The organism is Martelella sp. FLE1502 (assembly GCF_053484255.1).
Window position 1 is genome coordinate 1 of record NZ_JBAKFQ010000034.1, and the last position, 46,878, is coordinate 46,878.

General features: G+C 62.3%; 43 protein-coding genes. 26 read left to right on the forward strand and 17 right to left on the reverse strand.

The features are described 5' to 3' along the window. Positions 1–96: 96 nt before the first annotated feature. On the reverse strand, positions 97–897 hold the full coding sequence (locus tag V6767_RS20660) for an ion transporter (protein WP_448475186.1): 801 nt from the start codon (positions 895–897) through the stop codon (positions 97–99). A 204-nt stretch (positions 898–1,101) separates the two neighbouring features. On the opposite strand from V6767_RS20660, the gene V6767_RS20665 reads away from it, so the two are divergent. The 3 genes from V6767_RS20665 to V6767_RS20675 all read left to right on the forward strand — a co-directional run bounded on the left by V6767_RS20665 (position 1,102) and on the right by V6767_RS20675 (position 4,081). After that, complete coding sequence (locus V6767_RS20665; RefSeq protein WP_448475223.1) at positions 1,102–1,911, forward strand: MBL fold metallo-hydrolase; 810 nt, start codon at positions 1,102–1,104, stop codon at positions 1,909–1,911. 179 nt (positions 1,912–2,090) lie between these two features. Beyond that, the gene (locus V6767_RS20670; protein ID WP_448475187.1) at positions 2,091–2,837 is read left to right on the forward strand and encodes a YebC/PmpR family DNA-binding transcriptional regulator; all 747 of its coding nucleotides are present in this window, start codon (positions 2,091–2,093) and stop codon (positions 2,835–2,837) included. 446 nt (positions 2,838–3,283) lie between these two features. Beyond that, a complete protein-coding gene (locus V6767_RS20675; protein WP_448475188.1) occupies positions 3,284–4,081 on the forward strand; it encodes a transporter in 798 nt (265 codons plus the stop codon). A gap of 6 nt (positions 4,082–4,087) precedes the next feature. On the opposite strand, the gene V6767_RS20680 is transcribed toward V6767_RS20675, so the two are convergent. Together V6767_RS20680 and V6767_RS20685 are read right to left on the reverse strand one after the other, a co-directional pair. Further along, positions 4,088–5,089, reverse strand: a complete 1,002-nt coding sequence (locus V6767_RS20680) for an LLM class flavin-dependent oxidoreductase (RefSeq protein ID WP_448475189.1) — start codon at positions 5,087–5,089, stop codon at positions 4,088–4,090. A 100-nt stretch (positions 5,090–5,189) separates the two neighbouring features. Then, the gene (locus V6767_RS20685) at positions 5,190–6,119 is read right to left on the reverse strand and encodes a LysR substrate-binding domain-containing protein (protein WP_448475190.1); all 930 of its coding nucleotides are present in this window, start codon (positions 6,117–6,119) and stop codon (positions 5,190–5,192) included. A 91-nt stretch (positions 6,120–6,210) separates the two neighbouring features. On the opposite strand from V6767_RS20685, the gene V6767_RS20690 reads away from it, so the two are divergent. From V6767_RS20690 to ruvB, 6 genes are all read left to right on the forward strand, one after another. After that, positions 6,211–7,098 carry an oxidoreductase gene (locus V6767_RS20690; RefSeq protein WP_448475191.1) on the forward strand — a complete coding sequence of 296 codons (888 nt, stop codon included), beginning with the start codon at positions 6,211–6,213 and terminating at the stop codon, positions 7,096–7,098. A 115-nt stretch (positions 7,099–7,213) separates the two neighbouring features. Then, complete coding sequence (gene ruvC, locus V6767_RS20695) at positions 7,214–7,729, forward strand: crossover junction endodeoxyribonuclease RuvC (protein ID WP_230719241.1); 516 nt, start codon at positions 7,214–7,216, stop codon at positions 7,727–7,729. 311 nt (positions 7,730–8,040) lie between these two features. Beyond that, positions 8,041–8,661, forward strand: a complete 621-nt coding sequence (gene ruvA, locus V6767_RS20700) for a Holliday junction branch migration protein RuvA (RefSeq protein WP_448475192.1) — start codon at positions 8,041–8,043, stop codon at positions 8,659–8,661. 53 nt (positions 8,662–8,714) lie between these two features. Further along, positions 8,715–8,975 carry an AbrB/MazE/SpoVT family DNA-binding domain-containing protein gene (locus V6767_RS20705; RefSeq protein ID WP_448475193.1) on the forward strand — a complete coding sequence of 87 codons (261 nt, stop codon included), beginning with the start codon at positions 8,715–8,717 and terminating at the stop codon, positions 8,973–8,975. Beyond that, positions 8,972–9,370, forward strand: coding sequence for a PIN domain-containing protein (locus V6767_RS20710; RefSeq protein WP_448475194.1), 399 nt, complete (start codon positions 8,972–8,974; stop codon positions 9,368–9,370). Before V6767_RS20705 ends, V6767_RS20710 begins: the two co-directional genes overlap by 4 nt. Next, positions 9,367–10,407, forward strand: a complete 1,041-nt coding sequence (ruvB, locus tag V6767_RS20715; RefSeq protein ID WP_448475195.1) for a Holliday junction branch migration DNA helicase RuvB — start codon at positions 9,367–9,369, stop codon at positions 10,405–10,407. The genes V6767_RS20710 and ruvB overlap by 4 nt, the downstream gene beginning before the upstream one ends. Before the next feature lie 6 nt (positions 10,408–10,413). Here ruvB and hdaA read toward each other — a convergent pair whose 3' ends face one another. Both hdaA and V6767_RS20725 read right to left on the reverse strand, forming a co-directional pair. Further along, on the reverse strand, positions 10,414–11,073 hold the full coding sequence (gene hdaA / locus V6767_RS20720) for a DnaA regulatory inactivator HdaA (protein ID WP_448475224.1): 660 nt from the start codon (positions 11,071–11,073) through the stop codon (positions 10,414–10,416). 26 nt (positions 11,074–11,099) lie between these two features. Further along, positions 11,100–12,227 (reverse strand): AI-2E family transporter, encoded by a 1,128-nt coding sequence (locus tag V6767_RS20725; protein WP_448431046.1) that lies wholly within the window; start codon positions 12,225–12,227, stop codon positions 11,100–11,102. 252 nt (positions 12,228–12,479) lie between these two features. Here V6767_RS20725 and purM point away from each other — a divergent pair, with 252 nt between their 5' ends. The 3 genes from purM to V6767_RS20740 all read left to right on the forward strand — a co-directional run bounded on the left by purM (position 12,480) and on the right by V6767_RS20740 (position 15,103). Continuing rightward, positions 12,480–13,553, forward strand: coding sequence for a phosphoribosylformylglycinamidine cyclo-ligase (purM, locus tag V6767_RS20730; RefSeq protein WP_448475196.1), 1,074 nt, complete (start codon positions 12,480–12,482; stop codon positions 13,551–13,553). Further along, entirely contained in the window at positions 13,550–14,203 is a 654-nt protein-coding gene (gene purN / locus V6767_RS20735; protein ID WP_448475197.1) for a phosphoribosylglycinamide formyltransferase, read from the forward strand. Before purM ends, purN begins: the two co-directional genes overlap by 4 nt. 66 nt (positions 14,204–14,269) lie before the next feature. Next, positions 14,270–15,103 (forward strand): glycosyltransferase family 25 protein, encoded by an 834-nt coding sequence (locus V6767_RS20740; RefSeq protein WP_448475198.1) that lies wholly within the window; start codon positions 14,270–14,272, stop codon positions 15,101–15,103. 6 nt (positions 15,104–15,109) lie between these two features. Here V6767_RS20740 and V6767_RS20745 read toward each other — a convergent pair whose 3' ends face one another. Beyond that, a complete protein-coding gene (locus V6767_RS20745) occupies positions 15,110–15,757 on the reverse strand; it encodes an MBL fold metallo-hydrolase (protein ID WP_448475199.1) in 648 nt (215 codons plus the stop codon). Between the two features lie 158 nt (positions 15,758–15,915). Here V6767_RS20745 and V6767_RS20750 point away from each other — a divergent pair, with 158 nt between their 5' ends. The 4 genes from V6767_RS20750 (at position 15,916) to V6767_RS20765 (ending at position 20,299) form a co-directional block, all read left to right on the forward strand. After that, positions 15,916–16,401, forward strand: a complete 486-nt coding sequence (locus V6767_RS20750; protein ID WP_448475225.1) for a MarR family winged helix-turn-helix transcriptional regulator — start codon at positions 15,916–15,918, stop codon at positions 16,399–16,401. Next, positions 16,398–17,099 (forward strand): response regulator, encoded by a 702-nt coding sequence (locus V6767_RS20755; protein ID WP_448475200.1) that lies wholly within the window; start codon positions 16,398–16,400, stop codon positions 17,097–17,099. The genes V6767_RS20750 and V6767_RS20755 overlap by 4 nt, the downstream gene beginning before the upstream one ends. Positions 17,100–17,201: 102 nt before the next feature. Further along, positions 17,202–18,548, forward strand: coding sequence for an ATP-binding protein (locus tag V6767_RS20760; RefSeq protein WP_448475226.1), 1,347 nt, complete (start codon positions 17,202–17,204; stop codon positions 18,546–18,548). Between the two features lie 173 nt (positions 18,549–18,721). After that, positions 18,722–20,299 carry an alpha/beta fold hydrolase gene (locus V6767_RS20765; RefSeq protein WP_448475201.1) on the forward strand — a complete coding sequence of 526 codons (1,578 nt, stop codon included), beginning with the start codon at positions 18,722–18,724 and terminating at the stop codon, positions 20,297–20,299. Between the two features lie 11 nt (positions 20,300–20,310). Here V6767_RS20765 and V6767_RS20770 read toward each other — a convergent pair whose 3' ends face one another. The 5 genes from V6767_RS20770 to V6767_RS20790 all read right to left on the reverse strand — a co-directional run bounded on the left by V6767_RS20770 (position 20,311) and on the right by V6767_RS20790 (position 25,156). After that, positions 20,311–21,603 carry a hypothetical protein gene (locus V6767_RS20770; protein WP_448475202.1) on the reverse strand — a complete coding sequence of 431 codons (1,293 nt, stop codon included), beginning with the start codon at positions 21,601–21,603 and terminating at the stop codon, positions 20,311–20,313. 34 nt (positions 21,604–21,637) lie between these two features. Beyond that, entirely contained in the window at positions 21,638–22,858 is a 1,221-nt protein-coding gene (locus tag V6767_RS20775) for an efflux RND transporter periplasmic adaptor subunit (RefSeq protein ID WP_448475203.1), read from the reverse strand. A 27-nt stretch (positions 22,859–22,885) separates the two neighbouring features. Beyond that, positions 22,886–24,073 (reverse strand): ABC transporter permease, encoded by a 1,188-nt coding sequence (locus V6767_RS20780; protein ID WP_448475204.1) that lies wholly within the window; start codon positions 24,071–24,073, stop codon positions 22,886–22,888. After that, positions 24,057–24,740, reverse strand: coding sequence for an ABC transporter ATP-binding protein (locus V6767_RS20785; RefSeq protein WP_448475205.1), 684 nt, complete (start codon positions 24,738–24,740; stop codon positions 24,057–24,059). The genes V6767_RS20780 and V6767_RS20785 overlap by 17 nt, the downstream gene beginning before the upstream one ends. Before the next feature lie 62 nt (positions 24,741–24,802). Continuing rightward, positions 24,803–25,156 (reverse strand): hypothetical protein, encoded by a 354-nt coding sequence (locus V6767_RS20790; RefSeq protein ID WP_448475206.1) that lies wholly within the window; start codon positions 25,154–25,156, stop codon positions 24,803–24,805. A 310-nt stretch (positions 25,157–25,466) separates the two neighbouring features. Between V6767_RS20790 and V6767_RS20795 the strand changes: the two genes are divergently transcribed. The 9 genes from V6767_RS20795 to V6767_RS20835 all read left to right on the forward strand — a co-directional run bounded on the left by V6767_RS20795 (position 25,467) and on the right by V6767_RS20835 (position 36,065). Next, on the forward strand, positions 25,467–26,408 hold the full coding sequence (locus V6767_RS20795) for a 2-dehydro-3-deoxygalactonokinase (protein ID WP_448475207.1): 942 nt from the start codon (positions 25,467–25,469) through the stop codon (positions 26,406–26,408). Next, positions 26,405–27,034, forward strand: coding sequence for a 2-dehydro-3-deoxy-6-phosphogalactonate aldolase (locus V6767_RS20800; protein ID WP_448475208.1), 630 nt, complete (start codon positions 26,405–26,407; stop codon positions 27,032–27,034). The genes V6767_RS20795 and V6767_RS20800 overlap by 4 nt, the downstream gene beginning before the upstream one ends. A 42-nt stretch (positions 27,035–27,076) precedes the next feature. Continuing rightward, positions 27,077–28,090, forward strand: coding sequence for an asparaginase (locus tag V6767_RS20805; protein ID WP_448475209.1), 1,014 nt, complete (start codon positions 27,077–27,079; stop codon positions 28,088–28,090). Between the two features lie 97 nt (positions 28,091–28,187). Beyond that, on the forward strand, positions 28,188–28,541 hold the full coding sequence (locus V6767_RS20810; protein WP_448475210.1) for a hypothetical protein: 354 nt from the start codon (positions 28,188–28,190) through the stop codon (positions 28,539–28,541). Positions 28,542–29,138: 597 nt separating this feature from the next. Beyond that, entirely contained in the window at positions 29,139–31,115 is a 1,977-nt protein-coding gene (locus tag V6767_RS20815; RefSeq protein ID WP_448475211.1) for a polysaccharide biosynthesis protein, read from the forward strand. Beyond that, the gene (locus V6767_RS20820; RefSeq protein WP_448475212.1) at positions 31,099–31,587 is read left to right on the forward strand and encodes an NUDIX domain-containing protein; all 489 of its coding nucleotides are present in this window, start codon (positions 31,099–31,101) and stop codon (positions 31,585–31,587) included. Before V6767_RS20815 ends, V6767_RS20820 begins: the two co-directional genes overlap by 17 nt. A gap of 93 nt (positions 31,588–31,680) precedes the next feature. Beyond that, on the forward strand, positions 31,681–32,472 hold the full coding sequence (locus tag V6767_RS20825) for a response regulator transcription factor (RefSeq protein ID WP_448475213.1): 792 nt from the start codon (positions 31,681–31,683) through the stop codon (positions 32,470–32,472). Positions 32,473–32,610: 138 nt separating this feature from the next. Then, a complete protein-coding gene (locus V6767_RS20830; RefSeq protein ID WP_448475214.1) occupies positions 32,611–34,413 on the forward strand; it encodes a ShlB/FhaC/HecB family hemolysin secretion/activation protein in 1,803 nt (600 codons plus the stop codon). Between the two features lie 77 nt (positions 34,414–34,490). After that, the gene (locus tag V6767_RS20835) at positions 34,491–36,065 is read left to right on the forward strand and encodes a serine hydrolase domain-containing protein (protein WP_448475215.1); all 1,575 of its coding nucleotides are present in this window, start codon (positions 34,491–34,493) and stop codon (positions 36,063–36,065) included. 428 nt (positions 36,066–36,493) lie between these two features. Here V6767_RS20835 and melA (V6767_RS20840) read toward each other — a convergent pair whose 3' ends face one another. From melA (V6767_RS20840) to melA (V6767_RS20865), 6 genes are all read right to left on the reverse strand, one after another. After that, complete coding sequence (melA, locus tag V6767_RS20840) at positions 36,494–37,867, reverse strand: alpha-galactosidase (protein ID WP_448475216.1); 1,374 nt, start codon at positions 37,865–37,867, stop codon at positions 36,494–36,496. A 17-nt stretch (positions 37,868–37,884) separates the two neighbouring features. Next, positions 37,885–39,555 carry an ABC transporter ATP-binding protein gene (locus tag V6767_RS20845; protein ID WP_448475217.1) on the reverse strand — a complete coding sequence of 557 codons (1,671 nt, stop codon included), beginning with the start codon at positions 39,553–39,555 and terminating at the stop codon, positions 37,885–37,887. Between the two features lie 16 nt (positions 39,556–39,571). Continuing rightward, the gene (locus V6767_RS20850; RefSeq protein WP_448475218.1) at positions 39,572–40,696 is read right to left on the reverse strand and encodes an ABC transporter permease; all 1,125 of its coding nucleotides are present in this window, start codon (positions 40,694–40,696) and stop codon (positions 39,572–39,574) included. After that, a complete protein-coding gene (locus V6767_RS20855) occupies positions 40,693–41,706 on the reverse strand; it encodes an ABC transporter permease (protein ID WP_448475219.1) in 1,014 nt (337 codons plus the stop codon). The genes V6767_RS20850 and V6767_RS20855 overlap by 4 nt, the downstream gene beginning before the upstream one ends. Before the next feature lie 112 nt (positions 41,707–41,818). Then, positions 41,819–43,915: an ABC transporter substrate-binding protein gene (locus V6767_RS20860; RefSeq protein WP_448475220.1), complete on the reverse strand. Its 2,097-nt coding sequence runs from the start codon at positions 43,913–43,915 to the stop codon at positions 41,819–41,821. Positions 43,916–44,058: 143 nt separating this feature from the next. Next, a complete protein-coding gene (gene melA / locus V6767_RS20865; protein WP_448475221.1) occupies positions 44,059–45,531 on the reverse strand; it encodes an alpha-galactosidase in 1,473 nt (490 codons plus the stop codon). A gap of 185 nt (positions 45,532–45,716) precedes the next feature. On the opposite strand from melA (V6767_RS20865), the gene V6767_RS20870 reads away from it, so the two are divergent. Further along, positions 45,717–46,676, forward strand: a complete 960-nt coding sequence (locus tag V6767_RS20870) for an AraC family ligand binding domain-containing protein (RefSeq protein ID WP_448475222.1) — start codon at positions 45,717–45,719, stop codon at positions 46,674–46,676. Positions 46,677–46,878: the final 202 nt, after the last annotated feature.

Here is a 46,878-nt window from a genome sequence, read left to right on the forward strand (position 1 = left end):
GCGCCTTGTCTACAAATTTAAACCGGACAGCAGTGGGTCAAGCCCGAGGATGACGGTGGAGAGTGGAGCAAGCACGGCGTCCCTCCAGGCCCGCGCTTACGGCGCGGACCGCTCGTTCCGCAGCGCCGCCACCTCCTGCCTCAGCGCCTTCAGCTCGGACAGTATCTGCAGCATTTCCGGCTCGCGCGCCTGCCGGCTTTCCTCAAGCAGCTCCTGCTCGTGCTCCTTCTGCATGGCCGAGACGATGATACCGATGAAGAGGTTCAGCACGGTAAACGCGGTCGACAGGATGAAGGGCACGAAGAACAGCCAGGCGTTCGGATAGACATCCATGACCGGACGGACGATGCCCATCGACCAGCTTTCCAGCGTCATGATCTGGAACAGCGAATAGATCGACGCGCCGAGCGAGCCGAACCATTCGGGAAAGGCCTCGCCGTAGAGCTTGGTCGCGATCACGGCAAAGATGTAGAAGACCAGCGCCATCAGCACGATGATAGACCCCATGCCGGGAAGGGCCGCCACCAGCCCGCCGATGACGCGCCGGAGCGACGGGATCATCGACAAGAGACGCAGCGCACGCAGAATACGCAGGGCGCGCAGCACCTGAAGCGGGCCGCTGGCCGGCACGAGGCTGATCGCGACGATCGTGAAATCGAACAGACTCCACGGATCGCGAAAGAAGCGCAGCCTGTGGGCATAAAGCCGCAACGTGATCTCGATCACGAAAATGGTCAGCACCAGAGCATCGAAGAAGCGCAGCAGCGGGCCGGCAAAGCTCTGCATCACGGTATTGGAGGTCTCGAAACCCAGAGTAATGGCGTTGATGACGATGACCGTGAGGATGAAAGACTCCCAGGAACGGGAACTCATCCAAGCCTTTACCTTTTCACGCATTGTCCGCATGCTCTCCGCAGTAACCCAGATCGGCCATCGAGATGGTGAAATTTCGCGCTGAAAGCAAGTGAGCGGCGGAGACATTTTCAGGCGCCGACAATGCCGGCAATCACGAATGTGTGATGAGCCGGAACGCCGCCTCACATGGACCTTTCAGCGGTTCTCCCCCACACTGGTCAGATCAGGATAATCGGGGGAATGGCAATGCTTCGCTCATGCGCGATGCTTATCCCGGCGTTTATGGCGCTTGCCGCTTCGGGCGTCGCCCAGGAGGCGCGCCCGCCCGTCAGCCAGTGCCAGGCGATCGCCGAACGCCTGCCCCATGTGACATTCGCAAGCTTCGCGCCAGTCGCCTACGAGGCGCCGGAAGTCTCGATAAGCTTCATCGGCCATTCGACCTTTCTCATTGAAAGCCCCGGCGGGGTGCGGATCGCCACGGACTATGCCGGTTTTCTGCTGCCCGGCGGCCCGCCGGATGTCGCGACCATGAACAAGGCGCATGAAAGCCATTTCACGCTGACGCCCGATCCCGGCATCGGCATGGTGCTGCATGGCTGGGGCGACAATCCCGGCCAGCCGATCGACCATGATCTGGTGGTGGGCGACGTCTATATCCGCAACGTTACCACCGATATCCGCGCCTGGGGCGCATTCGAAGAGGACGGCAATTCGATCTTCATCTTCGAGGTGGCGGACCTCTGCATCGGGCACCTTGGCCACCTCCACCACGAACTTGCCGACAGCCATATTGCCGAGATCGGCCGGCTGGACGTGGTCATGGTGCCCGTTGATGGCGGGCTGACGCTCGGCGCGGAAAGCATGCGGAACGTGATTGAACGCCTGCACTCCTCACTGGTGCTGCCGATGCACCGCACCGGGCCGCGGGTGCGCGATTTCGCCGCCATGTTCGCCGATGACTACGACGTGGTCTATTCGGACAGCCGCACCATCACCGTGTCGCTATCTTCGCTGCCGCGCCCGCCGCAGATCATGCTGCTGCAGGGCGTTTGGTAGCGCGCCTACAGCATCGGCCCGAAAATCGGGATCGATTTTCGGAAAGCACGATGCGTAGATTCAATAGGTTAGAGCGTCCTTAGTGCATCCGAATGGATGCACGGCGCTCTAGGCTTGAATGCGCGGCCCGCCGCCCGTATAAGGGCGCGCATTCAGACAAACAAAGACAGGGCGGAGCCATGGCTGGCCATTCACAGTTTAAAAACATCATGCACCGCAAGGGCCGGCAGGATGCGGTCCGTTCGAAAATGTTCTCCAAGCTCGCGCGCGAAATCACCGTCGCCGCCAAGATGGGCACGCCGGACCCGGACATGAACCCGCGCCTGCGCCTTGCGATCCAGAACGCCAAGGCGCAGTCGATGCCGAAGGACAATATCGAGCGCGCCGTCAAGAAGGCCTCCGGCGGCGATGCCGAGAACTACGATGAAGTGCGCTACGAAGGTTACGGCCCGGGCGGCGTCGCGGTGATTGTCGAGGCGCTTTCCGACAACCGCAACCGCACCGCCTCCAACGTCCGCTCGATCTTCACCAAGGCCGGCGGCGCGCTCGGCGAAACCGGCTCGGTCGCCTTCTCCTTCGACCATGTCGGCGAGATCGTCTACAAGCCCGAAGCCGGCGATGCCGATGCGATCATGGAAGCCGCGATCGAGGCCGGCGCGGAAGACGTCGTTTCCGACGAGGACGGCCACACCATCTACTGCGCCTTCGAGGACATCAACGAAGTCTCCTCAGCCCTTGAAAAGGCGCTCGGCGAGGCCGAAAGCGTCAAGGCGATCTGGAAGCCGCAGAACACCATCCCCGTCGACGAGGAACGCGCCACCTCGCTGATGAAGCTCATCGATAATCTTGAAGACGATGACGATGTCCAGAACGTCTACTCGAACTTCGAGGTCGACGACGAGGTGATGGCCAAGCTTTCGGCTTGAACATCTGCTTCCGTTGAATTCGAAGCCGCGGTCACCTCGATCGGCGGTTTCAGACTTCTGGCAATGCCTACCCCCAAGCTCCGCCGTCATGCTCGGGCCTGTCCCGAGCATCTAAGCACGTGTCTACTCGACAGGCGTCTCGGATAGAATGCCGGTTCTCCCCCTATGAAACGCCGACGCCGCTCGAATGGGACCGTGCTTAGATCCTCGGCACAAGGCCGAGGATGACGTCCGTAAAAAGGATAGCTCGCCAGAGCCTGCGCCGCCGATCGAGGTGATCGGCGGCTTTTTTGTTGCCGGTGGCATAGGCTGCGGGAATCGTTGCAAATTTGCACTCATACGCGGAAAACGTGCAAAGTCGATAGCTCCATGGGTTGGCGACGCTTGCAACCTTGAGAGAATAGGATTGAACTGACTTTTACGTTGAGGTTGTGGTGGAGGGGAAGATGCGTTTCATCGCGGCAATATGCGCAATGGCCTTTGCGTTGATGGCTGGCCGTGCGCTGGCGGACGATTCCCAGGCCGATCTGGCCAAGCAGCTTTCCAATCCGGTCGCGCCGCTGACGGTGTTGCCGTTTCAGTTCAATTATGACCGCGGCTATGGCCCCGACAAGGGCGACCAGTTGCAGCTCAATGTTCAGCCGATCATCCCCTTCAGTCTGAACGCGGACTGGAACCTGATCACCCGCACCATCGTCCCGATCGAGCAGCAGAGCGATATCGCCGGCCCCTCCGGCGATCAGTTCGGGCTTGGCGATACGTTGCTGTCGCTGTTCGTCTCGCCGGTCGACAGCGGCGTCGATGGGCTGATCTGGGGCGCGGGGCCGGTTTTCCTGCTGCCAACGGCGACTGATGATCTGCTCGGGACCGAGAAATGGGGCGCGGGGCCGACCGGCGTCTTTGCGCTTGAGCACGGACCGTGGACGACCGGCCTCCTCGCCAACCACGTCTGGTCCTATGCCGGCGCGGACGACAGGAGCCGCATCTCGACCACGATGACCCAGCCCTTTATCTCCTACAACACCAGATCGGCATGGACCTTCTCGCTCACCAGCGAGGCTCAGTATGACTGGGTGGGCGAGGACTGGACAGTGCCGATCGACTTCACGGTCGGCAAGCTGGTGATGGCCGGCAAACAGCCGATCAGCCTGACGCTTGGCGCCCGCTACTGGGCGACCGCGCCGGACAACGGCCCGGAAGGCTGGGGGCTCCGGGCCGTGGTCAGTTTCGTGTTCCCGAAATAGGCGGGATTACGCCGCCTCTTTAAGCTCATCGCGCAGCGCGCCGAACATGCCGACGGCCTTCAGCCGCGCTTCCACCGAATGCACGGGCACGGAGATGATCACCTCGTCGGCCTTGGTGTCGGCGACGAAGCCCTCCATCTTGGCTCTCGCCTTTTCCGGACCGCCGACGACGGCGAACTGGAAGGTGTGTTCGATCGACATCTTCTCCATCTCGGTCCAGAGCCCGTCCATGCTGTCGACCGGGCGGGGCGTCTTGCCGCGCGCATTGCGGCGCAGCGCCACGAAGCTCTGCAGGGCGGAGGTGAACAGATAATCTGCCTCTTGATCGGTATCCGCCATCGCGCCCATGACGCCGACGATCACATAGGGCTTGTCCAGCTGGGCCGAGGGCTTGAAATTGGTGCGGTAGATGTGAAGCGCCTCGAACAGCATGTCGGGCGCGAAATGCGAAGCGAAGGCATAAGGCAGCCCCAGCATGGCAGCCAGATGCGCGCTGTAGGTGGAGGAGCCGAGAATATAGAGCGGCACTTTGGCCCCTGCGCCGGGATTGGCAAGCAGCCGCTGGCCCTCGACCGGATCATCCATCAGCTGCTGCAATTCCACGATATCGTTCGGGAAGGTCTGGGCCCCGGCATCGATATTGCGGCGCAGCGCCCGCGCCGTGTTCATGTCCGTACCCGGCGCCCGGCCGAGGCCGAGATCGATGCGGCCCGGATAGAGCGCCTCCAGCGTGCCGAATTGCTCGGCGATCACCAAAGGCGAATGATTGGGCAGCATGATGCCGCCGGAGCCGACGCGGATGGTGCTGGTCGCCCGCGCGGCCTCCGAGATCACCAGCGAGGTCGCGGCGCTGGCGATGCCCGTCATGCCGTGATGCTCGGCGAGCCAGAAGCGGGTATAGCCCGCCTCTTCGGCCTTCTTCGCCATCTGCCGCGTGGCATCCAACGCCTCGGAAATGGTGCCGCCTTCGACAACCGGACAAAGGTCGAGAATGGAGAAATTGGTCATGTAAAATCCTGTCCCGGAATGTGTGTCTTTGACACATAATTAGGAACTGGCCGGCCGATTTGCAAAGTCTGGCGGTCGCGATGGCCGAAGAAAGAGCCCGCTACCATATCTCCCTGGCCATTCGCCTATGCGCCGCCGCGAAATCAATGAAGGCGCGCAGCGGGCGCGGGGTCAGGCGGCTGGAATAATAGAGGAAAGGTCCTTCGAAATCAGGGCACCAATCCTCCAGGACGGGCACCAGTTCGCCGGTTGTAAAATGCGGCTCCAGCCAGTTGCGAAAGCTGCCGATAAGCCCGTGGCCTGCAATCGCCAGCTTGACGGCGGCGCGCCAACCGGCGGTGGCGATGATCAGCCGGGCCGACGGGTCGAGCCGCAGGATTTCGCCCTCCTTCTCGAACTCCCACTCCGTCAGTGCGCCTGACGCAAACCGCAACCGGATGCAGTCATGATCCAGCACGTCACGCGGATGGATGGGAGTGCCGCGACGCGCGAGGTACTCCGGTGCAGCCGCGATTGCGAAGCGCTGTCGCGCCGGACCGATCGGCGTCGCGATCATATCCTGCGCCAGGTGTTCGCCATAGCGGATGCCGGCGTCACAGCCGGTGGCGATCATGTCGGTGAAACGGTCATCGACGAGGATTTCCACCCGCACCTCCGGATGGGCCCTCGCGAAACCGTCGAGGATCGGCGGAAGGATATCCTCCATCACGGCGCCCGGCACCTGGATCTTGAGCCGCCCGCGCACCGCGCCCTCGCTGCTGGTCGCATCGGCGATTGCCGAGCGGGCCTCCGCGAGCACCGGTTCCAGACGATCAGCCAGTTCGCGGCCCGCCTCGGTCAGGTGGACGCTGCGCGTGGTGCGGATGAGAAGCGGGACGCCGAGCTCCGCTTCGAGCCGCGACATGGTTTCGCTCACGGTAGAGGGTGAAACCCCGAGCTTTCTGGCGGCCGCCCGAAAACCGCCCGCTCTCGTGATCACGAGGAAGGTCATCAGGTCATCGAAGGGCGGCAGCAAAGCATTGTTCGGCATAACGATCACGGTATTCGAAATTGTCCGGATTATCAACCGAGCCCTTTCCTCCTATATCCTCGCCATCGCTCCCAAAAGAAGGATCAATCTCATGACGAACATGGATATCAGCCCCGCCTCGGCCGCCGGCCGCTTCACTTTTCCCGGAACCGATATTTCTGTCAACCGCATGGGCTTCGGCGCCATGCAGCTTGCCGGCCCCCATGTCTTCGGCGAGCCGAAGGACCCGGACGAATGCCGCGCGGTGCTGCGCGAGGCGCTCGCGCTCGGCATCGACCACATCGACACATCCGACTTCTACGGTCCCTACGTGACCAACCGGCTGATCGCCGAAACGCTTCATCCCTACCCCGACAACCTCACGCTCGTCACCAAGATCGGCGGCTGGCGCGACGATGAGGGCGGCTGGAACATGAACCACGAGCCGGATTTCCTGCGCAAATCGGTCGAGGACAATCTCGAGCGGCTGAAGCTCGACAGGATCGCGATCGTCAACCTGCGCATGGGCAGCGCCACCGGTTTCAGCGAGGATAGCGAGATCGCCGCGCCGATGGAGGCGATGCGAAAGATGCAGGAGGAAGGCCTTATAGAGCATATCGGCATATCGACCGTGACCGCGCCTCAGGTGAAGATTGCCCAGGACATCGCCCCGATCGTCTGCGTGCAGAACCATTACAATCTGATCCACCGCGACGACGATGCGCTGATCGACAGCCTAGCCGAACAGGGCATCGCCTATGTGCCGTACTTCCCGCTTGGCGGCTTCCTGCCCTATCAGGCCGATATTCTGGATCAGGTCGCAAGCGAACTTGATGCCTCAATCCAGAAGGTCTCGCTTGCCTGGCTGCTGCAACGCAGCCCGAATATCCTCGTCATTCCCGGCACATCGTCGCGCGCGCATCTGCGCGATAATATCGCCGCCGCCGAACTGACGCTCGGCGAGGAACATCTGAAACGGCTCGACGCCATCGCTGCCTGACCACATACCAACGCCCTGACACGATACATGTGGAACGCCCGGCCGGCGCTCCGCATGTTTTTGTTTTGTTCACTTTTATCTGGAAGCCTTGGGGCAAGAACGATAGGGTGAATTCATGGAAAAGACGATTCGCATCATAGGCATCGATCCGGGGCTGAGGCGCACCGGCTGGGGCGTTATCGAGACGTTGGGGAATTCGCTCAAATTCATCGATTCCGGCACGGTCACCTCCGACGGTGATCTCGATCTACCCTCGCGCCTGCGCCAGCTTCATGACGGGCTTTCGGAGGTGGTGCACGGCTTTCGCCCGGACGAGGCGGCGGTGGAGCAGACCTTCGTCAACAAGGATGCGGTGGCGACGCTGAAGCTCGGCCAGGCGCGCGGCATCGCCCTGCTGGTGCCCTCGCTCGCAGGCCTTCCGGTCGCCGAATACGCGCCCAACGCGGTGAAGAAGGCGGTGATCGGCGTCGGCCATGGCGACAAGCAGCAGATCCACATGATGCTGAAAGTCCTGATGCCGCGCGTGCAGTTCAAGGGCAGCGACGCGGCGGACGCGCTCGCGATCGCCATCTGCCACAGCCACAATCGCGGCGGCAACAAGATGATGAAGGCGGCGATGGCGGCGGGGTAATGCCTGCCGGTCTGTCGATAGGTTCGGCAGGCACGGAATGAATGATTGGTTATGAAAAGTGACGCTTGCTCCCAATACTCTCTCCCGCTGGCGGGAGAGATGCCCCGACAGGGGCAGTGAGGGTGGCGCGGCATCTCGTCTCGTGAGGGCGCGCGTGAGGATAGACTCCCCCCTCACTGTCGCTTTCGCGACATCTCTCCCCTCCGGGGCGAGAAGGTTTGGGGCTATGCGGCAGGTGAACGGCAAGCAGCACACGCTGCGAGAACAAGAGGCATACGCGTGAAGGCGGCACGTCAAAAGGAAAGAACTGCATGATCGGCAAGCTCAAGGGCGTGATTGACGAGATCGGCGACGATCATGTCGTGGTTGACGTTCATGGCGTCTGCTACGTCGCCTACTGCTCGGCGCGCACGCTGTCGCGCATCGGGTCGCCTGGTGAGGCGGTGGTGCTGTTTATCGAGACCTTCGTTCGCGAGGATCAACTGCGCCTCTACGGCTTCATGAGCGCGGAAGAGCGCGGCTGGTTCAACCTGCTGCAGAGCGTCCAGGGCGTCGGCGCGCGGGTGGCGCTGGCGATCCTCTCGACGCTGTCGGCGGGCGAGATCGCCAATGCGATCGCGCTCGGCGACAAGACCGCGGTATCGCGCGCGCCGGGCGTCGGGCCGAAGGTCGCCACCCGCATTGTCACCGAACTCAAGAACAAGGTGCCCGCCGGGCTTTCGCTCGGCGACAGCGAGGCCATCTCCTTCCGCAAGGAAGTCGGCGAAGGCGCCGCGCCCGCCGCCGTGTCCGATGCGATTTCCGCGCTCACCAATCTCGGCTATTCCCGAGACCAGGCCGCAGGCGCGATCTCCGCCGCGTTGAAACAGGCTGGAGAGGATGCAGCCAGCGCGACCCTGATCCGGCTCGGCCTGAAGGAATTGTCGCAGTGATCCTTTCCTGATAGGATACTCCTTACAATTTTCGCAGGGTAAGGAAACCAAAAATGAGCGTGTATTACGGCACATTGACTTCGAAGGGTCAGACGACGATTCCGGCTGAAGTGCGCCAGATGCTGAATCTGAAACCGGGCGACCGTATCCGCTACATTATCCGTGACGGCGAAATCATCGTGCGGGCAAAGAACAGGAAGGCGAGCGACCTCAAGGGCCGCTTTCACGATGCCGACAGGGACCCGATGTCGCTCGAGGACATGAAAGATGCCGTCGGCGAGGCGGTTGCCGAACATGTCGCCGAGCGGTCATGATCGGTCTCGATACCAATATTCTGCTTCGGCTGGTGCTGCAGGACGACGCCGAGCAATGCCGGCGAGTGGACCGGCTGATGGAAAGCTTGCCGGAGCGCGGGCCGGGCTATATCAACGCCATCACGCTGATGGAGTTTTCCTGGTTCCTGAGGAAGCGGTTAAGAGTAGGACGCGCCGAACTTGCAGCGGCAATCGCAGATCTTCTGGAGGCGCGCGAAATCGAGGTCGAGGATGAATGGCAGGTTGAAGAGGCGCTGGATCTGATGAACCGCACGTCTGCCGAGTTTCCCGATATCCTGATCGCGCTTCGAAACGCAAAATCCGGCTGCCATGCCACGCTGACGCTCGACCGCGCCGCAGCCGCCGCCATACCGGGAATGGAATTGTTGACATGAGTGAAGCCGACCGCCTGATATCGCCGGACAAGCGCGGGGAAGACCTCGACGCGGCGCTGAGGCCGCAGACGCTGGACGATTTCACCGGCCAGGCGGAAGCGCGCGCCAATCTGAAGGTGTTCATCGAGGCCGCCAAGCGGCGCAGCGAAGCGCTCGACCATGTGCTGTTCGTCGGCCCGCCCGGGCTCGGCAAGACCACGCTTGCGCAGATCATGGCCAAGGAACTCGGCGTCAATTTCCGCTCCACCTCCGGGCCGGTGATCGCCAAGGCCGGCGATCTGGCCGCCCTTCTGACCAATCTCGAAGAGCGCGACGTGCTGTTCATCGACGAGATCCACCGGTTGAACCCGGCGGTCGAGGAAATCCTCTATCCGGCGATGGAAGACTTCCAGCTCGACCTGATCATCGGCGAGGGCCCGGCGGCGCGCTCGGTGAAGATCGACCTGTCGAAATTCACGCTCGTTGCCGCCACCACCCGTCTCGGTCTGCTGACGACGCCGCTGCGCGACCGTTTCGGCATCCCCGTCCGGCTCAATTTCTACACCGTCGAGGAGCTGGAACTGATCATCCGCCGCGGGGCGCGGCTGATGGGGCTTGGCATGAGCGATGACGGCGCGCGCGAGATCGCGCGTCGCGCCCGGGGCACGCCGCGCATCGCCGGCCGGCTGCTGCGCCGGGTGCGCGATTTCGCCGAAGTGGCGGATGCGACCGAGGTGAGCCGGGCGATCGCCGACGAGGCGCTGACGCGGCTCGAGGTCGACCATATGGGGCTCGACCAGCTAGACCGGCGTTATCTCAACATGATCTGCCAGCATTTCGGCGGCGGTCCGGTGGGGATCGAGACGATCGCGGCAGGGCTTTCCGAGCCGCGCGACGCGATCGAGGATATCATCGAGCCCTACATGATCCAGCAGGGCTTCATCCAGCGCACCCCGCGCGGGCGGGTGATGACGGCAACGGCCTGGAAGCATCTCGGCCTCACGCCGCCAAAGGATGCCGATCTCACCCAGTTCCGGCTCTTTGATCAGGGCGAATAAACGAAATCAAAACGCTTCACGCGCGGCCAGCACCTCGGCGGCCAGCGCCCGGGTTATGCGGCGATTGCGCGACAGTGCCAGCTTGTCGATGGCGTCCACAATCTGGCTCGCGGCATCGAGCGAGCGCTCCATGCGCGTGACGATATAGGCGACGAGACGGTCGTCGACCTCGAGCTGGCGGTCGGCGAACAGCTTGAAGATGACCTGCTGCAAAAGCACATCGTCCGGCGCGCCAATTTCCACCGTGGTGGCGGCGGCAAGCCGGGATTTCAGATCGGGCAGCGAGATCGACCAGAGCTGCGGCAGCGAGCGAGCGGTGATCAGCAGACTGCCGCCATGCTGGCGCACGGTGTTGATCAGGTGAAACAGGCCGGTCTCGTCGAAGGCCTGACGGTCCGCATCCTCGAACAGGAACGCGCCGTGGCGGGCGGCAACCGGACGCCCTTCCCTCAATTCCACCGTCACCGGGCGGGCCTGGCTCAGCCCCTTCCAGATGGTCGACAGATGGGTCTTGCCCGAGCCCGGCGGGCCGACGAGCACGGTGACCGGCGTGTGCCAGTGCGGCCAACGGTCGATCAGGTCGATCGCTGGCATGATCGACGGCGAGATCAACAGGTGATCGCGGTCGGCCGCCGGGTCGTGGCCGAGTTCCAGCGGCAACTGCATCGCTTTTTCACGCAACACGGTCAGGCTCACTTCCCTTCTTCGACAACCGGCGAAGGCTCTTCGGCATGGTGCTCGATACCGTCCCAGTAAAGATCGCTGGTGAGATAGCGGTCGATCGCGAAGCGCACCAGTACGCCGACGGCCGCCGACACCGGCACCGCGACCAGCAGGCCGACGAAGCCGAACAGCACGCCGAAGGCGAACAGGGCAAACATCAGCCAGACCGGATGCAGCCGGACGCTGGAGCCGACCAGCTTGGGCTGCAGCACATTGCCTTCCAGAAACTGGCCGAACAGATAGATCCCGAAGATCAGCGCGATCATCCAGAAATCCGGCCAGAACTGGAACAGCGCCACGCCCATGGACAGGATCAGGCCGGAGGTCGAGCCGAGATAGGGAATGAAGCTGACAAGACCGGCGAAAATCCCGATCAGAGCCCCGAAATTGAGCCCCGCGAGGCTGAGCGTGATGGCATAGTAGACCGCGAGGATGATGCAGAGCGACCCCTGCCCGCGCACGAAACCGGAAATCACCGCGTTAATCTCATGAGCGAGGTAACGGACATCGTCCACCTGCCCGCGCGGCACCCACTGGTCGATCTTCTGCACCATCCGGTCCCAGTCGAGCAGGAGATAGAAGGCGATGACCGGGGCCAGCACGAAGAAGGAGACGAGGTTGACCACCGCCATCGACGAGTTCCAGATGCTGCCGAACACCTGACCCGCGATCGAGGCGCCGCCCGACAGCATCTTGCCGATATTCTCGCTGAGCGAGGCAAGCTGGTCGTTGCCCCATTCGATCAAGCGAGAAAACTCGGTCGTCTCCAGATACTGCTCGAGCTGGTGCATGTATTTCGGCACCTGCTGGGCGACATCATAGGCCTGCGACACCAGAAGCGGAATGAACAGCAACAGCACGGCGATGACGATCACCAGGAAGGACAGCATGATCGTGGTCGTCGCCCACAGCCTGTTGAAGCCAAGCTTCTCCAGCCGATCGGCAATCGGGTCAAGGAAATAGGCCAGCGCCATGCCGGCGACGAAAGGCAGCAATATGCTGCGGAAAACATAGAGAAAAAGCGCGACAAAGGCGGCAAACAGCAGCCAGAAATAGACCTGCCTGCGCAATCCCGCGGCACTGATCCGACCCGCCATGAAAAACTCCCGCTCCGGTTCGCGCTCAAACGATTTGGCATCAGGGCCCGCAAAAGCGATAAAGGCCCATAGCGTTTGTTCAGCAAACCGCCGCCAGCGTCAAGCGACAAGGCGCTCGCCCTGCGCCCCTCCCCGATATCCACCGCGACCTGCCTTAGTTGTCGATATCGGCGCGGCGGCCCCGCTACAGACTTGCATCGCGCAAGACTCCATGCAATGCCCGGCTTTGACTATTGCATGAGGGACCGCCCCATGAGCGAGACGCGTAAAAACGGCCTGACCTATTCCGACGCGGGCGTCGATATCGATGCCGGCAATCTTCTGGTCCAGAAAATCAAGCCCGCAGTGAAATCGACCCGGCGTCCCGGCGCGGACGGCGAGATCGGCGGCTTCGGCGGTCTCTTTGACCTGAAAGCGGCGGGCTTTACCGATCCGGTTCTGGTCGCCGCCAATGACGGCGTCGGCACCAAGCTGAAGATCGCGATCGAGGCCGGCAAGCATGACACGGTCGGCATCGATCTGGTCGCCATGTGCGTCAACGATCTCGTGGTGCAGGGCGCGGAGCCGCTGTTCTTCCTCGATTATTTCGCCACCGGCGCGCTCGACCCCGATGAGGGCGCGGTGATCGTCGAAGGCATTGCCGAGGGCTGCCGGCAGGCCGGTTGCGCGCTGATCGGCGGCGAGACCGCGGAAATGCCGGGCATGTATGCCAAGGGCGACTACGACCTCGCAGGCTTTGCCGTGGGCGCTGCCGAGCGCGGCGCGCTGCTGCCGTCCGAAAGCCTCGCGGAAGGCGACGTGATCTTCGGCCTCGCCTCCTCCGGCGTCCACTCCAACGGGTTCTCGCTGGTGCGCCGGGTGGCGGAAATGAACGGCCTCGGCTGGCAGGCCCCTGCCCCCTTCGCGCCGGGCAAGAGCCTCGGCGAAGCGCTGCTGGAGCCGACCCGCATCTATGTCAAGCCGCTACTTGCAGCGATCCGCGAAACCGGCGCGATCAAGGCGCTCGCCCACATCACCGGCGGCGGTTTTCCGGAAAATATACCGCGCGTCCTGCGGGAAACGCTTTCCGCCGAGATCGATCTGGAAGCCATCACGGTGCCCGCCGTGTTCTCGTGGATTGCGCGCGCGGGCGGTGTGGCACCCGCTGAAATGATGCGCACCTTCAATTGCGGCGTCGGCATGATCGGCGTCTGCCGCGAAGATGAGCTCGACGCCGTGCTCGCCGCGCTTGCGGAACAGGGCGAAAACGCCTTCCGGATCGGGCGCATCATCGCCCGCAAGGACGGCATGGACGGCACGGTCTATAAGGGCATGATCGCGCTATGAGCGGACGCAAGCGGGTCGTCGTGTTCATCTCCGGCAGCGGCTCGAATATGGAAAAGCTGGCTGAGGCCTGCGCGGCTCCGGATTTTCCGGCCGAAATCGTGGCCGTCATTTCCGACAAGCCGGATGCCGGCGGGCTTCAAAAGGCAAAGGCACGGGGCATCGAGACCCACGCCCTGCCGCGCAAGGACTACGACAGCAAACAGGCCCACGAGGCCGCGATGCTCGACCTGCTTGCCGGCCTCGCGCCCGATTTCATCTGCCTGGCCGGTTTCATGCGGCTGCTCTCGGGCGATTTCATCCGCGCCTATGAGGGCCGGATCATCAACATCCACCCCTCGCTGCTGCCGCTGTTTCCGGGTCTCGATACCCACCAGCGCGCGCTCGACGCCGGCATGCGCGTCGCCGGCTGCTCCGTGCATTTCGTGACGGAGAGCATGGACGAGGGCCCGATCATCGGCCAGGCGGCGGTTCCGGTGATGCCGGGCGATAAAGCCGATGCGCTGGCAAAGCGGATACTGACCGTCGAGCACAGGCTCTATCCCGCTGCACTCAAGCGGCTGGCCGCCGGCGAGGTGCGCATGGAAAACGGCCGCGCCGTCTTCGCAGACAGCGCGATTGACGGAGCCGAGCAAACCCTGATCGCGGGATAGCCCCGCGTCCAACGGCAGAAGACTGCCACCGGAGAGAACGCCGCCCGAAAAGAGGCTCGAACCGTCTTGGACATCTTCCTCATCAACCTCGCCAGAAGCCATGACCGCCTGTCGCACATGCGCGCGGTTTTCGACGCCCAGGGCCTTGCCTTCGAGCGGATCGATGCGGTCGACGCCGCCACGCTCTCCGAGGATTTCGTCAGAAACATCGTCGTGCCGCCGGTCAGCAAATATGCCCGCAACCTGACCCCAAGCGAAGTCGCCTGCTATCTGAGCCACAAGAAGGTCTGGGAACTGGCGCTTTCGCGCGGTCTCGAATACGCGGCGATCTTCGAGGACGACATCCACCTCGCCCCGGATGCGGGCAAGCTCCTTGCAGCGGCGGCCGAATGGCTGCCGGACGGCGCCGACCTGATCAAGCTCGAAACGCTTGCCATGCCCACGCACGTTTCTCGCAGCGGCGACGCGCTGATGGAGACACCACACCGGCTGAAGAGGCTGTTGAGCAGCCACTACGGCGCGGCGGGCTATATTGTCAGCCGGCGGGCGATGGAGCGCCTGTGCGCGGCGAGCGATCCGCTGCCGCTACCGGTGGACGATGTCATCTTCGGCGCGCATTACAGGGTCTTCGGCGGGCTCAGCGCCTATCAGATCGACCCGGCCATCTGCGTACAGGACCAGTATCTGGAAGGGCCCGGAACCGAACAGCTCGGCATCGCCTCGGTGATCTACGATCGCCATGCCAGCCCTCCCCTGACGCATGAAGGCAAGGGCCCGGTCAGGCGCGCGCTGGCCGGCCTTGCAAACAAGATGGACCGGCGGCGACGCAAGACGAGGATCGCCCTGCTGAAGGCGCTTGGCCGCGCGGAGCAAAAGACCATCCCGTTCGCGCGGGATTGAGGCCGCTCAGAGCCCCTTGAGGAATGGGTTGTTGCGGCGCTCTTCGCCGATGCGGCCGCCCGGGCCGTGGCCGCAAATGAAACCGACATCGTCGCCCAGCGGAAACAGCTTGTCGCGGATCGAGGCCAGCAACGTGTCGTGGTCACCGCCCGGCAGATCGCTGCGCCCGACCGAGCCATGAAACAGCACATCGCCGACATGGGCGAAATTCTGGGCGCGGTTGAAGAAGATCACATGGCCGGGCGCGTGGCCGGGCGTGTGATAGACCTCGAACACATGCGCGCCGAAACCCACCGTTTCGCCCTCGGTCAGAAACCGGTCGGGAAAGCAATTGCGCACCATGCCCGCCATGCCGAAGCGCTCGGCGCTTGCCTCGATGTTTTCCAGAATGAAACGGTCGTCCTCATGCGGACCGATGATTTCCAGCCCCAGGCGCTCCTTCAGCTCCATCGCGCCGCCGGCATGGTCGAGATGACCATGGGTCAGCCAGATCGCCTTCAGCGCAATGCCGTTTTCCTCCACGGTCTGGATGATGACATCGGCATCCCCGCCGGGATCGACCACGACGCCCTCGCGCAAGTCGGGATCGAACAGCACGGTGCAGTTCTGCTGAAGTGGGGTGACGGGTATGATCCCGGCCTGGAGCTGCGCCATGAAACTGATATCTCCCTTGCGGACGGTCGCCGCCAACGGCTTCCATTTCGCCCGCGTCCGTTTTAAACCTGATACGATATCTATGTCAGACTGGATTTGATTACAAAAGCCCGGCGGGCGAAAGGAAGCAGGCTTTGGGAGTGAAACATCAGGCGATCATGCCCGAACAGGCGCCCGAGAGCGGGGTTTCGGACCTGGCGGTGGTCGAACTTCTGTTTTTCGCCTATCGCGACTTCACCGCCGATCCGGATGCGATCCTCGGCGAGATCGGCTTCGGCCGCGCCCATCACCGGGTCATCCATTTCGTCGGCAGCCGGCCGGGGATGAGCGTTGCCGACCTTCTCGATATCCTGCGCATCACCAAGCAGAGCCTCGCGCGCGTCCTGAAACAGCTGATCGACAGCGGCTATATCCGCCAGACGGCGGGACCGGAGGACCGTCGCCAGCGCCGGCTGTTTCTGACCGGCGAAGGCGAGCGGCTGCGCGCGGAGCTGCTTTCGCCGCAATTGCGGCGCATCGACAGGGCCTTCGCGGCAATGGGCGAGAACGAGCGCCGCGCGGTCGGCGAATTTCTGACACGCATGTGCGATCACGATCCCCATGCCGGCGTCGAGGCCTTGCCGCAGAAAGGGGAGGAAGCATGAGCGAAGCCAGAGCGGTCGATGATGACGCGGCCCACCTTCTGATTGTCGACGACGACACCCGCATCCGTACGCTGCTCAAGCGCTATCTGGGCGAGAACGGCTATCGGGTTTCCACGGCCGCCGATGCCGCCGAGGCGCGGCGCAAGCTGGAAGGGCTCGACTTCGATCTTCTCGTGCTCGACGTGATGATGCCGGGCGAGGATGGCGTGTCGCTGACCCGGCACCTCAGGGAAATTCGCCCGGTTCCGGTGCTACTTCTGACGGCGAAGGCGGAGGCGGATGCCCGCATCGCCGGTCTGGAGGCCGGCGCCGACGACTACCTGGTCAAGCCGTTCGAGCCGCGCGAGCTTCTGCTTCGCATCAGCAATATCCTGCGCCGCGCCGACACGCCGAAGACGCCGGTGATCGAACAGGTGGTGTTCGGCCCCTACTCCTTCTCGCTCGCGCGGCGCGAACTGAAGAAAGGCGCGACGCCGATCCGGCTGACCGAACGCGAACAGGACATTCTGGCCATGCTTGCCGAAAAGGCAGGCGAAACGGTTGCGCGCTACGATCTCGTCAGCAGCGCCAGCGAGATCAACGAGCGCACGATCGACGTGCAGATCAACCGGCTGCGCCGCAAGATCGAAAACGATCCGGCGAACCCGGTTTATCTTCAGACCGTACGCGGAATCGGCTACCGCCTGAGCCGGGATTAGGACCCGACATTGAAACTCTGGCCCGCAAGCGTTCAAACGGCCTGTGAAAGAGCGGCGCACGCCCTCAGACGACGCACGCGCGAACTTGAGCGGCTGCCCGGGCTGCGCCATGTCGCCGGCGCCTACAAGGTTATCGCCCGCTGGACCCATCACCGGCTTCCGCGCGGCCTGTTCGCCCGCTCGCTGCTGATCATCATCATCCCCATGCTGCTGCTGCAGGCGGTGGTCGCCACCGTGTTCATGGAGCGCCACTGGCAGATGGTGACCCGCCGGCTTGCCGATGCCGTCACCGGCGATATCGCGGCGATCATCGACCTGATCGACGCAACCGGCGACGAATATGAAAGCGAGATCATCTCGATTGCCGCGCGCGACATGGGTCTGAGGGTTGCCTTCGAGCCGGGCGCGAAGCTCCCGCCGCCGCTGCCAAAGCCGTTTTTCGGCCTGCTCGACCAAGTGCTGGCGGAGTTGATCTCGGCCAAGATCGGCCGGCCGTTCTGGATCGATACGCTCGGCGATTCCCGCTTCGTCGAAATCCGCATCAAGCTCGATGACGGCATATTGCGCATCTTCGCGCGCCGTTCGATGACCTATGCCTCGAACACCCATATCTTCATTCTGTGGATGGTCGGCACCTCGCTGGTGCTGATCGGGATCGCGACATTGTTCCTGCGCGGCCAGATCCGGCCGATCCTGAAGCTGACCCAGGCCGCGGAGGATTTCGGCAAGGGTCACCGCTCCGAGGTGCCCTACACACCGCGCGGGGCGATCGAAATCCGGCGCGCGGGCCTCGCCTTCATCCTGATGCGCGAGCGCATCGAGCGCCAGATCGAACAGCGCACCACCATGCTGAACGGCGTCAGCCACGATCTGCGCACCATCCTCACCCGCTTCAAGCTGCAGCTCGCTCTGATCGGTGACAGTCCGGAGGTAGAGGCCCTCAACGAGGATATCGAGGAAATGCAGAAGATGCTGCAGGGCTATATCGACTTCGCCCGCGGCGACGCGGAGGAAACCACCGGCACGGCCAGCCTCTCGGCGCTGTTCCGCCGCCAGCAGGAGGATTTCGAGCTCTCCGGCAAATCGCTGCATTATGTGGTGATCGGGCCGGACGAGGTGACGGTCAGGCCCAACGCCTTCGCCCGCCTGATCGCCAACCTCGCCTCCAATGCCAAACGCCATGCCGACAGTCTGGAAATCACCGCCGAGCACGGCGAGAAATGGCTGACCGTCACCTTCGACGATGACGGGCCGGGTATTTCCCCGGAGATGCGCGAGGAAGTGTTCAAGCCGTTCCTCAGGCTCGACAACGCCCGCAACCTCGATTCATCCGGCACCGGCCTCGGTCTCGCCATCGCGCGCGACATCGCCCGCTCCCACGGCGGCAACGTCACCCTCGGTGACAGCCCGCTCGGCGGCCTGCGGGCCGTGATCAGCATCCCCTGCTGAAACAAAGAGCATCTCTTCTGAGCCCAAGCCGGTTTGCGGCGGATGCCGCAAAAAAACCACAATTGTTAAGCCGCGCTATTGACCTGACGGTGCTGTTTTTCAAAAGTCTGTTTATGAAAAACTCACGCACGGCACTCCGGCGGCATATTGCCAGTCTGGCCGAAATACCCCGAATGCTGAATCCCTCCGCGCTTCCGACACGGTGGGATGGCGACGCTCCGGAAATTCGCGATGCCCGGCGGCAGATCGCGATCCAGGATTTCTTCTACAAATCCCTGCCCCCTTTCGGCCTCCCCTCCTGCCTTCTCGACGGCGAGGGCAGCGTGCTTCTGGCGGACGGGCAGACCGGTCCGCTACCAGAGCGCTTCGACCTGTCGGAAAGTGACCAAGAGGGCTTTGCATTCAAGGAGCATGCCGGCCGGCTGGTCGTTCTGCTCGCGGTCAGGCATTACTGGCCGGAAGCGCCGGAGGGCGCCGACTGGCTGGCTCTGGAGATCGACCGCCCGTTCTTCGAGACAAATACGCCACTCCACAGCGCGGGACTGACGGCAAGCGAGTATCAGTTGATCGCGCAATTGCTTGGCGGCTACGACCTCAGGGAAGCCGCCGACCGCCTTGGCGCTTCCTATGATACCAAGCGCAAGCAGTTGCAGGTCGTTTTCCAGAAATTCGGCGTCACCACCCAGGCTGCGCTGACGCGGGCGATCTCGTCCCGGCTGATGAGCTATTTCATCGCGACCTTTTCCGGCGGCAGCAATCCCGCTCCCGAGCGCAAATTGCTCGCCCGCCACTTTGGCGGCAAGGTCAGGGTACATTCGGTGGCGCTCGAAAGCGGCGCCGAACTGCCGATATGGGAATTCGGCGATCGGCGCGGCAAGCCGTGCCTGTTCTTCCATGGCCTGATTTCACCCACCCTGTTCTGCAAGGACAAGATCGAGATCCTGCGCAGAAACGGGCTGCGCTGGCTGGTCACGCCCCGCTTCTTCACGGAGGGACTCGATCCGTCGGATCCGGTCGGTTTTCTTGAGAACCACACGCAGGCGGTCGCCGAAACCGTCCGCCATCTGGTCGACGAGCCGGTGACCTGCGTCGCCGTCAATTCCGGCGCGTCATGGGCGACCCATTTTGCCGCGCGCCATCCCGACCTTGTCGAGAAGCTGGTGATCGCGGGCGCGCCGTTTCCGCCATCCAGCGCCGCCCCGGCATCGGAGCGCAGCATGCAGGCCGCCCTTTCCAGCGCGATAAGACAGAGGCCGATCGTGCTCGGGGCGATCGTCAAGGCCTACGCAGCGCTTGCCCGTTCACCCGCCCTTGCCGCAAGGGCTTATCGCCATGCCTATCGCGACGCCCCCGCCGACCTTGCCGCGATCGACTATGCCATTGAAGCCGGCTGGGCGCTTTCCTGGCTGCGCCTGATCGGCGAGCGCTCGACAGCGAGTGTCGTCGCCGATCTTGCGGTCAACCAGCGCGGTTGGGACAGCGAGATCGCCGAACTGCCGATGCCGATCCGGCTGATCCAGGGCAGCGATGATCGGATGTCGCCGCCGGCAGCGATTGAAGCGCTGGCCGAAACAAATCCGAACGCCAGTCTGGAGGTCATAGCTGGCGCGGGCCACCATGTCGCGGCAAGCTGTTTCGAGCACCTTGCCGACACACTCGCCGCCGACGAGTTCGCGTCGGAACGGACCACCGTTGCCGCAACCATGGACGGAACTGTCCCGAGCCTAACCGGCGCACCCGTCATACGCTGAACGCCCGACTGTCACGACGGCTCGCTAGGCGCCGCCGCCGGCAAGGGTGCACACATCAGTTTCTGCCGGGCCCTGGCCATCTGAATCTTGAACATCGCCTCCTCGCGCTTCAGCCGCGCCTCCGCCAGCGCCGCCTCGCCGGCGCAACGGCTGGCCTTCGGCGCGGACGAAAGCGACGCGCGGGCCGTCGCAATCGCCCCATCGGCGGAGGCGAGCGCGCGGCGCGCACCGGCGGTGTTCAGAAGGGTCTCACTGTAGCGGTTCAGAAACGCGCGGTGATTTTCCCGGGCGGCGAGAATCGTCTGCAGCAGGTTGAGCCGCGCGCGATCGGTGATGCGCAGGCTGTCGCCCTGGTCGATCAGCGGTAGCACATAGCCCACCAGAAACTGGAGGCTCAGGCCGCCATCCTGACTCATGAAGGTCGGCAGGGCTGCGGTGAGCTTGGTGAACCGCGATTTACGCGCGAGCTCCAGTTGCGCGCCGGCGGCCTCGACCAGCAGGTTCTCGAGGTCCTGGCTACCCGATTGCGCGAAGCAGGCCTCGCCATCATCTGCGGAAACCTCCGGCAGTTTCGAAAGCGCGGGCAACACCGGACGGGACGCCCTCACCTCCGCTCCGCCGATCGCAAGCCCGGCAAGCGCCAGCACCTTGCTCTCCTCGGTCACCATCGCCATGGCGATGGCATCGGCCTCACTGCGGACGGCGGAAATCTTTGCCGTCATGGCATCAAGCTCGGCCTCGGAGATCGTACCGAGCTTCTGTTCGACGCGCATGGTCCTGGCCTGACAGGAAAGCGCATCCGCCTCCAGCAGCGCGTGCCGGCGCTTGAAGTCCATCTCGCTCAGCGCGCCATAGGCCGAAAGCAGCGAGGCGAGCGCGTTGCGATAGGCGAGCTGATATTGCACCGGGATGAGCTTTTCCGCGATTTCGATGTTGTCGCTGTCGAGCCCGAGCAGCGCATAGGCGATATCCCAATTGACGCCGAGCACGACATTGGCGTTGTCGGTGATGCCGTTCCTGCGGTCATAGGTAACGAAGTCCCGGGCTTCAACCGAAATACGCGGAAACCGCCGGGATTTCGTTTCATCCAGCGTCAGTTCCGCCTCCGCCCGTTTGAGCCGGGCCTTCAGCACATCATGGCCGCGCTCATCCGCAAAGGCGACAAGCTCGACCGGTCCGAGCGAGGCGTCTGTCGCGGGCGTCGGCGGGGGACTGTCGATCTGCTGTTGCAGGACGTCGATATCCGCGCTCGTCTGCTTCAGCCCCGGAGAGGCGCAGGCGGCAAGCGCCAACGGCAAGGCCAAAGCAGCCCACCGCACAGATCCGGAAAGGCGGCGTCTATTCGGCAACGACATCACCACTCTTCAGGCCAGACAGAACACGCACATAGCCGTCGGAAACCTCGCCGAGCTGAAGTTCGACGAGCTCGGTTTCGCCACCCTCAACCCGCAGCGCATAGCTGCGGCCGTTCTGGAATTGAACGGCGCTTGCCGGTATCGCCGGCGACGGCGCGCCGACCGGCTTCGTGAATGTGCAAATGGCCTGCCCGTAAAGGACATCCTCATGCCCATCGGCCAAAAACGCGATAGCGACCTCATACTCGTAGCGGCCGCGCTTCTGTTCAATGGGATCGTCCACGAGGCGTTTCGAGACGATCTCGGCTGCAACCGGTTGACGCTCATCGCCAAAGCGCACGGTCACCGCCGCGCCGTCAACGACATTCATGTCGCTGTCGCCGATGCGGAACACCGCGCCGTAGAGATCGGACTTGACCAGCGAGGCGATCGGCGCACCCCGGCGCACCGCGCCGGCGCCGCTTTCGACAAGCTGCGGGTCGGCCCATATGATCCTGCCGCTTTCTGGAGCCAGCAGGGCGCCGCTTTCCTTTTCCCGCGCAATATCGGCAAGCCTTGCCTCGGCGAGCGCAAGATCGTGCTTCATCTGATCGATATCGAGTTCGGCTTGCGCCTGATCCAGTACTCTCTGGTGTTCAAGCCGGGCGCGCTCCGCTTCGGCTTCGTCAAGTCTCAGGCGCGTTTCCTCGAGCCGCTGCGGGGCGATTTGGCCGTCCGCCTCCAGCGCCTGCATTTCAGTGAGCTTCTGTTCCAGCCGCGACTGTCGGCGGCCCTGTTCGTCCCTCTCGATTTGCCACATCGCATCGGTCTGTTCGCGGTACGGGCCGGATTTGAAGGCGAGCCGGGCATTGAGGCTGTCGATATCGGCGGCAAGCCGGCGCTGCTCGCTTTCGAGTTCCTCGGTTTCGTATCGAGCAATCACCTGCCCCTTTTCAACCTCCGCACCGTCGTCGACGAGGAGTTCCAGCAGTCCGTCGGCCGGCGCGGAAAGCGCTTTCGGCGCGCCATATTCTATATGGCACTGACGTACCACGCGTTGGACGAAGGCGCGCTCGGTTATCGCCACGGTCGTCTGCCCGAACCCGTTCCCGGTTTCGCGGCCCTCCCCGCCCGGCCAGCCACCGCCCTGAACGGCCCACGCGGCAGCGCCCGCGAATGCAATGCCGACAATGGCGACCCCTATGGCCTTACCCGGCAGCGACATTTGCGGTGCTCCTCTCTGTTTCAGCCATCAGCTTTCCCTCAGAACGGTGGCCGGATCGGTTCGCGCCGCATTGAGCGCCGGCACGATGCCTGCGATCAGGGTAACGACAAAGAAGCCGGTCACCGCGCGCGCGATCGGCCCGAGCGCGATGCCCGAGCCGGTGATGCTGCCCGCGACGAAATAGCGGCTGAGCGGTTGCTGCAGGACATCGGCCAGAATCATGCCGCCGACGATACCGACAACGAGCGCGAGCACCGCAATCAGGACCGTCTCCTGAACGATTTCAACAACAATTCGGGCGCGCGTGGCTCCCAGCGTGCGCCTGATGGCAATCTCGCGCCGTCGTTCGGTGACCGAAAACGACATCAGCGCGGCGATCGACACGCCGCCGATCATGAGAATGATGGCGCTGAGGCCAACCGATATCGCCATGGCGATGAATTTCAGCTCGCGGGCCTGCTCGATGATCGGCGCGCTCGACCAGAAGGTCAGCCGCGACACGTCGAAGACCAGCGAAAGCAGGCCCTTGAGGCGCGGCTCCGGCAGGCTTTCCGCCGGTCCGGTGACCAGGAAGTTGAAATTGCCGGAATCGACCTGTTCGAAGGAATCCTCCCTGTCGGCAATCAGCAGGGAGCGCGAAAGCTCGGCAAAGGGCGGTCGGACCGGGGCATGGAAATGCCCGGCAACCCGGCAGGCCTTTCCCTCCACCCAGACCGTGGACCCGCCGCCAAGGCTTTCGGCGAGCCCGCTGCCCACAAGACAGCTATCCTGCATCAGGCCGTCCGTCTCGAACCCGGCCGGCATATCGGTCGTCAGACCGGTCTGGCGCGCAAAGCCGTCACCGACGGCATAGGCCTTGGCAAGCTGCACGGACCCGCCGCCTTCGACTGTGACGGGAAATATCCGGAATGCGGTGACGGTGAAGCCCGGCGGCAGCAGGCCGGCAATCAGTTCCGGCCCGATGCGGGCAAGCCCTTCCGGATCGAACGCGCCATCGGTCATCGCGTCGACCTCGTAATTGGCGCCGCTGACGACGAAGGTTTCGGAATTGTCGAGTTCCAGCAGCGTGTCGAAATGCCGGAGCGCATTGCTGGACAGGGCATAATTGGCAATGGTTCCGCTCAGCGTCATCGCCAGGGTCACCACGGCGAAGGCAAGGCGCGCCAGCCCGAAGGACCTGAGTCGGGCGATGATCGGCTCAAACGGCAACAGCATGACACCGTCCGCCGGAGAGCTTCAGCACCCTTTCGAAACGGCGCGCGTGATCGAGGTTGTGGGTAACCATCACCAGGCCGCAGCCCGCATCGCAGTTCTCTATGAGCAGGTTCAGGATGCCCTTGCCGGTTTCCTCGTCGAGATTGCCGGTCGGCTCATCGGAAAGAATGAGCTCGGGCCTTGTCACCAAGGCGCGGGCCAGCGCCACGCGCTGCTTCTCGCCACCCGAAAGGCGACTTGCGCGCATGCGGGCGCGCGCGGAAAGCCCGACCCTTTCGAGCTCCTCTCCGGCGCGCCGCAACGCCGTCTGCCGCCCGTAGCCATTGTAGCGCAGCGGCAGGGCTACGTTCTCGAGCGCGCTGACGTGTTCGATAAGGTTGAAGCCCTGAAACACGAAGCCGATGCGCTTGCGCCTGAACCTGGTCTTGCGGCTGTCGGAAATGGCGGTCACGTCGATGCCCGATATCGCCACGCTGCCCCGATCCGGCGTGGACAGCGTCCCCAAAATCTCGAGCAGCGAGGACTTGCCCGAGCCCGACGCGCCGATAACGCACAGCCGCTCGCCGGCATCGAGCGTGAGGTCGATGCCTTTCAGGATTTCGATTGTTTCGCCCGCGGAAACAACGGTCTTGCTGACCCCACAGACGTCCAGCAGACGCTCAGCCATTGACCACCAGTCCCGAGAGCGGCCGAACCGCGCTCAAACGGTCCGACCCCGATGACGGACTATTATTGGCAGCCGAACTGCGCGTACATTTCGTTCGCCAGTTCCGCCGTCTGCTCATAGGCGTTCCAATACTCCTCCGCGCCGGCCGTACCGTATTTCTGAACCGCCAGCTTGTATTCATTGTAATAGGAGCGGGCGGCATCGCAGTGGGAGGCCACCTGGATTTCCACCGGTGCGCCGCTCGTGGTCGTGCAGGAGCTCGGGCACTTCAGGATCGATGATTTGGGCGTGCCGCCGCCAGAGGAGGAGTAACCGTCGTCGGAATCCGAATCCGCCAGGTCATCAAAGGTGGAGCCGGTACATGCCGCCAGAAAAACGATCGGAATCAGGCAAAGTGCTGTCTTGAGTTTCGGCATTGAAAAGTCTTCCCTCGTAGATGCGAGGCCGGACACCCCGCGCTATTGCAGAACGCATCGCCTCTCCGCGACACAGGGGGAAAGAACTAACGGCTGCGCCGACGCCAAGCGCCCCCCATTTGGGGGGATTGGCCGAATTTGGTGGAGAATTTGACGCTTCCGGCGGCTATTTTCAGAAGGTGACCGTAGCTGCCGGCTTTCGGATAGAGCGCGGCAGGATCAGTTCTTTTTGGCTATCGACGCAAGCTTGCGCGCCGTTGTAGAACCCCGCTGCGCCGGCTAAAACCGGCATTCAGATGAGGCCCAGCACATGACCCAAACCGTCTCCGCCATTGTCGACTGGGGCACCAGCTCGCTTCGCGCCACCCTTGTTGCGGACGATGGCCGCGTGCTGGACAGACGCGAAAGCCGGAATGGCGGCATCCAGTTCGTGGAAGGCGGCGCGTTCGAGGCGGCGCTGATGGCGGCGATCGGCGCGTGGTTTGAGGAGCACGGTCCCTTCCCGGTCACCGCCTGCGGCATGATCACCAGCCGCAGCGGCTGGATCGAGGTGCCGTATGTCGATGCGCCGGCGGGCCTTGCGGAACTCGCCGCGGGCGCGAAACGCATCACGCTCCAAAACGGCGCGACCATGACCTTTCTGCCGGGCCTGCGCGATCCGGCGGCAAAGCCGTTTCCTGACGTCATGCGCGGCGAGGAAACGCAGATCGTCGGCTATGGCCTGGCGGAAGACCGCACGCTGGTGCTCCCCGGCACCCACAGCAAGTGGGCGCGCATCGAAAACGGCCGCATCGCCGCCTTCCAGACCTATGCCACCGGCGAAATCTATGCCCTTCTCACCCGGCATTCGTTCATTGCCCGCGCCACTGAACCCGCAGCGGGCAGCGAACCGGCCTGGTCGGCCTTCGATCGCGCGACGGAATTCGCCGCAAGCAATGAGCCCGCCGCCGACGCCCTGCTTTCGGCCGTCTTCAGCGCCCGCAGCGGCATTCTGGCCGGCGCGCTGCAGCCCGAAGAGGTCGGGGATTATGTCTCGGGCCTGCTGATCGCCTCGGAATTCCGGCAGGCGCGCGCCGCCGGCTGGCTGCGTCCCGGCGAAGCGATCGGCATCATCGGCAATTCGGCGCTGGGCGAGCGTTACGGGCGCGTCGCGCCGCTTTTCGGCCTTGCGATCAAACCCGGCCCGGAGGATGCCGCCACACTGGGCGTCCAGCGCATTACCGGCAAACAGCCCTCCACGGAACAGGAATGAACGACATGAATTTCACCGAAGCGCTTGAAGCCTGCAATCTGATCGCGATCCTGCGCGGTATCCGGCCGGAGGAAGCGGAGCCGATCGGCGAGGCGCTGATCGAAGCCGGCTGGCGCATCATCGAGGTGCCGCTTAACTCGCCCGAACCGCTGAAGAGCATCGAGAAACTGCAAGCCCGTTTCGGCGACCGCGCGCTGATCGGCGCCGGCACCGTGCTGACGCCTGCCGAGGTTGCTGATGTGGCCGCCACCGGCGCGCGCGTCGTCATCTCGCCCAACGCCAACCCGGCCGTGATCGAAGCGACCGCCGCGCGGGGCATGATCAGCCTGCCAGGCGTCGCCACGCCGACGGAAGCCTTCGCCGCCATCGCGGCCGGCGCCACCGGCATCAAGGCCTTCCCCGCCGAGGCCATACCGCCTTTCGTCATCAAGGCCTGGAAAGCCGTCCTGCCGAAGGACATCCCGGTCTTCGCCGTCGGCGGCGTGACTCCGGACAATATGAAGCCCTATGTCGAGGCCGGCGCATCCGGCTTCGGCATCGGCGGCGCGCTCTACAAGCCCGGCGCGGATGTCGCGGCGATTGCGCAAAAGGCGAAGCAGTTCATCGAGGCCATGCACCGGATCTGATGCAGCCGGGACGCGGCGACGACACAAAAGAAAGGTACACCGATGGTCGAAACGGCTCAAAACACCAAGGCGAAGATCACGCTGATCGTCCTCGGCGGCACGATCACCATGACAGCCGACGCCGGCGGCGGCATCACGCCGAAACTGAGTGCGCAGGCGCTGGTCGACGCCGTGCCCGGTCTGGCCGAGATCGCAAAAGTGGAGCCGCTCTCGCCGTTCAAGTTACCGAGCGCATCGCTCACGCTCGAGCAACTCGGCGAGGTGGCGCGGACTGCCAGGCGTGCGGTGGAAGACGGCGCTTCCGGCGTGGTGGTCGTGCAGGGAACGGATACGATCGAAGAAACCGCTTTCGCGCTCGACTGCATGTGGGGAGAGGCCGCCCCGATCATCGTCACCGGCGCGATGCGCGGGCCGGAAGCGGCCGGCGCCGATGGTCCTGCCAATATCCTGGCCTCGGTCATCGCCGCGTCTTCCGACGAAGCCCGTTCGCGCGGCGCGCTGGTTGTGATGAATGACTGCATTCACACCGCCCGCGCCGTGACCAAGGCCCATACCGGTCTTTGCTCGGCCTTCACATCAGGCGCGATCGGCCCCGCCGGGGAAATCATGGAGGGGCGGACCTTCTTCTTCGCGCCGCCCTCGCCGCGCCGGCTTCCGGCCATCGCGCCTCCCTCGGCGCCCGTGCCGCCGATCGCGCTATTGAAGCTCGGGCTGGGCGAAAATGCGAGGCTCGTCGAGGCCCTGGCCGGCCTTGGCTACAAGGGCGCTGTCATCGAGGCGATGGGCGCGGGCCATGTGGCGGAACGATTGTCGGAGCCGCTCGGCGCGCTGGCCGCGACCATGCCCGTGGTGCTTGCCAGCCGCACCGGAAACGGTCCGGTGTTCAGCAACACATACGGCTACAAGGGCGGCGAGATCGACCTGCTTTCGAAAGGCCTCATCAGTGCCGGCAGGCTCAGCGGTCTGAAAGCACGACTGTTGCTGCAGCTTGTTCTTGCAAGCGGCGGCGGTCGCGAGGATTGCGCTTCCGCCCTCAAGGCGGCGTCGCACGGATAGAACAATCATTTCACGGGGGCGCTTGCGCTCCCGCCGCGAGTATCGGATATTCGCGGCAATGCCCCGCCCGCCGGCGGGCAATTTCAGGAGGTGCCAGATGACCGTCCCATTCCGTATTGCCTTTCCGTTCGCCGCGATGCTTGCGCTCGCCGGCTGCCAGACGGCCGCGCCGGAAACCCCGGACGAGATCATGCTCGATCAGGCTGCCCGCGCCGAACTCGGCGCCGCGGACTGCCAGTCCTATGGCGGCCTGCGCGCCACCCGCCGCCTCAACGACGCCGCCGACGCGACCTTCGCCAAGGCGCTTCAGGCGGGCGCCACCGAAGCCGACATCGAAGCCGCGCGTCTGCGCGCCCGTCAGCAGGCCGACCAGTACCAGACCCTTTACGGCAATCGCGGCGCCTGCGACCGCCTGATGCAGTTCCCCGACGGTTATACCCCGCCGGATTGACCAGTGTTTGGGTATTTACGGAGTAGTGGAGGAATTGAACGCGATCGCTCCGACGCTATCGGCCCAAGTTGTGCGGTAACTGCATGACGGTTGAATTTCTGAATCTCATGAACGATTGCTTCCGCCTGCTATAGCCTATGAGCATGACAGGGGATCGCCAAAGCTCTCGCGCTGTCACATGCAACATCTTTCATCCAGCGTGCGCCTCCGACCAGTCTTAACACAAAGCCGGACGAAATATTGACGGCCATGGTCGTCTCTCCGGCGGACAGAGGTGTACGGGAAGCACTCCGTGGGCTGGAGCATCGGCGCCTTCTTCGAAAAGGTCGCCGAAACCCGGCCGAAACTATCGGGAAACAAATCCCTGAGACACGCGTTGACTTGCCTCAGACAGATCGTGCCTCGCGCGGATTTGATCGTTGGAGAAGCCAGGGCGGTTATCCAGTACATAGAAATCGTCTTGACAATCGCGTTTGGAGAACGCCATTTGAAGCCATCCAAGGTCTTCAGGCCGGACATATTTCAATTTATCAAATATTCATTTTAAATAAATTCGCTCATAAATAAACAAAGATTTGAATATAGGGTCGGAAACTAATGTCGCTATACGTTAAATTTCTTTCGAATTTGGGTCGGAAGAAAAAAATTTCGATTCAGCTCGGCGTTGATGCTAGCTTGATCATCCTTTCGTTTATTGGCGCGATTTTTTTTCGACTTGAGAAATTTGATTTTCTTCAGAAGTATGAAGCTTGGCTCTCCCTTGTCGTCACAGCCTTCATAACCCTGTTTGCACTTCACTATTTCGGGCTATATCGCGTACTGGTCCGTTTCATTACCGGAAAAATCCTCGTCATCATCGGCAAAGGCGCACTTGTTGCGGCGATCTCTCTTTACCTTTCAGGTATTGCCTTCAATGCAGGCTTTCCCCGCTCCGTACCAATCATTTTTGCGCTACTGGTTTTTCTATCCATCGGCGGATTGCGGTTCGTTGTGCGATCGCTTTTCCGAAGCCCCAATCAGTTGCGAAAGCGTCCCGTTATCATTTATGGCGCGGGCGATGCTGGCCTTCAGCTCCTGAATTCTCTCTTTCACGGCAGAGACTATGCGCCGATCGCGCTTGTTGATGACGATCCTCAACTGCAGAATCTAGCGGTCGGCGGACTGGTGGTGTATCCCCCCAGGGAAATCCCTCGCCTCCTCGAACAAACGGGCGCACAAGTCATCCTGCTGGCGATACCCAGCATGACCAGAGCCCGTCGCCGGGAAGTTGTCAGTTCACTTGAAGATCTTCACGTGGAGATCAAGACAATTCCGGGGATATCAGAAATCATCAGCGGAAAGGCTGAGATATCAGAGCTTCGCACGGTGAGCGCTGAGGACCTTCTCGGCCGCGACCCGGTTAACCCGGATCCCGAGCTACTGCGAAAGGATATTACCGGCCGTGTGGTCATGGTTTCCGGCGCTGGCGGATCGATCGGCAGCGAGCTTTGCCGTCAGATTCTGAATCAGGGGCCCTCGGTGCTGGTGCTTTACGAAATTTCCGAGTTCGCGCTCTACACGATCGAGGCAGAGCTTTCGGGGCTGGCTGCAAGAACGGGATTACCCACGCGGATCGTGCCGATTTTGGGTTCTGTCCAGAATAGTCGTCAATGTGAGCGCTCCATAAGGACTTTCGGCGTGGAAACCATTTACCACGCTGCAGCGTATAAGCATGTTCCGCTCGTCGAAGAGAACGTTATCGAGGGCATAAAGAACAACGTCCTGGGTACCTTGATCCTTACTGAAGCGGCCAAAAATTGCGGTGTCGAAAACTTTATTCTCATCTCCACGGATAAAGCCGTTCGACCGACCAACATCATGGGCGCGAGCAAGCGGATTTCCGAGCTTATCTGCCAGGCCCACGCGCGCGAATTGCCTTCGCCCGTGTTCTCCATGGTTCGGTTTGGAAATGTGCTTGGTTCATCCGGATCAGTCATTCCGCGTTTTCGCGCGCAGATCGAGAGCGGCGGTCCGGTGACGGTCACCCACAAAGACATCAATCGCTATTTCATGACCATCCGCGAAGCTTCACAACTGGTCATCCAGGCTGGCGCGATGGGCAAAGGCGGCGATGTTTTCGTGCTCGATATGGGCGAGCCGGTGAGGATACTGGACCTTGCCATAAGCATGGTTAAGCTGCACGGTCTGACCCCTTATCTCATCGACAGTCCCGACCAAATCTCTCTGGAGAAAGGCGATATTCCGATCTGCATCACGGGTCTGCGAAAAGGCGAAAAGCTCTACGAAGAACTACTCATCGGCAATAACCCCCGCCCAACCGAGCATCCGCGCATTCTCACGGCGTCAGAAGTTTCGCTTCCTCTGGACAAACTCACAAAATCATTGGACCTTCTGCTGAAGGCCTGTGACCGGTTTGATCTGCCAGCGATCATCTCTATCCTTCACGAGTTGCCGCTGGACTATACTCCGCTGGACGATGGCATATCCGACACCTTGTGGAATGCCGCAAAAAGCATCGAAGTGAGAGGAGGAACGCTGAAGATCGAAGGAGACGCGCGTGAATTCAACGCCTAAGAAAAATCGTCGCCTTGGCGGAAGGATTTTTCGTCGAGCGTTGCATGGCTATTTTCTCATGTCCCGGGGCCTGACCCTCGGCGTCCGTGCGATTGTCCGCTCAAATGACGGTAAGTTCCTGCTCGTCAGGCATACCTATACACCCGGCTGGCATTTTCCGGGCGGCGGCGTTGAAAAGGGAGAACCAGCCATATCCGCCTTGCAGAACGAGCTAAGACAGGAAACCGGTCTGAATATCTCCGGAAGGCCAATCCTGCACGGGATATTCCACAATATCGTCGTGAGCAAGCGTGATCACGTTCTGGCGTATATATGCGACGTGGACGGTACTTTGTCGAATAGACCCGAAAGTATGGAGATAGCCGAAATCGCATATTTCGATATCGACAGCCTGCCTCAAGACACAGACGCAGGCACGATCAGGCGTATGCATGAAATTGTCCACGGCGCAAAGACGAGCGAAGCTTGGTAGTCGATTTTCACTGCGGTTACGGCTCGATCGACGGCAGGGCGCTCGCGGCTTTTTGTGGTACGCAATCACCGTCGCCAACAGGCAAACAGGTTCATGCTGGACGAAACAATCGATACTGAACGCATTTATGCGCTGTGGGACGAACTGGCGGATTTCGAGGCGTCGCGCATGCCTGAGGCGCGGGTGCACCTGCTAACCGTCGTCAGTGATATGATCGACGCGCGCCAGGCGGACTGGATCGGCGCCGTGCGGCTTGCGGACAATATGCACCGCGATCCGCTTTTCGGCTGGCGGCCGCGCAGCCTGTCGGCCCTTTATCCAGACGCGGAAACCGCGCGGACCATCCAGGAAGCCTTCGCCCTGATGGAAAAGGGCGAGCCCGATATCACCACGATCCGCAATGCCGAGCTTGCCGGCCAGTTCCGGGTGTTCATGCTGGATGAACTTGCGACGCCTGAATGGTTTGAAAGCTATTCCTACAAGACCTTCTATCGCGGTCTGGACCGGCTGGATTCGATCTGGGTGGGCATTCCCATCAATGCCGATGCCGAAATCCAGATCGGCTTTCACCGCACGCTCTCGCAACCGCGATTTACAGAGCGCGATCGGCGGGTTGTGACGCATGTCCTGCGCGGCATCCGCTGGTTCTACCGCCTGCAGATGCTCTCGGAGGGGATCGGGGTCGCATCCGAACCCCTGACGCCCATGGAAGGCAGGGTATTGCGCGACCTGCTGCAAGGGCTCTCGGAACGCCAGATCGCCGAAAACAACGGACAGAGCCCCCACACCGTTCATGATCACGTCAAGCGGATCTACCGGAAATATGGCGTTTCGAGCCGCGCGTCATTGATGGCGCTTTGGCTCGGCCGGCCCATACCCCCCTAAACAGGGGATTCCAAACGCAGGACGGCTGTTCGATAAGCTTTCGCAAAAAAGGGTCTCGTCCAATCCGGTGCGCTCGCCACCTTCATCAGGCTGGATGCAGGAGAGGGCCCCTTATGCAACGATCCATATGGGGGAACCATGCGTCAAACGGCCCTTTCAGAGCATCCCGGTTTCTGGGCGACAAAGCGCCTGAAGTTGCTTGCCCTGCTTGACGATAAAAAAACGGAGGTCAGGCTTCCGCGAACATCGCACAAGAGCGGACCTCCCCCGCACCCGGTTGCCTCGTGGTGGGGTTTTCTCGCCTGCAGTCCGCTCGCGATCGGCTGCCTTTTCGCGGGTACCGACACCGCGCTGGCGCAAACCGCGGAACGGATCGAGCAGACGGTTGCCGGACAGACGACCATTCTCGAACGGTTCACCCCGCCGCAGCGCATCGGCACGGTCGATATCAAGGTTCAGGATCAGCGCAAGCGCACCCCCGAAAAGGATGCCGCCGCGATCCGCTTCACGCTCAACTCCCTGACAGTCGAGGGTGCTGTGACATTGCCCGGCATGGCGTTTTCCGATCTCTGGCAAGGCATGACCGGCAAGGTCATCACGCTAGCCGATCTCTATCGCATCGCCGCGGAGATCGACGCCCGCTATCTGAACGCGGGCTATCTCGCCATGACCGTCGTGCCGGTCCAGGACTTTTCCTCCGGCACGATCACGCTCCGCGTCTATGAAAGCTATGTCGAGACGCTGGAAGTCAACAGCGCCATTCCGGGTATCCGCGAGCGGCTCGCGCCCTATATCGACCGGATCATCGCCATGCGGCCGATCCGGATCAAGGAGGCCGAGCGCATTCTGCTGCTGATGAGCGACCTTGGCGGGCTCGATATCGAGGGCACGCTGATCCGGCCGGAGACCCCGCAGGGCGGCGGAATATTGCGCCTCGACATCGGCTTCGATCGCGCCTCGGGCGCCGTCGGGCTCGACAATCTCGGGACCGATGAGGTCGGCCCGCTGGAGCTTTCCGGCAATGTCACCGTCAACGACATGCTGGGGCTTTTCGACACGGCAAGCCTTGTCGGCGTGACCGTACCCAACACGCCGCAGGAAATGATCTTCCTGCAGGCATCGCAGGACATCCCGATCGGCTTCAACGGCCTCTCCGCCGGATACGATCTCTCCTACATCACCCAGAAGCCAGGCGGCGACCTGAAGGCCGACGACATTCATATCGAGTCCGTGATCGGCACGGCGCGGCTCGACTATCCCTTTATTCGCACCATCGACCAGAGCCTTTTCGGCAGGATCGAGGTCAATCTGCGCAATGACCGCGTCGATGTCATGGGCGCGCGGGCGGCGCGCGAGCAGACGCGCTGGGCGGCCATGTCTCTCACCTATGACCGGCAGAACGGCGATACCGCCTTCCTCACGACGGCGGAATTCGGCCAGGGTCTGGGGCAGGAAACCGCCCTGCCCGATGTGCCGGAGGACTATCGCTTCGCGCGACTGAACTTCGACATCGCGCATGATCTTGGCGCCGGCACGGCCATCCGGCTACGCAGCGCTGGGCAGTATTCCGCAACGCCGCTGCCTGCGGCAGCGCAGTTCTCGCTCGGCGGCGATCCCTATGGCTGGGCGTTTGACGGCGGCACATTGTCCGGGGCCAGCGGCGCGGCCGCCGCCCTTGAGCTCAGCCATGATTTCGAGACCGGCTGGTCGGCGCTTCCGGGGCTGACCTGGACGACCTTTGCCGATTATGGCGTAGTCTGGAATGAAGAGGCGAGCGCCGATTATGCCCGCGATGCGCTCGGCTCGGTCGGCATGGGCGTCAGCGGCATGCTTGCGGAAAAGATGAGTTTTCAGTTGATTGCTGCCGTGCCGTGGTACAGTCCCGACAATGGCGAGGATGAGGGGCTCAGGGTTTTCTTCCGGCTCGGGCTACCGCTCTGACGCGGGGTTGACCGCATCGGCATCCAACAACACGACGTTCCGGCTGCGCCGGTGATTAGAACGAGGAGAGGTTTTCCATGTCACAGTTCAAGGCTTCGCGCCGCCATTTCCTGACCACGGTTTCGCTGGCATCCGCCTCGCTCGCCTTGCTCTCGCTCCCCGCGCTTGCCGACATGCTGCCGCCGTCGCGCACATCCGGTGTCCCGGTCCCTCCCGGACAGATCGACAAGGCGGTAGCGGCGCTGGACGGCATTGTCGAAGACATCAAGGCCCGCAGCGGCGTGCCGGGCATCGCTGTTGCCGTAGTGCATGGCGGCGAGACCGTCTATGCCAAGGGATTCGGCACGCGCGATGCTGATGACGCATTGCCCGTCACACCAGACACCGTGTTCCAGCTTGCCTCGCTCTCCAAATCCGTCGGCGCGACGGCTGTCGCCCGCCAGGTCAGCCGCGGCGTGGTCTCCTGGGACAGCCGCATGCAGGACCTGCTGCCGTGGTTCTCGCTCTCCGATCCGGCGGTGAGCGAAAGGCTGACGATCGGCGACCTCTACAGCCACCGCTCCGGCCTGCCGGACCATGCCGGCGACGAACTCGAGGACCTCGGCTTCGACCGCCAGACCATTCTCGAACGGTTGCGGCTCCAGCCGCTTTCGCCCTTCCGCACCAGTTATGCCTATACCAATTTCGGCCTGACGGCGGCGGCCGAGGCTGTTGCCGATGCATCCGGCATGGCATGGAGCGATCTTGTGCAGGAGGCCGTATTCGCGCCACTCGGCATGACCGAGACCAGCGCGCGTTTCGACGATTTTATGGCGCGGGAGAACCGCGCGACGCCCCATGCCAGAACCGCAGACGGCTTTCAAGCACTCTACCAGCGCGAGCCCGATGCCCAATCACCGGCGGGCGGCGTCAGCTCTTCGGCCAATGACATGACAAAATGGATGACAATGGTGCTCGCCGATGGCGGCGACCTAATCCGGCCGGAAGCCCTGCAGCCGGCGATCAGCCCGCAGAGCTTTTCCAGCCGGCCGCACAGCCCCGATGAGCGCGCGGGCTTTTATGGCTATGGCTTCGGCGTCGGCACCGATCCGAGCGGCCGGGTGATCCTCAGCCATTCCGGCGCCTTCATCCTGGGCGCGGCCACCTATTTCGCGCTGATCCCCTCGCTCGATGTCGGCATCGTGGTGCTCTCCAACGCCGCCCCGGTGGGCGCGGTTGAAGCGATCGGCGCGAGCTTTACCGATATGGTGCAGACCGGCAGCGTGACCCGCGACTGGTTCTCGGGCTACGAAGCGCTGTTTGCCGGTCTTTACACACCGCTCGGCGAAACGGCAGAAGAGCCGTTCCCGCAGGCAGCTGCGGCTCCGCCCCCCGCAAGCTATCTGATCGGCCGCTACAGCCACCCCTATTTCGGGACCGTCGAGGTGGCCGAGGACGCGACCGGCGACCTCGTCCTTCTTGTCGGACCCGAACCAGAGGCGTTCCAGTTGATGCCATGGGACGGCGCGATGATGGTGTTCGACATCGACACCGAGAACGCCCCCGAAGGCTCCCGCTCCGCCGCCACGTTCTCGGGCGGCCCGGACAAGGCCGAAACGCTGGAGATCGAACTGTTCGTCATGGACGGCCCTGCACGGTTCGAACGGATATAGAGCCGTTCACGGCGGATTACTCTCGGATGCAGTGTCGGTCGGCGCTATAACATACCTGCCCGTTCCCAATGCTATGCGTTTACGGGCCGTGGATATTCCGCGCGAAGGCAAGGAAAAAATCGCATACCGGAATGCCGAAAAGCTGTTCGGCATGAAGGTCTGGCACCGCCGTCGCGAACAACCGCGTCGCAGAAAATCCGCCAGACTGTCGAGGCTGGACGGCGCTTGTCTCCTGAAAAGCAGAGAATTGTTCAGTCGTTGGTTTTACCTTTGCGTTCCGGTCTTGCCGATTTCGTCAAGACCGGAAGCGCTTCTTTCTGCCATGGCGCAACGGAGGTGGATACCGGGGCCGAGGGGCGGCTCGCGGTTTTCGATCCAAAGCCTGAGTTTCGGTCACGCCTCATCCCCTGAGGGCTGCGGGAAACCCGTTACGCCGAGCGTGCCTGACGGGTAATCCGCGCCCATTCCGGGATCCACTCGTGATGCGCGATCAGCAGGTCATCGACCAGTGACCATATCTGGTCGAGGTCGAGTTCGGCGGCCGTGTGCGGGTCCATCATCGCGGCGTGATAGAGATGCTCGCGGTTTTCGTTGATCAGCGCGGCAACTGTCAGTTCCTGCACGTTGATATTGGTGCGGATCAGCGCCGTCAGCTGCGGCGGGAGATCTCCGATATAGGTCGGCTGAATGCCGGATGCGTCCACGAGACACGGCACTTCCGCCGCGCAGTTTTCCGGCAGCGAGGTGATGCAGCCATTGTTGCGGACATTGCCGTAGATGACGGACGGCTCGCCGGTCCATACGGAGTTCATGATCGAGGAAGCATATTCCTTGCTCTGCTCGACCTTGATTTCATCGGCCTTCTTGTATTCTGCCGCCTGATCCTTCCATTTGGCGATCTGTTCGACGCAGCGCACGGGGTATTCGTCCAGCGGAATGCCGAATTTCTCGATCAGGTCCTCGCGGCCTTCCTTGATGAAATAGGGCGTGTATTCGGCAAAATGTTCCGAGCTTTCGGTGACGAAATAGCCGAGCCTTGTGAGCATTTCATAGCGCACCTTGTTGGGGCAGCGCGGGTTCCAGCTTGACGGTTTCGGGAACCGGCCCTCGCGGTAACCGCGCACCAGATCGGGGTAGAGGTCGCGGTAGCTGCCGTCTTTCTGGCGATGCTCGAATTTCAGGAAGAACGCCATGTGGTTGATGCCGGCGGAGCGGTAGCGGATTTCCTCGTAAGGGATATCGAGGTCGCGCGCCAGTTCGCCGGCGGTGCCCTGCACCGAATGGCAGAGGCCGACCTGTTTGATCTTCGGGTATTTCTCGGCAATCGCCCAGGTGTTGATCGCCATCGGGTTCACATATTGCAGCAGAATGGCCTCGGGGCAGACCTGCATCATGTCCTCGCAGATCGACCAGAGATGCGGCACGGTGCGCAAGCCCCGCATGATGCCGCCGACGCCGAGCGTATCGGCGATCGTCTGGCGAAGCCCGTATTTCTTCGGCACCTCGAAATCGGTGACGGTGGCCGGCTCATAGCCGCCGATCTGGAAGGCGACGACGACGAAATCGGCGCCCTCCAGCGCTGCGCGCTGGTTGGTATGCGTGGTGATCTCGGATTTCGAGCCAAGCGTGCGGGCGAGCTTGCCGGCAACGATCTCGCTTTCGGCAAGCCGCTCCGGATTGAGATCCATCAGGGCGATGGACGCGTCCTTCAGGGCGGGGCGCTGCAAGGCGTCGCCGATGATGTTTTTCATGAAAACCGTGGAGCCGGCGCCGATGAAGGTGATCTTGGGTTGTCTGGTCATTGGGTAATTCCTCAAATTCAGGCGGCAACTTCGAAGGCGGCCTTGACCAGCCGCTTCGTGTAGTCTGTCTGCGGGTTTTCCAGCACATCGCGCACCGGCCCCTGTTCAACGATTTTGCCGTGCTGCATGACGCAGACACGGTGGCATAGCGCTCGCACGACCTTCAGGTCGTGCGAGATGAAGAGGTAGCTGAGCCCTCTTTCGCACTGGAGTTTGCGCAGGAGCTCGATGATTTGTGCCTGCACGGAGAGATCGAGAGCCGAGGTCGGTTCATCGAGCAGAATGAATTCCGGCTCCAGTGCCACGGCGCGGGCAATGGCGATGCGCTGGCGCTGGCCGCCGGAAAACTCGTGCGGAAACCGATGGGTGATGGAGCCCGGCAGGCCGGCATCGACAAGGGCATCGCGCACCCGTTCTTTGCGGTCCTTGCCAGACGAGCCGATATTGTTGACGATCAGCCCTTCCTCGATGATCTGGCCGATCGTCATGCGCGGATTGAGCGATGAGAACGGGTCCTGAAACACCACCTGCATGCGTGAGCGCAACGGGCGCATCTGTTCGCGGGAAAGCCCCTCGATATGTTTATCGTCGAAGAGCACCGTGCCACCGTCAGAATGGATCAGACGCATCAATGCCTGGCCGAACGTGGTCTTTCCCGACCCGCTTTCGCCCACCAGCCCCAGCGTTTCGTGCTTTTTGAGCGTGATCGACAAATCGTTGACCGCCACGAGCTGGCTGTAGCTGGACTTGAAGAATGTGCCGGTTTTCAGCGTAAAGGCGACGCGGACATCCTTGCCTTCCAGAATGGTCTGCGATCCTTCCGGCAGCGGATTGGCCTCGCCCGATGGCTCCGAGCCGAGAAGCTTCTTGGTATAGGGGTGCTGCGGGTCGGCGAAAAGCGCCCTGGTCGTGTTGTGCTCGCGCACCACGCCTTCGCTCATCACATAGACATAGTCGGAAAAATGCTGAACCACGGTCAGGTCGTGGGTGATCAGGATGACGGCCATGCCGAGTTCCAGCTGCAAGTCCCGGATCAGGCCGAGAATCTGCGCCTGAACCGTCACGTCGAGTGCCGTGGTCGGCTCGTCGGCGATCAGCACATCCGGCTTGTTGGCAAGCGCCATGGCGATCATCACGCGCTGGCGCTGGCCACCGGAAAGCTGGTGCGGGTATTGTTTCAGGCGCGCCTCCGGTTCCGGGATCTGGACCTGTTTCAGAAGTTCCAGGGTTTCGGCTTCCGCATCCTTGCGGCTGACGCGGCGGTGGGTCTGGATCGCCTCAATGATCTGCGATCCGATTGTATAAATCGGGTTCAGCGAACTCATCGGCTCCTGAAAGATCATCGAAATCCGCGCGCCGCGCATCTGCCGGCGCTTCTTGTCGGAAAACTTCAGAACGTCTGCGCCGTCATACGTGATTGTCGCGCCCTTGCCGACACGCGCGCGCTTCGGCAGCAGCCCCATCACCGTTCGGGCCGTGACGGACTTGCCGGAGCCGCTCTCGCCGACGATGGCGATGGTCTCGCCGCGATAGAGCTGGAAGGAGACATCGCGCACGGCATTCACCGTGCCGTCCTCGACCGCGATATCGACGGCGACATTGCGGGCGTCAATGATCGGCTCGCCTTGCTGTTCGCCATGGTCGCGCCGCGTGGAAGGCGCCGTGTCATGTCTGAGGTCGTCAGTCATTGAAAGCGTCTCCTTCTCAATAGGGGTCGATGGCGTCGCGCAACCCGTCGCCGAACGCGTTGAAGGCGAAGACGGTCAGAAGCACGAAGGCGACGGGCGACAGCAGCCAGGGATAGGCGCCGATCACCGCGTAATTGGAGGTGTCGCGCAGCATCAGCCCCCAGGAAATCATCGGCGGCTTGACCGCAAAGCCGAGGAAGCCAAGGAAAGCCTCGAGCAGCACGACCGTGGGGATGGCAAGCGTGACCGCGACGATCACATGACTCATCACATTCGGCAGGATATGGCGGAAGATGATGCGCTTGTCGGTGGCGCCGACGGCAATCGCCGCGCGCACATAATCCATGCGCACCAGCCCCATCGTCTTGCCGCGCACCTCGCGCGACATCTGCGCCCAGCCGAGCGCCGACATCACCGCGATGACGAAGCCGAGAAACACCTTGGTCGGGGCGGTCACCGGAATGAGCGAGGCCAGTGCCAGATAGAAGGGCAGTTGCGGAAAGGCGAGCACCAGTTCGACGAAGCGCTGGATCCACGAATCCACCGGCCCGCCGAAATATCCGGACGTCATGCCGACGGATGTTCCGACGATGGTGACGACGGTGACCACGGTGAGCGCGATCAGAAGCGAAATCCGCGAGCCGTAGAGAATGCGCGACAGCACGTCCCGGCCGAGCTTGTCCGTGCCGAGAAAATGGATCACCGAGCCATCGGTCGCGCCGATGAAATGGCGGTCGGCCGGAATGAAGCCGAAGAGCTTGTAGGGCGCGCCCTTGACGAACAGACCGATGATCTGCGGGTTGTCGTAATCCTTGCCGACGAGCGGCTGGAAGGTGACCGGGTCCAGTTCGCCGGTATCGCCCAGCGGATAGACCCGTGGCGGAAACACGAATTCGCCGTCCTTGCCAAACACAGTGACCATCTGCGGCGGCTGATAGGAATCGCCTGTAACGCGCGGATCGGCGGGCGACAGGAAATCGGCGAACACGGCGACGAACAGCAGGAAGACCACCAGGATCAGCCCCATCATGCCGGAAAACGAGCGCTTGAGCCTGCGCCACACCAGTGCCAGATAGGTTTCGTTCTTGTCGGCTTCCGGCTCTTTGACTGTGTCGACGGTTTGCAGGATGTTGTCGGTCATGCCGCGGCCCTCCCGGTCTGTCTGACGCGCGGATCAAGGGCCACAAGCAGAAGGTCGGCGATGATATTGCCGATCAGCAGCATGGCCGAAAGCAGCAGCATGAAGGTCGCCGTGACATAGACATCGCCCACCTGCATCGAACCGACGATGGCCGGGCCGACGGTCGGCAGCGCGAAGATGATGGCGACCTCGATTTCGCCGGTTAGCATGTAGGGCAGAACCACGCCCTGATACATGACGAGGGGATGCAGCGCATTGGGCACGGCATGGCGCATGATCACCTTGCGCTCCGAAAGCCCCTTGGCGCGCGCGGTCTCGACATATTGCATGTTCAGCGTGTCGAGCAGATTGCCGCGCATGACCCGCATATTGTAGGCGAGCCCGCCGAATGTCGCGATGGCGACGACCGGCCAGATGTGTTGCACGAGATTGACGAACTTGCCCCAGGACCAGGGCGCGCCGCCATATTGCGGCGAGAAGAAACTGCCCACTTCATTGACGTCGAAATGGAAGACGAGGACATAGACGATAATCAGCGCCATCAAAAAGCGCGGCACCGTCATGCCGAGAAAGGCGACCCCCGACAGCGCCGTATCGATCCAGCTATATTGGCGCGTGGCCGCGACGATGCCGAAGCCGATGCCGAGAATGGAAGCCAGGATGTGGCACGTCAGCGCCAGCGCCAGCGTGCGCGGCAGCCGTTCGGCGACGACGTCGGAGACGGGTTTGTTATAGTAGAGGCTCTGGCCGAAATCGCCGTGAAAGACGATGCCCTTCACCCAGTTGAGATACTGTACGGGAAGTGGATCGTTCAGGCCGTGGGTCTCGCGATAGGCCTCGGCCTGCCGGTCGGCCTGTTCGAAGGTCGCGCCGCCCTGATTGATCGCCTGCGAGCGGATATAATCGCTGTAATCGCCCGGCGGGGCCTGGATGATGACGAAGGTCACGATGCTGAGCACGAACAGCAGCATCAGCCCCGACATGATCCGGTTGAACAGAAATCGCGCCATTTTACCTTGCGTCCCTTGTCTGTGCGGACCGGCAACTGGAGGAGAACAGGGTTGCCGGTCCGCGAGGTTGGCGGCGGCGCTTTCACAAGAGCCGCCGCGACGCTTTGGGGTGTCAGCCGCTGACCGGCCCGTCGCCGCCTAGCTTGCCGGGGAGCGTTTGCGGAAACAGCTGATAGTCCTGCTGCTCGTCCGCCGGAACAAACATGCGCTCGCGGATAATGGCGTCTTCCGCCCAGTTGAACATGAAGATCGGCGCACCGGCGGCGACATTGTCGAACCGTTTGTTGACGATCAGTGCGCCCGGATATTCCGTCAGCCCGACCATATCGACATTCTGCGTCACGACGGTCTGATACTGTTTCATCAATTCAGCCCGCTCGGCATTATCGTCGGTGGCGATGAACTGGTCGATGATGTCGACCATTTGTTCCTCATAGGCCATCAGGTCGACCGTGCCGTCCGGCCCGGCGCGGTGATGTTCGCTGGTGCGCGGTCCCACAGGCGCAAGGCCGGTGGTGCCCTGCACCACGGATGCCAGAGCCGGCGGATTGCGCAGGATCATCCAGTCGAACTTGCCGGCCCGCCGCTGGTTGTCGAACTGGTTGTTCTCGATGGCGTTCTGCACCACCCTGAGGCCCACCTGCTGCAGCTGGCCGATCAGGCCCTCGGCGAGGCTGAGGTCGGTGGTGTAGTTGGAACTCAGCGAGACCACGATATCGACATCCTGCCCGTCCAGCGTGCCTTCCGGCCAGTTGACGAAGCCGTTGCCGTCCGTGTCCTCAAGACCGATGGAGGCGAGCAGTTCTTTCGCGCCCTCCGGGTCATAGGGATAGTAATAGGTGGATTCCCGGTCATAAAAGCTGGTGCCGGAATTCAAGCCGCCGGGATAGATGGCGGTGAAGGGGCCGCGGACGAGTGAATCGCCAAGCGCCTGACGGTCGATCGCCATCGTCACGGCCTTGCGGAAGTCCGGGTTACGGTTGAGTTCACGCACCGCCTCTTCGCGTGCGTCCGGCTCGCCCCAGCCATTGCCTGAAAGGTTCATGCGCATATTGTAGCCGATCAGGCGCGGACCGAAGGCCAGCCTTGCCGGTGCATCCTCCTCGGCGGCGCGGCGCAATGCCACGACGAAGTTTTCCGGCTGTTCGAGGTTGGAAAGATCGGCAGACCCCGCAATCGTCTGGATGTCGCGGTCGGCCCAGGTCGACAGCTTGTACTGCAGCTCATCAATGTAGGGGAGCTGGTGGCCGTCCTCGTCGACTTTCCAGTAATAGGGATTGCGGCGCAGGACGATGATGTCATCGGGCCGGTATTCGACCGGTGCCCAAGCGCCCATCACCGGCCAGTTCATCATTTCCGGCGGAAAGCCGTTGCGATATTCGTCATAGGTCGTATCGGCATATTTCGGGTGTTTGGTCTTCAGGATATGCGCCGGACCGGGGCAGAAATCGCCATAGGCCATGTTGAACAGATACTGGCGCGGGAAGGCTTCGGCAAAGGTCCATTCGACCGTGTAGTCGTCCACGGCCTTCAGTGTCGTGTCGGAGCCGAAGGTTTCGCGCGTGGCCCCATTGAGCGGCGATACATTGGGGTCGACGATATTGTCTTCCCACATGAACATCACATCTTCGGAGGTAAAGGGCTCGCCGTCGGACCATTTCGCACCCTCGATCAGGTGCATGGTCAGCGTGTGCCCGTCTTCCGACCACTCCCAGCTCTTGGCAAGGTTGGGCAAGGGCTCCATGTCACTTGCTTCGACCTGATAAAGCGGCGCGGTGCGCGTCAGGCACTCATACATGCCGATGTCGATGCCGCCCCATCCCTGCGCCTGGCCTGCCTGATAGTTCCAGCCTTCCGGCCGGCCGCCGATCACATGGCGCAGCGTGCCGCCGTAAACGCCCATGCCGTCCGGCATGTTGCCGGTCTTGAAGACCAGCGGTTCCTTCGGCAGCCGTTCCTCGACCGGCGGCAGCGCGCCGGTCTCGACAAATTGCTCCGTCACCCATTCCGGCTCGGAATAGGACGGCAGCGATCTGAATTCCTCGATCGCGTTGCGCGGCACATAGGTGATCTTGGCCTGGGCCGGGAAATCCGGCTGCGGCGGCACGACCGTCATTTCCGAAGCGAGTGCCCCGGAGACGAATGCGAGGGTTGAAATCCCGGCGGCCAGGATACTGGCCAGATGCCGGGCAGAAAGGTGCGGTGTCATCGTGTCGTCCTCCCGTTTTGACACTGAATGCGAAGGCGCATGGCCGTTCGCCGGTTGTTCCGCCGGCAAGGCTCCTACCCACAAGGCCGCCGGAACAGGAAAGACAGGACCGGCATGCCGCCGGACCGGTCGAGATTAAAACGTCAGGCGTTGGCCGCCGCGCGCTCGGCTTCCTTTTCCGCGCGCATTTCATCCACCGAACGGATATGGCGGCGGGCCGCCCCGTCCCATTCGCGGGTCTTGACCGTCGCCTTCGAAAGCCGCTCTTTCGCGCCATCGATGGCATGCGCATATTGCGGCAGCCATGCGGCCTGTGCGACGACCATCTCGTCCACCATCTGCCAGACCTCCTCCGGCGTGCAGACGGCGCCGACCAGCGGATCGTGCAGCACGGCCAGTTTCAGAAGATCGAGATCGCCGGTCACGGCCGCATGAACCGACATGCGCTGCACATTGATCGAGGCCATGCAGGTTGCAGCACAGGCTTCCGGCAGCGTGATGCCGGCGACCATATTGAGGCCGAAGCGATCAACGAAGCCGGGCGATTCAATGATGCAGTCATCCGGCAGATTGGTGATCACACCGTTGTTCTTGCGGTTAAAATGGCCGCGATAGACCCGGCCTGTCTCGAGCCCTTCGAGAATATAGCTGGCATGTTCGCTCGAGCGCTTCTTCGGGTCGATCGGCTTTGCCGCATCTTCGAGGAAGCCGTCATACTCGGTCTCGAACCAGTTGCGGTTTTCCGCCGTGTAGCGCAGATAGCCGCCGGTTTCGCCGTGGATCCAGTCGGACATGTCGATCCAGCGGGTGATTTCCTCCGGGCGTTTGCGATACCAGGGCAGGTATTCGGACAGGTGGCCGTTGCTCTCGGTCGAGTAGACGCCGAAACGCTTCAGCACGTCGATGCGGACCTTTTCCTGTTTCGAGATCACAGGATGCGCCTCGAAGGCGGCGATCAGCTCGTCTTTACCGATTTTGCGGCCATTGACGCGCAGATCGGTGAACCAGGTCTGATGGTTGATACCGGAGCAGATATAATCGAGTTCGTTCTGTCTTACGCCGAGCACTTCCGCAATCTGTTCCGCGCCGTGCTGGACGCCATGGCACAGACCGATCGTGTCGACCTTGCCGTATTCATTGGCGGCCCAGGTGTTCATCGCCATCGGATTGGCATAGTTGAGGAAGCGGGCACCGGGTTCGGCCACTTCGCGGATATCCTTACAGAAATCCAGAATGACCGGAATGTTGCGCTGGCCGTAAAGAATGCCGCCGGCGCAGATCGTATCGCCGACGCATTGGTCGACGCCGTATTTCAGCGGAATGCGGATATCGTCGGCATAGGCCTCAAGCCCGCCGACGCGCACGCAGGAAATCACATAACGCGCGCCCTCGATCGCCTTGCGGCGGTCGGTGGTCGCGGTGATGGTGGTCGGCAGGCCATTGGCCTCGACGATCTTTTCGAGGATGGTTTTCACCATCGTCAGATTTTTCTCGCTGATATCCGTCAGCGCGACCTCGATGTCCGCGAACTCCGGAACGCACAGAATATCCTTGAACAACGTCTTGGTGAAACCGACGCTGCCGGCGCCGATAATGGCTATTTTGAAAGCGCTCATAGCCGCCTCCCTGAACTAAGACCAACACACAGGGTAAAATCCAACGCAACAGAGGACCAACCGGCAGGGCGCAACGAAGGGCGTGCCCCAGGTCGATATGTTCTGACTGTAGCGCTTGTGTTTCAAACTCCCGAACCGCATTATGCAGCAGTCAGGAGGACATCACAGAGAGGGATTGTGCTTTCATGGGTAATTCTGTGCTGCGGGAAATGCGGGCAAAGGCGCCGATCGGGCGGCTGATTTCGCTGCCGCGCGGCCATCAGGACCTGCATGCCATGCCGGTCAGCGCCGGCTATGAAATCCGCACCAGGCCGGATTATCAGTGGGATGGAAGGCGTCGCGGCCAGAGCCCGTTCTCGGTGATCCAGTACACGATTGCCGGTGCGGGAAACCTGCGCTTTGAGAACCAGACCTATCGTATCCGGCCGGGTGAAACCATGCTCACCCTGATCCCGCACAACCACCGCTACTGGCTGGAAGAGGGCGGCATGTGGGAGTTCTTCTGGATTTCGCTTAACGGCGAGGAGGCGATGCGCATCCAAAGAGCGGTTCTGGCGACCACCGGCCCCGTTCTGAAACTCAAGGAGCAGACGGTCGACAAGCTTGCCGATTGTCTCGCACGCCTGCTTTCTTCAGAAACCGACACCCCGGCCCGGGCCTCCGCCGTCGCCTATGAGGTGACCATGCTGCTTTATGACGACGTTTTCGGCGTCCACACCATGCCGCCGGTGGAAAGCCGGGCGATGCAGCGGGTCATCCATTACATTGATGCCAATCTTGAAAAGCCGCTGCCGGTGGACAGGCTGGCCGAGATTTCAGGCTTCAGCCGCTCGCATTTCTCGCGGCTCTTCGCGCAGTCGGAGGGCATGCCGCCCGCGGAATACGTGCTTCTGCGCCGTCTCAAACAATCGACCCGGCTCTTGGCAAGCGGCGACCACACGGTCAAGGAGGTGTCCGGCATGGCCGGCTTCGCCGACCCCAACTATTTCGCCAAAGTGTTCCGCCGCTATTTCCGCGTCAGCCCCACGGAGTTCAGGAAGATCGGCCTCGCCGCCAGCATCATGACAATGAACACCGAAACCGCCGCCCCCGCGCTGCAAAAGCACCCGGTCGAGTATCCGGAAGCCGACATCCGTCAAACATAGATACGCCGCCGCAGGTTTTCTGAGTAAGGAGCGGAAACAAGAGCAGTTCAAAGGGCTGCGCAAAGGCAGATCGAAACCTTGAAGTCACTCTTGTTCTGGCGTGATGCAGGCCGTATCGATCGTCAACATAACCGTCTTGAAAGGGATTTAGAGCATCAGGCGTGATGAATGAATCGTATGGGATTCCGTTTTGGTGCGATTT

What these genes read in the sequence shown, in the direction of transcription:
- V6767_RS20660 (WP_448475186.1), bottom strand. Translation starts at nt 897, where the DNA reads ATGCGTGAAAAGGTAAAGGCTTGGATGAGTTCCCGTTCCTGGGAGTCT.
- V6767_RS20665 (WP_448475223.1), top strand. Translation starts at nt 1,102, where the DNA reads ATGCTTCGCTCATGCGCGATGCTTATCCCGGCGTTTATGGCGCTTGCC.
- V6767_RS20670 (WP_448475187.1), top strand. Translation starts at nt 2,091, where the DNA reads ATGGCTGGCCATTCACAGTTTAAAAACATCATGCACCGCAAGGGCCGG.
- V6767_RS20675 (WP_448475188.1), top strand. Translation starts at nt 3,284, where the DNA reads ATGCGTTTCATCGCGGCAATATGCGCAATGGCCTTTGCGTTGATGGCT.
- V6767_RS20680 (WP_448475189.1), bottom strand. Translation starts at nt 5,089, where the DNA reads ATGACCAATTTCTCCATTCTCGACCTTTGTCCGGTTGTCGAAGGCGGC.
- V6767_RS20685 (WP_448475190.1), bottom strand. Translation starts at nt 6,119, where the DNA reads ATGCCGAACAATGCTTTGCTGCCGCCCTTCGATGACCTGATGACCTTC.
- V6767_RS20690 (WP_448475191.1), top strand. Translation starts at nt 6,211, where the DNA reads ATGACGAACATGGATATCAGCCCCGCCTCGGCCGCCGGCCGCTTCACT.
- ruvC (WP_230719241.1), top strand. Translation starts at nt 7,214, where the DNA reads ATGGAAAAGACGATTCGCATCATAGGCATCGATCCGGGGCTGAGGCGC.
- ruvA (WP_448475192.1), top strand. Translation starts at nt 8,041, where the DNA reads ATGATCGGCAAGCTCAAGGGCGTGATTGACGAGATCGGCGACGATCAT.
- V6767_RS20705 (WP_448475193.1), top strand. Translation starts at nt 8,715, where the DNA reads ATGAGCGTGTATTACGGCACATTGACTTCGAAGGGTCAGACGACGATT.
- V6767_RS20710 (WP_448475194.1), top strand. Translation starts at nt 8,972, where the DNA reads ATGATCGGTCTCGATACCAATATTCTGCTTCGGCTGGTGCTGCAGGAC.
- ruvB (WP_448475195.1), top strand. Translation starts at nt 9,367, where the DNA reads ATGAGTGAAGCCGACCGCCTGATATCGCCGGACAAGCGCGGGGAAGAC.
- hdaA (WP_448475224.1), bottom strand. Translation starts at nt 11,073, where the DNA reads ATGCAGTTGCCGCTGGAACTCGGCCACGACCCGGCGGCCGACCGCGAT.
- V6767_RS20725 (WP_448431046.1), bottom strand. Translation starts at nt 12,227, where the DNA reads ATGGCGGGTCGGATCAGTGCCGCGGGATTGCGCAGGCAGGTCTATTTC.
- purM (WP_448475196.1), top strand. Translation starts at nt 12,480, where the DNA reads ATGAGCGAGACGCGTAAAAACGGCCTGACCTATTCCGACGCGGGCGTC.
- purN (WP_448475197.1), top strand. Translation starts at nt 13,550, where the DNA reads ATGAGCGGACGCAAGCGGGTCGTCGTGTTCATCTCCGGCAGCGGCTCG.
- V6767_RS20745 (WP_448475199.1), bottom strand. Translation starts at nt 15,757, where the DNA reads ATGGCGCAGCTCCAGGCCGGGATCATACCCGTCACCCCACTTCAGCAG.
- V6767_RS20750 (WP_448475225.1), top strand. Translation starts at nt 15,916, where the DNA reads ATGCCCGAACAGGCGCCCGAGAGCGGGGTTTCGGACCTGGCGGTGGTC.
- V6767_RS20755 (WP_448475200.1), top strand. Translation starts at nt 16,398, where the DNA reads ATGAGCGAAGCCAGAGCGGTCGATGATGACGCGGCCCACCTTCTGATT.
- V6767_RS20765 (WP_448475201.1), top strand. Translation starts at nt 18,722, where the DNA reads ATGCTGAATCCCTCCGCGCTTCCGACACGGTGGGATGGCGACGCTCCG.
- V6767_RS20775 (WP_448475203.1), bottom strand. Translation starts at nt 22,858, where the DNA reads ATGTCGCTGCCGGGTAAGGCCATAGGGGTCGCCATTGTCGGCATTGCA.
- V6767_RS20780 (WP_448475204.1), bottom strand. Translation starts at nt 24,073, where the DNA reads ATGCTGTTGCCGTTTGAGCCGATCATCGCCCGACTCAGGTCCTTCGGG.
- V6767_RS20785 (WP_448475205.1), bottom strand. Translation starts at nt 24,740, where the DNA reads ATGGCTGAGCGTCTGCTGGACGTCTGTGGGGTCAGCAAGACCGTTGTT.
- V6767_RS20790 (WP_448475206.1), bottom strand. Translation starts at nt 25,156, where the DNA reads ATGCCGAAACTCAAGACAGCACTTTGCCTGATTCCGATCGTTTTTCTG.
- V6767_RS20795 (WP_448475207.1), top strand. Translation starts at nt 25,467, where the DNA reads ATGACCCAAACCGTCTCCGCCATTGTCGACTGGGGCACCAGCTCGCTT.
- V6767_RS20800 (WP_448475208.1), top strand. Translation starts at nt 26,405, where the DNA reads ATGAACGACATGAATTTCACCGAAGCGCTTGAAGCCTGCAATCTGATC.
- V6767_RS20805 (WP_448475209.1), top strand. Translation starts at nt 27,077, where the DNA reads ATGGTCGAAACGGCTCAAAACACCAAGGCGAAGATCACGCTGATCGTC.
- V6767_RS20810 (WP_448475210.1), top strand. Translation starts at nt 28,188, where the DNA reads ATGACCGTCCCATTCCGTATTGCCTTTCCGTTCGCCGCGATGCTTGCG.
- V6767_RS20815 (WP_448475211.1), top strand. Translation starts at nt 29,139, where the DNA reads ATGTCGCTATACGTTAAATTTCTTTCGAATTTGGGTCGGAAGAAAAAA.
- V6767_RS20825 (WP_448475213.1), top strand. Translation starts at nt 31,681, where the DNA reads ATGCTGGACGAAACAATCGATACTGAACGCATTTATGCGCTGTGGGAC.
- V6767_RS20830 (WP_448475214.1), top strand. Translation starts at nt 32,611, where the DNA reads ATGCGTCAAACGGCCCTTTCAGAGCATCCCGGTTTCTGGGCGACAAAG.
- V6767_RS20835 (WP_448475215.1), top strand. Translation starts at nt 34,491, where the DNA reads ATGTCACAGTTCAAGGCTTCGCGCCGCCATTTCCTGACCACGGTTTCG.
- melA (WP_448475216.1), bottom strand. Translation starts at nt 37,867, where the DNA reads ATGACCAGACAACCCAAGATCACCTTCATCGGCGCCGGCTCCACGGTT.
- V6767_RS20845 (WP_448475217.1), bottom strand. Translation starts at nt 39,555, where the DNA reads ATGACTGACGACCTCAGACATGACACGGCGCCTTCCACGCGGCGCGAC.
- V6767_RS20850 (WP_448475218.1), bottom strand. Translation starts at nt 40,696, where the DNA reads ATGACCGACAACATCCTGCAAACCGTCGACACAGTCAAAGAGCCGGAA.
- V6767_RS20855 (WP_448475219.1), bottom strand. Translation starts at nt 41,706, where the DNA reads ATGGCGCGATTTCTGTTCAACCGGATCATGTCGGGGCTGATGCTGCTG.
- V6767_RS20860 (WP_448475220.1), bottom strand. Translation starts at nt 43,915, where the DNA reads ATGACACCGCACCTTTCTGCCCGGCATCTGGCCAGTATCCTGGCCGCC.
- melA (WP_448475221.1), bottom strand. Translation starts at nt 45,531, where the DNA reads ATGAGCGCTTTCAAAATAGCCATTATCGGCGCCGGCAGCGTCGGTTTC.
- V6767_RS20870 (WP_448475222.1), top strand. Translation starts at nt 45,717, where the DNA reads ATGGGTAATTCTGTGCTGCGGGAAATGCGGGCAAAGGCGCCGATCGGG.